Consider the following 56,107-nt stretch of genomic DNA (forward strand, 5'->3'; position numbering starts at 1 on the left):
AAGACAGGGGCTGCCAGGGGCGCGCCGGTCTGCGTCGATCTCAGGACTTATCCGGTCAAAGTCGACGCCGGCAAAGTCCTTGTCCGGATCGGTTGATGATGACGAAGGGAATGGTCATCATCGGCGCCGGCGAATGCGGCGGGCGCGCCGCCCTTGCGCTGCGCGAGCTCGGGTATGATGGCCCGGTGACGCTGGTCGGCGACGAGCCGCATCTTCCCTATGAGCGCCCGCCGCTGTCGAAAGACGCGATGGTTGCCGACGCGCCCCTGATCAAGGCGATCGCCAGCGACGCGATCCTGGCCGAGCGCTCTATCCGGCATATCCATTCGGTTTTGGCTGTGGCGATCGACCGCACGGCGCATGTCGTGCGCCTGTCCGACGGTTCCGCCCTGGCCTACGACAAGCTCCTGCTGGCGACCGGTTCGGTGCCGCGCAAGCTGCCGATGCCGGGCCTTGGCGGGCGCTGCGTCTACCTCCGGACCTTCAACGACGCGCTGGCCATTCGCGCCCATCTCAGCGCCGGAAATCGCATCGCCATAGTCGGCGGCGGCTTCATCGGGCTTGAGCTTGCCGCGGCGGCGCGCAGGCTGGGTGCGGCGGTCACCATCATTGAGGCGCAGCCGCGCATCTTGATGCGCGGCGTGCCAGCCGAGATCGCTGGGGTTATCCATCAGGCGCATGAAGCGGAAGGCGTGAAAATCCTGTGCGGCGAGGGCATCGCCGCCATTGCCGATGATGGCGCCGAAGTGCGCATCGCGCTCGCCGGTGGACACGACATTGTCGCCGATCTTGCCGTGATCGGCATCGGCGCCGTGCCGGTGACCGGACTTGCCGCGGAGGCGGGGCTGACCGTCGACAATGGTGTCGCCGTCGACGCCGAGCTTCGCACCAGCGACCCGGATATCTTTGCCGCCGGCGACTGCTGTTCGTTTCCGCTCGCCCTCTATGGCGGCCGGCGCGTGCGGCTCGAAGCCTGGCGCAACGCACAGGAGCAGGGCGCGCTCGCCGCAAGGAATATGCTTGGCGCCGGCGAGGCCCACGCCGCAGTGCCGTGGTTCTGGTCGGATCAGTACGGCCTGACCTTGCAGATCGCCGGCCTGTCGGACGAAGGCCGCAGCATCGTGCGCCGCGACCTCGGCGACGGCGCCTTCATCCTGTTCCACCTCGCCGAGGACGGCAGGCTGGTTGCGGCAAGCGGCATCGGCGCCGGCAACGCGGTCGCCCGCGACATAAGGCTGGCCGAGATGCTGATTGCGAAGCAGGCAAGGCCGGCGCCGGAAGCGCTGGGCTCGCAGGCGATCAAGCTGAAGTCGCTGCTGGCGGCATGAACGCCGCGCCAAATGTCGAGGTTGGCGCCGCCCCTCATTTGCCTGCCGGCATCTTCTCCCCGTATAGTGACGGGGAGAAGGGGCTGTCACGAGCGTTGGCGCCCTTTCTGCCGCATTCGAGATTGGCGAAACCATCGGCGCAGGCTTCTTTCTCCCCGTCACTAAATGGGGAGAAATGCCCGGCAGGGCAATGAGGGGCGGCGCCAACGCCCAAAAGTGGGTGAAACCTGAATCTCGACGCTCGCCTTAAAACAGCGCCTTCAGCTCCGGCAGCTTGTCGTTGACCAGCCAGCCATAGTAATTTTCCTCGGGCAGTTTTTCCGGCTCGCCCGCAGCGCGGCGCTTGTCGTTCTCGGCCTTCAGCGCATAGGCGCGCTGTTCGGGGTTGCCGACATTGTAGAGCGTCGACGTGATGCCGGGATTGCCTGAGATGTCAAAGCCGGCAATGCTTCTATAGGCGTCGATCGATTTCCGGATTGTTGCTGCGACATAAGGCAGTGTCAGGTCAGGATCCATGATGGTCTTGTAGACCGCGTTGGGATCGCCGACGTCGAGTTCCGGCAGGCCGGAAACCTTGTGCACGAGGTCGCTCATTTGCAGTGCCGTCAGCGGATTGAGCTGGCCAAGGCCAAAAGTCTGGCCGGCATAATAAGGCTGGAAGAAAGTGGCGCCTAAGCGGTCGTTGGGAAAGCTCTCGCCGTCGACGGTCTTGCCGCGGAACGACCGGTTCCACACCTGTTCGCGGCACTCCCACAGATCGTAGCTGTCGGACTTCCCTGCGCATTTCGCAAATTGCGGCCGCTGCACGAAATCGGAGATATCCTCGCCATCATAGGCAAAGGAGAGCTTGCTCGACAGATACGAAATCGCCTTGACGTAGTAGGTCTGCAGCCGGTCGTAGGCATCGACATTGTAGGTGTGCTCGCCGACGATGGCGCCGACGATATGCATTGGGTCGATGCCATAGGCCGCGGCTGCCTGCTTGATCTTGCCGCGCAACTCGGCATCGTTCTGGAGCAGCGCAAAGACTTTGCGGTATTTCGCCTGGAAGGTGGTGTTGGTCGCCTGGGTGCGCCGGCTCGAAGCGCCCGGTATGTCCGGCTGCTCGGTGTTGCGGTTGCCCGGCGGCACCATCGTTGCCGCTTGCGCGGCGAACATGGCTGCCGCCAGCGTCAGCCCCAAAATGACGAGGATCAGTTTTTTCATGCGCCGCCGCCCAAATAGTCGCCGGCAAACTAGGTAATGCTCCACCGGGAGTCGAGAGACGCCTGCACCCGACGGGACAAAAGCTTGCCGGATGCTTCCATTTGGCCACACATCGGGAATGCTGGGCCAAATTGGGGAGGCCGGGAGCAATTCCCCGACCCTCTTCGAGAATGAAGCGTCTCCTACAAGATGAAACGCGACAAGTCCGTGTTTCTGGAGAGGTCGCCGACATGCTTCTCGACATAGGCGGCATCGATGGTCACCGAGGTGCCGTTGCGGTCCGGCGCGTCATAGGAGATATCGTCCAGCACCCGTTCCATCACCGTCTGCAGCCGCCTGGCGCCGATATTCTCGACGCTGGCGTTAAGGTCCACGGCGATGCCGGCCAACGAATCGATCGCATCATCGGTGAAGACCAGGTCGACGCCTTCGGTCTTCATCAGCGCGATATACTGCTTGATCAGGCTGGCTTCGGTCTCGGTGAGGATGCGGACGAAATCGTCCTTCTCCAGCGCCCGCAGCTCGACGCGGATCGGCAGGCGACCCTGCAATTCCGGCAGCAGGTCGGAGGGCTTGGCGACGTGGAACGCACCCGAGGCGATGAACAGGATGTGGTCGGTCTTCACCGGTCCATATTTGGTCGCAACCGTGGTGCCTTCGACCAGCGGCAGCAGGTCGCGCTGCACACCTTCACGCGAAACACCGGCACCGATGCCGCCTTCGCGCGAGGCGATCTTGTCAATCTCGTCAAGGAAGACGATGCCGTCATTCTCGGTCGATTCGAGTGCCCTGCGCACCACTTCGTCCTGATCGAGCAGCTTGTCGGACTCGTCGCTGATCAACAGCCCGTAGGATTCCTTGACGGTCGTCTTGCGCAACTTGGTCTTCTTGCCGCCCATCGCCTTCGACAGCATGTCGTTGATGTTGAGCACGCCGATATTGGCGCCCGGCATGCCGGGAATCTCGAAGCCAGGCATGCCGCCATTGCCGGTATCGGCCACTTCGATCTCGATCTCCTTGTCGTCGAGTTCGCCGTCGCGCAGCTTCTTGCGGAAACTGTCGCGGGTGGCCGGGCTCGCCGTCTTGCCGACGAGCGCTTCGAGCACCCGTTCCTCGGCGTTGATGTGGGCACGCGCCTTAACGTCCTCGCGCATCTTCTCGCGCACCAGCCCGATGGCGATCTCGACCAGATCGCGGATGATCTGCTCGACATCGCGGCCGACATAACCGACCTCGGTGAACTTGGTGGCTTCGACCTTGACGAAAGGCGCACCGGCAAGGCGTGCCAGGCGGCGTGAAATCTCGGTCTTGCCGACACCGGTCGGGCCGATCATCAGGATGTTCTTCGGCATCACCTCTTCGCGCATCTGGCCCTCGAGCTGCTGGCGGCGCCAACGGTTGCGCAAGGCAATCGCCACGGCACGCTTGGCGTCTTTCTGGCCGATGATGAAGCGGTCGAGTTCCGAAACGATTTCGCGGGGAGAGAAGGTGCTCATGTCACTAAATTCCACTTTGCCACTGCCGAATGGACTCGAACGGATGCAGCAGCATGATCACGTTGAGTGTCAGATTGTCCCGGATGAGATAGCCGACACCGAATTCGAAGATGAGGGCGAGGGTCACGATCACCCATATAGGAAGCCTTCGCGCCATGACAAACCCCAGCACCATGGCCAGCGTGTCGGACACCGAATTGATGATGCTGTCGCCATAATAGTCGAGCGAGATTGTGCCGGCGCGGTAGCGGTCGATGATGAAAGGGCTGTTCTCGAGCAACTCCCAGCCGCCCTCTATAACCACCGCAAAGGCCAGCCTGAGCCCGATCGGCGAGCGCGGGAAAAGGAACCACGCCAGCGCATAGAACAGGAAACCGTGAATGATGTGCGAGAAGCTGTACCAGTCGGAAATATGCTGGGAATTCTCGGAGCTCTGCACGATGCCGTGCCACAGCTTGACGTAGCCGCAGGTACAGATCGGCGTCCGCCCCATGCCGTAGAGAGCCCCGGCCTGGAAGATGACCAGGCCGAGAACCAGCAGAAGCCCCATTCGCCAGCTGTCTTCGTAGGCCGAGACGGTTTTGTCGCTGGATACGCTCATGCTGCTATTGCCCCTCTTCTGCGTCACCCTGTTCGGCGTCAGGTATCACCCTCTGGGGCATCAATCGCCATCAGCACGGCATCGCCATATTCCGACTTCCTGCGATCGATAGCCCTGAAACCGGCCTTTTCATAGGCCCGGATAGCCCGTGCATTGGCGGGGTCCGGGTCGATGATGACGCGCGGCGTACCTTCCTCGAAAAGCTGCTCGACGAACTGCCGGACGATCGCCGAGCCGTGGCCGACCCCGACAAGCCCCGGCACGCCGATCGACAGATCGATGCCGAGCGTGCCGAACGGCTGGTCGCTATAGGGATGGCCGTCCTCCAGATGCGGATCGTAGCTCTGCAAATAGCCGATGGGCTTTCCGTCGAGCTCGATAATCAGCGGCTCGACCGAAATGCTGTCGATATGCTCGCGGATCTCCGCAATCTCGGTCTCTGGGTCGTTCCACCATTCGGCGACATGCGGCTCGGCAAGCCAGCCGGCGATCATCGGCAGGTCCCTCTGGATCACCGGCCGAAAACCATAGCGGAGGCTCCGCTCAGGCGGCATCGAGGGTTTCGACGACGAAGTTGTTGTTTGTGTAGACGCAAATGTCTGACGCGATCTGCATCGCCTTGCGGGCGATCTCCTCTGCGCCCTTGTCGCTGTCCATCAAAGCGCGTGCCGCTGCCAGCGCGTAATTGCCGCCGGAGCCGATGGCCATGACGCCAAATTCGGGCTCCAGCACGTCGCCGGTGCCGGTCAGCGCCAGCGACACCGACTTGTCGGCCACCAGCATCATTGCTTCCAGCCGGCGCAAATAACGGTCGGTGCGCCAGTCCTTGGCGAGCTCGACGCAGGCACGTGTCAGCTGGTCGGGATATTGTTCGAGCTTGGCTTCGAGCCGCTCCAGCAGCGTGAAGGCATCGGCGGTGGCCCCGGCGAAGCCGGCAATGACATTGCCGCTTTTGCCGATGCGGCGCACCTTCTTGGCGTTGCCCTTCATGATGGTCTGGCCGAGGCTGACCTGGCCGTCGCCGGCGATCACCACCTTGCCGCCCTTGCGCACGGTCAGGATGGTCGTGGCATGCATGGTCAGTTCATTCGACATTTTCTGCTCCGATCAGCACCGATCCCATCGAGGCGATCGGCGCGTTACGAGTGACTTGATCGGCCATATGTATGCATAGGCCGGATGATTGCAAACCGGCCATCCGCCGGGCCGGACTGTGCTCCGCAGCGGTAACTGGCAATCGCCGGATCATGCTGCTAGAAGGCTTTCGTTTTCAGGCATGTGAACGCCTGAACCGTGCAAATCTGAGACAAGGATGAGGTCATGGCGCCCCGTTCCGCCGAGATAAGCCGCAAGACCAGGGAAACCGACATCGCCGTGTCGGTTCAGGTCGACGGCTCGGGCAAATCCGACATTTCGACGGGCGTCGGCTTCTTCGACCATATGCTGGACCAGTTGTCGCGCCATTCGCTGATCGACATGACCGTGAAGGCCAAGGGCGACCTGCACATAGACGACCACCACACGGTCGAGGATACGGGCATCGCGCTCGGCCAGGCGCTGGCCAAGGCGTTGGGCGAGCGGCGCGGCATCATGCGCTACGCCTCGATCGATCTCGCCATGGACGAGACACTGACGCGGGCGGCAATCGATGTCTCCGGTCGGCCTTTTCTGGTCTGGAATGTTTCGTTCTCGTCGCCGAAGATCGGTACGTTCGACACCGAGCTGGTGCGCGAATTCTTCCACGCGCTGGCGCAGAATGCCGGCATCACGCTTCATGTCACCAATCATTACGGCGCCAACAACCACCACATCGCCGAGACCTGCTTCAAGGCCGTGGCGCGTGTGTTGCGTTCGGCGCTTGAGTGCGACCCGCGCCAGCCGGACGCGGTTCCCTCCACCAAGGGATCCCTGAAAGGATAGTCATGGCCATCTATGTCGTGATGAAGCCGCCAGGCCGCAGCGAAAGCGTGGACACTACCTTTATCCGTGACGGCTTTGCCTGGCTCGGCTTCCTGGTGCCGCCGCTGTGGCTGGCCTGGCACCGGCTGTGGGTCGAGGCGGCATTGGCGTTTGTCGCCATGGGCCTGCTCTCGATGCTAGGCGAAAGGCTGGACCTGGAAACAACCGGCTCGCTTTTATCCCTGCTTGTCATGCTCTTTGTCGGACTGGAAGGGCAGGGCTTGCGGATCGCAGCCCTGCGCCGTCGCGGCTGGCATGAATGGGGCGTGGTCGAGGCCGACAGGCTCGACGACGCAGACCTCCGCTATGCATTGGAAGCCGATGCTCAGTCGGATGAACAACCGACGGTGCAACGCATCGTCCCAGACGCAGCACATGCCCGGTCGGCGCAGATGGGCCTGGCGCTGGGGCTGAACCATATTCCGGGAAAGCCCTGAGATGAGGGTAGCGATCATCGATTACGGGTCGGGCAATCTGCGCTCGGCCACCAAGGCCTTCGAGCGTGCCGCGCATGAAGCCGGTATTGCCGCCGCGATCGAACTCACCGCCGATGCCGAGCGGGTCAGGACCGCCGACCGCATCGTCCTGCCCGGCGTCGGTGCCTATGCTGATTGCGCCGCTGGACTGCGTGCGGTCGCCGGCATGTGGGAAGCGGTCGAGGAGGTGGCGATCGCCAAGGCTCGGCCGTTCCTCGGCATCTGCGTCGGCATGCAGCTGATGTCGGAGCGAGGCCTGGAAAAGACCGTCACAAAGGGCTTTGGCTGGGTCGCCGGCGACGTCAAGGAGATCACGCCGGCCGATCCGACACTGAAGATCCCGCAGATCGGCTGGAACACGATTGACCTGAAGCGCAAGCATCCGCTGTTTTCCGGCATTGCGACGGGTGGCAAGGGACTGCACGCCTATTTCGTCCACTCCTACCATCTCGATGCACGGAAGGAGGATGAGGTGCTGGCGGTTGCCGACTATGGCGGCCCGGTAACGGCCGCTGTCGCTCGCGACAACCTCGCCGGAACGCAATTCCACCCCGAGAAGAGCCAGGCGCTGGGCCTGGCGCTGATCACCAATTTCCTAGGCTGGAGGCCCTGAACCATGAGCAAGAAGGGCTATTGGATGGCAATGGTCGATGTCCGCGATCCCGAGATCTACAAGCGATATATCGAGGCCAATGCCGCGGCTTTCGCGAAATACGGCGCGAAGTTCCCGGTGCGCGCCGGGCGGTACACCAGCCCGGAAGGACCGGCAGGCAATCGCCACGTGCTGGTGGAATTCGAATCCTATGAAAAGGCGCTGGAATGCTACGGCTCGCCTGAATACCAGGAGGCGTTGAAGTACAGGCTCGCCGGCTCGACCGGCCACTTTGTCATCGTCGAAGGCGCCTGAAGGTGTTTCTGTTTCCGGCGATAGACCTCAAGGACGGCAAATGCGTGCGCCTCAGGCATGGCGACATGGCGACCGCCACCATCTACAATGACGATCCCGCCGCTCAGGCGCGCGTCTTCGAAGAGCAGGGCTTCGAATGGTTGCACGTCGTCGACCTCAACGGCGCCTTCAAGGGCCAGAGCGTCAACAGTGCCGCGGTCGGCGCCATCCTGAAGGCGACGAGCAATCCGGTGCAGCTCGGCGGCGGCATCCGCACGCTGGCGCAGATCGAGGACTGGCTCGACCGTGGGCTGGCCCGCGTCATTCTTGGCACCGTGGCGGTCCGCGATCCGGATCTGGTCAGGCAGGCCTGCAAGGCATTCCCGGGCAAGATCGCTGTCGGCATCGACGCCAAGGGCGGTAAGGTCGCGGTCGAAGGCTGGGCTGAGGCCTCGAGCCTCGGCGTCATTGAACTGGCGAGGAAATTCGAAGGTGCCGGCGTCGCCGCCATCATCTACACCGATATCGACCGCGACGGTGTGCTGACTGGCATCAACTGGGACGCCACCATCGATCTCGCCGACGCGGTGTCGATCCCGGTTATCGCCTCGGGCGGGCTCGCCTCGATCGCCGACATCGTGCGCATGACCATGCCCGATGCCCGCAAGCTCGAAGGCGCGATCTCCGGCCGCGCCCTCTACGACGGCCGCATCGACCCGGCCGAGGCATTGGCGATCCTGCGTGGCAAACCGATGGCAGGGTGTGAAACGTGAAGGTCTCGATTATCGTTGCTCCCTACGACAGCGGGCACTATCACGAAGGGTGCGGCCAGGGGCCGGACGCCATCGTCGGCGGTGGGCTGGTCGAAGCCCTGACCGTGGCTGGCCATGACGTCGCCGTCGAAGATATCGGCAAGGTCGGAGACGAGCAGGGGCGCGAAATTGCAACCGGCTTCGCCGTCTGCAACGCCGTCGCGACCAAGGTTAACCTCGCCCGCGATGGAGGACGCTTCCCCATTATCCTTGCTGGAAATTGCCTGACCGCCGCCGGTGCGGTTGCCGGCGAAGCGGCGGATTCGATCATCTGGATCGACCAGCATGGCGATCTCAACACGCCGGAGACGTCGGCCTACGGCTTTCTCGACGGCATGGCGCTGGCGGCGACGCTCGGGCTCTGCTGGCATCCGATGGCGGCAGCAATTCCGGGGTTCTGGCCGATAGACCCGGCGCGCTGCATGCTGGTCGATGCCCGCGACCTCGATCCCGACGAAAAGCGACTGCTGGAAACTTTGCCGATCGTGCGCACCGAATGTGCCGGTGCACTCGATATGATCGGAAAGCTCACGGCGACAGGGACTGTGCGGGCGCATCTGCATCTCGACCTGGATGTCCTCGATCCGGATGTGCTGCAGGTGAACCGCTACGCGCACCCGGGCGGCCCGAGTCCGGAACAGCTGCGGCAGCTTGCCTGCGGACTGGCCAGGTCAATCCCGATTGTCGGTGTGACGCTCTCGGCCTACGACCCGGCCTTTGATTCCCAGTCCGAAGTTCCGCCCGTCGTCGGCCAGCTGCTTGTCGACTTTCTTGCGGCGATCGAGAGGATCTGATGCTGAAAGCCCGCGTCATCCCCTGTCTCGACGTCAAGAACGGCCGTGTCGTCAAGGGCGTCAATTTCGTCGACCTGGTCGATGCCGGCGATCCCGTCGAAGCGGCAAAAGCCTATGACGCGGCCGGCGCCGACGAGCTCTGCTTTCTCGACATCACCGCCTCGTCGGAAAACCGCGAGACCATTTTCGATGTCATCGCCCGCACCGCCGAACAATGTTTCATGCCGCTGACCGTTGGCGGTGGCGTCCGTCAGGTCGCCGACATCAGGAAGCTGCTACTGGCCGGCGCCGACAAGGTGTCGATCAACACGGCGGCGGTGAAGACCCCAAATTTTGTCGCCGAGGCTGCCGACAAATTCGGCAACCAGTGCATCGTCGTCGCCATCGATGCCAAGAAAGTGTCCGCTGCGAACGAGGCTGATCGCTGGGAGATATTCACCCATGGCGGCCGCGAGAAGACCGGCATCGACGCCGTCGAGTTCGCTCGGCGAGTGGTCGACCTCGGCGCCGGCGAGATCCTGCTGACATCGATGGACCGCGACGGCACCAAGGCCGGCTATGATATAGCCCTTACCCGCGCGGTCGCCGATGCCGTACGCGTGCCGGTCATCGCTTCCGGTGGCGTCGGCACGCTCGACCACCTTGTCGAAGGCATTCGCGACGGCCATGCCGGCGCGGTGCTGGCGGCGTCGATCTTCCATTTCGGCACCTACAGCATCGCCGAAGCCAAGCTGCACATGGCTCAGGCCGGACTGCCGATGCGGCTGGACTCGCCGGGTAATCGGTCCTAGAGCCTTTCCGGCTAAGAAGAGGCTGTAAACGCCGTCATGACCGAGTTCTCGCTCTCCGATCTGGAGAAGATTATTGGCGAACGCGCACGTTCCGGCGATCCGGATTCGTGGACGGCCAAGCTCTTTCAGCGTGGCATGAGCAAGGCAGCGCAGAAACTCGGCGAAGAGGCAGTCGAAACGGTGATCGCAGCCGTCAGCGCCGACCGGGACGCGCTTGTTTCGGAAAGCGCCGATCTCATCTATCATTGGCTTGTCGTTCTTGGCGTAGCGGGCATTCCGCTGAGCGATGTGCTCAACGAGCTTGAACGCCGCACCGGTCGTTCGGGCATCGCCGAAAAGGCGTCTCGGCTGGACCGGGGCTGATCGCTGCGGAGGAACTCGATGGACCAGCTCGCTCCTACCGAGAAGTATTCACCCTATCGTTTCTTCTCGGCCGAGCAATGGTCGCGGTTCCGCGCCGATACGCCGATGACGCTCACCGAGGACGAGGTCCGTCGTCTGCGGTCGCTGAACGATCCGGTCGATCTCCACGAGGTCGAGCGCATCTATCTTTCGATGTCGCGGCTGTTGTCAGCTCATGTCGAAGCCAGTCAACTCCTGTTCAGGCAGCGCCAGGCCTTCTTCAACGCGCTGGACGCGGCCAAGACACCGTTCATCATCGGCATTGCCGGTTCCGTCGCGGTCGGCAAATCGACCACGGCGCGCGTGCTGAAGGAGCTGCTGGCGCGCTGGCCGTCGAGTCCCAAGGTCGACCTGGTCACCACCGACGGTTTCCTGCTGCCGAACGAAGTCCTGCGCCGCAACAATCTGATGGAGCGCAAGGGCTTTCCGGACAGCTACGACGTCGGCGCGCTGCTGCGCTTCCTGTCCGGCATCAAATCGGCGCAGCGCAACGTCCGCGCGCCGGTCTATTCGCACCTGACCTATGACGTCATTCCGGGCGCGTTCCAGACCATCGACCGGCCCGACATCCTGATCTTCGAAGGCATTAATGTCCTGCAGCCGGGCAAGCTGCCGAAGGACGGCAAGATCGTGCCTTTCCTGTCGGATTTCTTCGACTTTGCCATCTACATCGATGCCGAGGAGGCGCTGATCCATCACTGGTATATCGCCCGCTTCATGCGGTTGCGCGAAACCGCCTTCCGCGACCCGGCCTCCTTCTTTCACCGCTATTCGCAACTTTCCGAGGATGCGGCCCGCGCCATCGCCGAGGGCCTGTGGACCAACATCAACCTGAAGAATCTGCGCGAGAATATATTGCCGACCCGCGCCCGAGCCGATCTCATCCTGCGCAAGGGCGCCAACCATCTGGTCGAGGAAGTGGCGCTCAGGAAACTGTGAAATCCCGGGACATTCCTTAAAGTCATCTTAACCCAGTCTTTCTATTGTCGGGCCTGATCTGCGGGCTCGGCAAACAAATGAATGCGCCATTCCTAAACATCGATCGGCCGGCAGCTGACCGCATCGCACGTCCGGGCAGCGGCGGCGCAACGATTGCCTTGATCGTGCCTGTCCACAATGAGGAAGGCGCAATTGCTCCATTCCTGAAGGCGGTATGCGAAAGCACCGCGCTGCTGAAGGACAAAGGCGTTGCCCTCGAGTTCATCTTCGTCAACGACGGCAGCAGCGATACGACGCTCGAAAAGCTGATCGAAGCCCAACAAACCGATCCACGCATCCACGTAATCGACCTTTCACGCAATTTCGGCAAGGAAGCCGCGATGACCGCGGGGCTCGACAGCTGCGATGCCGATGCAGCGATCCCGATGGATGTCGATATGCAGGATCCGCCGCATGTCATTCCGCTGCTTGTGGAAAAGTGGCGCGAGGGTTTTGAGGTTGTTCTGGCCAAGCGAGCCAATCGGTCGAGCGACAGCTTTCTCAAGCAGCGCTCCGCCTCGATGTTCTACCGCGTTCACAACTGGATCGCGCAGCAGAAGATCCCGCACGATGTCGGCGACTTCCGTTTGATCGACCGCCAGGTCATCCAGGCGCTGCGGTCTTTGCCCGAACGCCGTCGTTTCATGAAGGGCCTGTTCGCCTGGGTCGGGTTCCGTACCGCAAGCGTCGAATATGTCCGCGATCAGCGCATCGCCGGCCAGTCGAAATTCTCCGGCTGGAAGCTGTGGAACTTCGCGCTCGAAGGCATCACCAGCTTCTCCACCGCTCCGCTTGAAATCTGGACCTATGTCGGCGCGACGATTTCCGCGCTGTCGTTCCTCTACGGCCTGCTGATCGTTGCCAAGACAATGATCTTTGGCGTTGATGTGCCCGGCTACGCCTCCCTGCTGGTCAGTGTTCTTTTCCTTGGCGGCATCCAGTTACTCGGCATCGGCATCATCGGACAATACCTCGGCAGGGTCTACGCCGAGATCAAGCAGCGTCCGATCTATATCGTGCGCCGCAAATATGAGGGAATGAGCTGATGGAGATCGACGCTTACCGACAGATGGCCGCCACCGAAGACGAGCATTGGTGGTTCTGCGGGCGTCGCGCCATCGCCGAGGCGGTCATTCGCAGCATCGGCCTGCCTGAAAACGCGCGCATCGTAGAGATCGGCGCCGGCACCGGCGGCAACATCCGGATGCTGGAGCAGTTCGGCGCAGTGACGGCAGTCGAGATGAGCGATCTCGCGCGCAGGATTGCCTGGGAAAAGACCGGCCGCGACTTCCTCGCCGGCCATCTGCCGGACAACATTCCTGTCGCGCCGCAAAGCTGCGATCTCGTCTGCCTGTTCGACGTGCTGGAGCATGTCGCCGAAGACGAGGCGTCGCTTGCCGCGATCCGCCAAGTGCTGAAACCGGGCGGCAGTGTCGTCCTCACTGTGCCCGCACACCAATGGCTGTGGAGCACGCATGATGTGGGGCTGCATCATATGCGGCGCTATTCACGCAATCTGCTGCGTGAACGAATCGAAAGGGCCGGTTTCGCGATCGACCGGCTGAGCTACACAAATGCCGCGCTCTTCCCGGTAGCGGCGCTGGCACGACTGGTGGACAGGTTGCGCAAGTCGGCCTTGCCAGCCGGCCATGCCACGCCGCCAAAACCACTGAATGCAGCGATGAAGGCAGTGTTTTCGGCGGAAGGCCGCATCATACCAAATGCAAACCTGCCCTTCGGGGTTTCGCTGCTGGCGGTATTCCGCAAGAACAGCGCCGTCGAAACCGCTCGCCCCGACGAGAAATTGGCAGCTTGACCGCGTCATGGGCACCGGCTCGTATCGTCGACTATCGCGCTTTGCGCTGATTGGCATCGCGTCGACGCTGATCTACGCCGTTTGCGCTTTTCTGCTGTCGCGTGGACAGGCAACGGCAGCCTTGCCGGCGGCGCTCACATCGTTTGCGGCCTACGCCGTCGCCGCGTTGTTCTCCTACACCGGGCATAAATATTTCACCTTCACCTCGGGCGGCAGTCACGCTATGGAATTGCCCCGCTTCCTCCTGCTCACCGCTTCCGGCCTCGCCGTCGCGATCGCCCTGCCGGGGCTTTTGACCCAGATGCTCGGCATCCCTGCCGCAATCCCGATCCTGCTCACCTGCATTGCCGTGCCGGTCATCAACTATGTCGTCCTCGGGCGCTGGGTGTTTCGTGGTCTCTAGCGCGCGATCCCTCAGTGAACTGCTGCCCGGCGCGAACCGCTTCTCGCCCTTTGTGGGCGTAGCGGGTGCTCCGTTGCTGCTGGCCAGTCTGATCGTCACATACGCCGTCTGGCTATCGACTGTTGCAATTCCGACCAATGTTGACGTGTCATGGCTTCTGGTCGTCTGCGACCGCCTGCTTGGCGGAGAGCGGCTCAACACCGACATCGTGGAGACCAACCCCCCTTTCTCGATCTGGCTCTACATGCCGTTCATGCTCCTGGAAAAGCTCACTGGCATGCGTGCGGAATTCTGGCTGACGCTTGGCATCGTTTGCCTGAGCCTGGCCAGTCTTTTCGTTTCCGTCCGCATTCTCGCGCGCGATGAACCGGTATACCGGCAGCCCCATGCGCTGTGGGCGGCAGCCGCGGCCCTGCTTTTGATCCTGTGTTTCATGCCGGATCAATTCGGCCAACGCGAGCACTTCGCATTGATTGCCATTCTGCCTTGGGTGGCGTTGCAATGCACACGTCAGCGGAACCTGGATTTCAGCGCGGGCTCGCGCCTGGAGCACATGGTCGCGGGCCTCTGCGCGGCGGTCGTGGTCATGGTCAAGCCGCCCTATTTTGTGCTGGCCTTCATGTTGCCGTCGCTCTGTCTTGCGCTTGAAAGGCGGTCGCTGAGACCGCTCTTCGTCGCAGAGAACCTGATGGGCGCTGCGATCGTGGCCGCCTATATAGCGTCCATCGCGCTCTTCGACCGCGCTTACGTCAGCGACGTCCTGCCCTTGGTCAGGGAGGTCTATCTTCCGTTGAGGGCCTCTGCCGCCGATATGCTGGCAAACTGGCCGAAAGTGGTGCTGCTTCTGGCCGCCGCCACCGTGCTTGCGGCCGGCGGCCTGAGAAAGACGAACTGGGACGTCAGGGTTCCGCTCCTGACCGCCCTGGGGTTCATTCCGGCCTTCATTGTCATGGGCAAGGGTTGGCCCAATCACGCGCTGCCGATGGTCGTTGTTGCGACACTTGCATTTGGCATCCAGCTTGTGCGGTTCGGCACATTCGGCAGTGCAGGCTTCGTTCGCAAGGCCGCCCTGATCTTCGGCTGCGTGCTGGTGCTGCAAATAGCGGTCAGGGCACAGTACGCGGCGCTGACGACGGATAACGGCCCGATCGCCCGGTCTGTCGCCGCGATCCGCGCAACGGTCGAAACCCCGGCCATCATGTCGATTGCCGACCAGATGCAGGTTGCCCATCCCCTCGCCAGGCTGGTCGGCGGCAGGTTCATATCACGCCATCCGAGCGCCTGGGCGGTCTCCAACGCGGACACGCTCGCCCGCGTCACCGGCGATCTCGAACGGAGACCGGAACTTGAAAGCATCCGCGATCGGGTGATCGGCGAAAACGCCGCCGAGATATCAGCGAAGAAGCCCGATATCGTGCTGTCAGGCTCGCCGGCGTGGACTGCCCTGATGCTGCAGGACAAGCGGATCCAGGTCGCCTTGGCCGGCTATCGTCTGCTGCACGCCGAGCCGGAAATCACTGTCTATCTGCGTTACACGGCGCCTGCGCCGCTCCAAACCGATTGAGCAGGAGCCCCCGGAAACCCATGACACGGCTGGATCCAATCGCTCCACTGGACGACATATGGCTCGATCTCGAGAGCCTCGGTGCAACAGCATGAGCGTCTCGAACGACGTTGGCGGCTTGAGCCGCTGGCGCGACCGGGATATTGCGGCGTCGCTGCTTCCTAGCCGCAATGTCCTGGCCATTGCCGCAGTCACCGTCTTCTCGATCTTCTGGCAGCGACGTTGGGGGACTGTTCCCGACACTAGCTGGCTGATCACGGTCTGCGAGCGTATGCTGTCCGGTGAGCGGCTTTACTCGCAAATCTACGAGACCAATCCCCCATTCAGCGTCTGGCTCTATCTGCCGCCAGTGGCTGCGGCCAGATTGCTGGGCACCGCCCCGGAAATCCTGGTTGAGGCCTGGACATACCTTGCCGTGCTTATCGGACTTTCGCTCTCGGGCGTGATCGTCAAGCGTGCGGGTTTCACCGAAACTGCATCATTGTTTGCACTGGGGCCAGCGTTTTGCGCAATGTTGGTGGTCTTCCCCGGAAATGCCTTCAGCGAGCGGGAGCATATCGGCATGGCACTTTTCATGCCGCTGCTTGCGCTTCATGCCTGGCGCGCGCGCAGAGATGCAGCTGCCCAACCAGACCCCGGGCTCGCCGTACTCGCCGGCCTGTCGGGCAGCATTCTGCTGCTGGTCAAGCCCTACTATGCGATCATGGTGTTGGCGCCGGCGCTGGTCGTTGCAGTGCGCCGGCGCAGTCTGAAATCGATCTTCGCCCTGGAACACTGGGTCATTGGCGGCATCTGCGTTGTCTATCTCGGCACCGTCACGCTGATCCATCCGGAATTCGTGCGCGACATCTATCCCCTCTTGGCGGACGTTTATGCAAAGATCGGCATCTTTTGGCCGATTGTGATCGGCTACGGTTTCTCGTGGTGTTTCCTTGTCTTCCTGATCTGGTGGCTGTGGCCTGCCAAGCGATTTCCAGAGCTGGCGGCGGTAGCGTTGGCGGCATCGATCGCCGGCATGTTTCCCCTGTTCTACCAGGCCAAAGGCTGGTCTTATCATGCCTATCCCGCGATCTTTTGCGCTGTGGCAGCCATTTTCTGCCTGTTGGCACTGCCCAGGATCGTGCAGCAGCCGTCGAAGCTGTTGACGTTCGTGACGGCTCCTTCGCGAGCTTGGGCATTGGCGGCGGTGGCAATCGCTTTCTTGCCGTACTGGAGCACCCAGAAACCAGGGCCGGCGCTGGTTGCCGCAATTCGCGCCGCCACCGATCGGCCGACCGTAGCGTTGGTCAGTTCGGATATTTCCTCGGGACATCCGTTGAACCGTATGATCGATGGGCAGTTCGTTTCGACCCACGTCAGCGATTGGCTTGGAGCGTTCGCACTTTCCCTGTCCCGGCAGGCATCTCTCTCGGGTGACACCGCCGAAGCCATGCGTTACCGAGCCATCATGGCGCGCTACGTCGAAAGCAAACGCGAAGAGTTCGTGCGTCTGCGCCCGGATATCGTCGTCTTCAAGAAAAACAACACGATGTGGACAAGCCAACTGATGGGGCGTTTTGGCTTTGACGCCATCCTGGCGCACTACCGCATTCTTATCGAGGACGAGACCGAGCGCATCTATCTGCGCGACGATTATGTCCGCCCGGGCCACCGGCCACCCGAACAGCCTATTTCGGCATCGTCACCCGTCGCAGCGTCAGATTGATGCGGCCGCCACTCCTGAGCAATGCCGAGGTCGACGGGTAGATACGATCGACGCCGTGAAAGCAGAGCCGCCCTTCGCCGCCAAGCACGACGACGTCGCCGCTCCTCAGCCTGAACGATTTGGTGGCGCCGTCGCGCGTCGTCTGGCCGACCCGGAACAGGCAATCGTCGCCGAGCGACACCGAGACGACAGGCGCGGAGAAATCGCTCTCGTCGCGGTCCTGGTGAAGACCCATCTTGGCATCCTGCGAATAGAAATTGACCAGGCAGGCTTCCGGCGGGTGCGCATAGGCAGATACATCCCGCCACAGTTCGAGCAGCATCTCCGGGATCGGCGGCCAAGGCCTTCCGGTCACCGGGTGGGTCGGCTGGTAGCGATAGCCGTGCTCCTTGTCGGTGACCCAGCCCAGCGGACCGCAATTGGTCATGCGCACGCTCATCTCCTTGCCGGTACGCGGCATCGCCGGCACGAACAGCGGCGCGTTCTGCACGACCTGCCTGATATCTTCCACCAGCACTTCCTGCATGGCGCGCGACAGGTAGCCGGGCATATGGCGGACGCCTTTGGGCAGTACGAGCATCGCGTCGCTTATCCGTTGGTCTGGAGAAATCAGAATGCCACCGTCAAATGAAAACGGCGACCCGAAAGCCGCCTCCGACGGTGGCTGCGCGCTTTAACCGGCGATCTGAGATCCGAAGCCGCTTCGGCTGTCACTCATCCCCGACCCGGCCGCGCAGTTTCTTGATCGAGCCGCGCCCGGCCTTGCTCTTGAGCCGTCTTTCGACCGCGCCTTTGGACGGCCTGGTCTTCTTGCGCGGCGGTGGTGGTGGTTCGGCGGCCTTGGCGACCAGTGCCGTCAGCCGCGCCCGGGCGTCCGCCCGGTTCTGCTCCTGGGTGCGGAAGCGTCCGGCTTCAATGACGATGACGCCATCCTTGGTGGCGCGCTGGCCGGCAAGCTTGATGGTCCGTTCGCGCACCCGCTCCGACAGGCCAGCCGCATTGGCGGCATCGAAGCGCAATTGCACTGCCGTCGCCACCTTGTTGACGTTCTGGCCGCCCGGGCCGGACGAACGGATGAAGTCCTCGTGCAGGTCGCCCGGATTAATCACCGCATCGTCGGTAATGATGATCTTGTCGTCGGCGTTCATGCCGCACTCATGGCGCGGCAGGCGAAAAAAGAAAAGGCCCGATCGAAGCCGGGCCTTGAAGCATCACCAGGGGCGACGGCTATTCAGCCGCTACCTGCATGCGTGGTGCGGCGCCGAGCACCGTGGCGTCGACATGGGCTTCGAATTTTTCGAAATTGTCGACGAACATGCCGACCAGCCTTGCCGCCTGCCGGTCGTAGGCGGGCTTGTCGATCCAAGTCGATCTAGGGTCGAGAATGGCGCGGTCGACGCCGGCAACCGTCACGGGAACGTCGAAACCGAAATTGGCGTCGGTGCGGAAGTCGGCCGCTTTCAGCGAGCCGTCGAGCGCCGCCGCAAGCAGCGCCCGCGTTGCTTTGATCGGCATTCGCTTGCCGGTGCCGTAGGCGCCGCCGGTCCAGCCGGTGTTGACCAGCCAGCAATCGACGCCGTGGCGGGCGATGAGCTCGCGCAGCAGATTGCCATATTCCGACGGATGCCGCGGCATGAACGGTGCGCCGAAGCATGTCGAAAATGTCGCTTCGGGTTCCGTAACACCCTTCTCGGTCCCCGCCACCTTGGCGGTATAGCCGGAGAGGAAATGGTACATGGCCTGCGCCGGGGTCAGCCGCGCGATCGGCGGCATCACACCGAATGCGTCGGCGGTCAGCATGATGATGTTCTTCGGATGGCTGGCGCGCCCCGTCTTGCTGGCGTTGGGGATGAAGTGGAGCGGGTAGGCGCAGCGTGTGTTTTCGGTCAGCCCGCCGTCGTCGAAATCCGGCACGCGGCCTGCGTCGAGCGCCACATTCTCCAGCACCGTGCCGAAGCGCTGGGTGGTGGCGAAGATCTCCGGCTCGGCTTCGGCCGAAAGCTTGATCGTCTTGGCATAGCAGCCGCCCTCGAAATTGAAGATGCCGTGCGGTCCCCAGCCATGCTCGTCGTCGCCGACCAGCGTGCGCGACGGGTCGGCCGACAACGTCGTCTTGCCGGTCCCGGAAAGGCCGAAGAAAACGGCCGCGTCGCCGACGGGCCCTTCATTGGCCGAGCAGTGCATCGGCATCACACCCTTTGCCGGCAGCAGGTAGTTGAGCACGGTGAACACCGACTTCTTCATCTCGCCGGCATACGAGGTACCGCCGATCAACACGATCATGTGCGAAAGATCGACGGCAATCACCGTTTCGCCGCGCGTGCCGTGGCGGGCGGGATCGGCGCGGAACGACGGCAGGTCGATGATCGTCAAATCGGGCATGAAATGCTCGAGTTCGGCGGCGGCCGGTCGGATGAGCAGATTGCGGATGAACAAGGAGTGCCAGGCAAGCTCCGTGATCACCCTGGTCGGCAGCTTCAGTTCCTCGTCGGCGCCGCCGACCAGGTCCTGCACATAAAGGTCCTTTCCAGCCGCGTGGGCGAGAAAATCGGCAAGCAGCGTATCGAACTGGATCGGCGAAATCGCTTTGTTGTTGTCCCACCATATATGCGGCGCGGTGCTTTCGTCGCGCACCACGAATTTGTCCCTGGGCGAGCGGCCGGTGTGCTGCCCGGTCTCGGCGGCAAGCGCGCCATGCGCGGTGAGTCGGGCCTCGCCACGGCGGATTGCCTCCTCGTAGAGCGCGGCCGCGCCGAAATTATAGCGTACCACCCCCGTGGTTCTCAGGCCGATGCGATCGATTGCACATGCAGGATTGCGTTTGCCGGCTTCCGACATGGGTGTCCCTTCTTCGATTTACCGCGTCTTTACCGGCGAATTCCGGAACCCCCATTGCAGGAGCTAAAAACGTCAAAACCAGAAAAGGCGAATGATATCAAATCATTAATCGATTTAAATATTTTGAAAGTTGTTTAAATCGTTTATATGTGCAAAAACACTGATGGTTGCCCAAAGGATTGGCGACGTTCATTCGTCCAATCCATATCGAGGTACAATTGTGGCCGTCGACATGCCGCGCGTGACAGCGGATACAGCCTGTGCCACATTTTGTACCTAATTTGTCCTGCAAAAGCCCCTTCTCGACGAAAGAAGGGACAGCTCATGAGGGAGCCGCTTGAAATGGCAACAATCGCGCTTGTCGACGACGATCGCAACATTCTGACTTCGGTTTCGATCGCCCTCGAATCCGAGGGTTATCGGGTCGAAACCTACACGGATGGGGCATCGGCGCTGGAGGGACTGGCGGCGCGCCCGCCGAACCTCGCCATCCTTGACATCAAGATGCCGCGCATGGACGGCATGGAGTTGCTGCGCCGGATGCGTCAGAAATCCGACCTGCCAGTAATCTTCCTGACCTCCAAGGACGATGAGATCGATGAACTGTTCGGCCTCAAGATGGGCGCCGACGACTTCATCCGCAAACCCTTCTCGCAGCGTCTTCTGGTGGAGCGCGTCCGCGCCGTGCTGCGCCGCGCCAGCACCCGCGAGGCGGCGGCCAAGGCGCCCAACCAGCAGGCCCGGTCGCTTGAGCGCGGCCAGCTTGTCATGGACCAGGAGCGCCACACCTGCACCTGGAAGGGCGAGCCGGTGACGCTTACCGTCACCGAGTTCCTCATCCTGCATTCGCTGGCACAGCGTCCGGGGGTCGTAAAAAGCCGTGATGCGCTGATGGATTCGGCTTATGATGAACAGGTCTATGTCGATGACCGCACCATCGACAGTCACATCAAGCGGCTGCGCAAAAAGTTCAAGGCCGTTGATGATGACTTCGAAATGATCGAAACCCTTTACGGAGTCGGATATCGGTTCCGCGAAGCTTGAGTCGAGCGGGAGCTGCTATTCGATGGCAGTGCAAGTAGAGCGAGTGAGACGGTCGGGCGCCGCCAGGCGCCCGCCGCGGATTCTGCCCGCCTTCGTGTCGAAAATTACGGTGCCGATGCGCCGGTTTCTCGGCCATCACATCTTTTCCAGCCTGACGCGGCGTATTCTCTTTCTCAACCTTGCCGGCCTTGCCGTCCTGGTCACCGGCATTCTCTATCTCAATACCTTTCGTGACGGGCTGATCGACGCCCGTGTCGAGAGCCTGATGACTCAAGGCGAGATCATCGCCGGCGCGATCGCCGCCTCGGCGACGGTCGAGACCGATTCGATCAGCATCGATCCGGAGAAGCTGCTCGAGTTGCAGGCCGGCGAAAGCCTCGGCCCGGGCTCCGATCAGCTCGACAACCTCGATTTTCCGATCAATCCGGAGCGCGTGGCGCCGGTGCTCAGGCGGTTGATCTCGCCGACGCGCACACGCGCCCGCATTTACGACCGCGACGCCAACCTGCTGCTCGATTCCCGCCATCTCTATTCGCGCGGCCAGATCCTTCGCTACGACCTGCCGCCGGTCGAAGAGGAGCAGCCGGACCTTCTGGAGCGCATCCAGAAATTCGTCTTTGATTTCTTTCGCAACAAGCAGCTGCCTGTCTATCGCGAGCAGCCAGGTGGCAACGGCGCCGCGTTTCCGGAAGTGGTCAAGGCGCTTACCGGCAGTCCGTCGACGATCGTGCGGATCTCGGAGCAGGGCGAGCAGATCGTTTCAGTGGCGGTACCGATCCAGCGCTTCCGTGCCGTTCTCGGCGTGCTGATGCTGTCGACCGAAGGCGGCGACATCGACAAGATCGTCGCGGCCGAGCGCAAGGCGATCCTGCGCGTGTTCGGCATTGCCGCCCTGGTTACCGCCATCCTGTCGATGCTGCTGGCCTCCACCATCGCCAACCCGCTGCGCCGGCTTTCCGCGGCGGCGGTCAGGGTTCGCCGCGGCGTCAAGAACCGCGAGGAAATCCCCGACTTCTCCGACCGCCAGGACGAGATCGGCAATCTGTCGATCGCCGTGCGCGACATGACCAACGCGCTCTACGCCCGCATCGAGGCGATCGAAAGTTTTGCCGCGGATGTCTCGCACGAGTTGAAGAACCCGCTTACCTCGCTGCGCAGCGCGGTGGAGACATTGCCGCTGGCCAGGAACGACAATTCGCGCAGCCGGCTGATGGATATCATCCAGCACGATGTGAGGCGGCTTGACCGTCTCATCACCGATATTTCCGATGCCTCCCGTCTCGATGCCGAGCTGGCGCGGGAAGATGCAGGAACCGTCGACCTCAAGAAGTTCATCACCGATCTGGTCGCCGTCTCGCGCGAGGCCACGCGCAACAAGAAGGCGGTCGAGATCGAATTCAAGGTCGCCAAACTGCCACAGGGCGTGAAAGGCTACTTCGTCGTCGGTCATGATCTGAGGATCGGCCAGGTGATCACCAACCTGATCGAGAATGCCCGCTCGTTCGTTCCCGAGGAACGTGGCCACATCACCATATCGCTGGCGCGCGCCGGCAAGTTCAACATCGTCACCATCGACGACAATGGACCCGGTATCCGGGCCGATAACATCGATCGCATTTTCGAGCGGTTCTATACCGATCGGCCGGCCGGCGAGGCGTTCGGTCAGAACTCGGGCCTTGGCCTGTCGATATCCAGGCAGATCGTTGAAGCCCATGGCGGCACGCTGAGCGCCGAGAACATCCCGGGCACCAAGCCTGGCGAGATCAAGGGCGCGCGCTTCGTGGTGACGCTGCCGGCGGAAGGCTGACGGATGAATTCCAATCACGCCTGGTCCTATTGTGCAGCCTGAAAATATTCACGGCACCGCGATCCTGATAGGTGATCGCGGCATTCTCATCACCGGACCGTCCGGCTTGGGCAAGACGACGCTGGGGCTCGCCTTGATCGATCATTGCAGCCAGCGTGGGCTGTTTTCCCGGCTGATCGGCGATGACCAGCTCTATGCTGCAGATTGCGACGGGCGGCTGGTCTGCCGCGCACCAGCCAGCATAGCCGGCCTCGTCGAGGTCCCGGGATTCGGCCCCAAACCGATACGGTTCGAGCCAAGCTGCGTGATCGACCTCATTATCCGGCTGGTGCCAGCCGGCAAAATGGCCCGCTTCCAGGAAGACTGCTGCGAACTCGTTGTCGGCGTAGCAGTGCCGCGCATCGATCTTGCCGGGCGCAATGTAGCGGCGGCCTTGCCGGCAGTGATGTCGCGCCTGTCGATTGCGCCTTTCCTGTGATCCGATTTCGATTTTTTGCTGCAATGCGTCAAATTGGCTTGGGCCGGCGCAATTTTGGGCTTGTCAACGGGCCTTGCGTCGACAAGATAGCGCTCCCGCCACCTGGAACGGTCGGCGAGCATAAAATGCGCCTGTGAAGCGGCGATGACGGGAGCCACCAAAGAATGATCGGACTCGTGCTTGTAACGCACGGTCAACTGGCCGCCGAGTTCCGCAATGCCGTGGAACATGTCGTTGGGCCACAAGACAATTTCGAGACCGTGGCGATCGGTGCCGACGACGATATGGAACAGCGCCGCCGCGACATTATCGAGGCAGTCGGCCGCGTCGATACGGGATCAGGCGTCATCGTTTTGACCGACATGTTCGGCGGCACGCCCTCTAACCTCGCCATTTCCGTGATGGAATCCGGGCGTATCGAGGTCATTGCCGGCATGAACCTGCCGATGCTGATCAAGCTGTCCAGCGTTCGCAAGGGCGACAACATGACGGCCGCGCTGGATGAGGCGCAGGCTGCCGGCCGCAAATACATCAATGTCGCCAGTCAACTCCTGAGCAGCAAATGAGCGCGCTGTTGCCGGAAAAGGACAAGATCGTTCGCGACTTTCCAATCGTCAACCAGCGCGGCCTGCATGCGCGCGCCTCGGCCAAGTTCGTTCAAATCGCCAGCGGCTTCAACGCCACGGTCCAGGTCGAGAAGGACGGCGTCAAGGTCGGCGGCACCTCGATCATGGGCCTGATGATGCTGGCGGCGAGCCCCGGTTATTCGATACGCGTCACCGCCACCGGCCCGGAGGCCGAAGAGGTCATCGATGCGCTGGAGCAACTGGTTGCTTCCCGTTTCGGCGAGGAGTGCTGACGGCTTCGCCGACGGCACCTGCTACGGCATGTTCGGGCGCAACCTTGCGGCGGTGAAGGAAATCGCATTTTTGCGCGACCGTCGCGTATTTTGTTCTTGCTTTGTGCCGGCAGCTATGCTACTAATTTCGCTATGGTGCCAATTGGCCCCGAAGACCCGCCCGCCGAGGCGGGTTTTTGTTTCCGGCTTTGAAAGTGTTGCCGATTTGAGGTCTGAGGGACGGCCACCTTGGACAGCACCCCTTCTGCGCGCTCTCATGGCCGCCGCCGCTGAAGACATGCACGGATAAAGATTTCTTTATATCCCATTGTCGTCCCACTCCCGATCTGCTAGTCAGGCCGGCAACTCGCGCCCTCCGAAATGCCTTCGGGGCGGGCGCGTCCCGCAATCAATTCGCATCGGAGCACTGCCATGACGGGTAGCAAGGACTATGTGGTCGCTGACATCGCGCTTGCCGGCTGGGGCCGCAAGGAGATCGAGATCGCCGAAACCGAAATGCCCGGCCTGATGGCCTGCCGCGAGGAATTCGGCGACAAGAAGCCGCTCAAGGGCGCGCGCATCACCGGTTCGCTGCACATGACCATCCAGACGGCGGTGCTGATCGAAACGCTGAAAGCGCTCGGCGCCGACATCCGCTGGGCTTCCTGCAATATCTTCTCGACCCAGGACCACGCTGCCGCGGCCATTGCCGAGGCCGGAATTCCGGTGTTTGCCGTCAAGGGCGAGACGCTGGAGGATTATTGGGTCTACACCGACAAGATCTTCCAGTGGGCCGATGGCGGCACCTCCAACATGATCCTCGATGACGGTGGCGATGCCACCATGTACATCCTGATCGGCGCCCGCGCCGAGGCCGGCGAGGATGTGCTGTCCAATCCGGGCAGCGAAGAGGAAGAGATCCTGTTTGCCCAGATCAAGAAGCGCATGCAGGCATCGCCCGGCTTCTTCACCAAGCAGAAGGAAGCGATCCGCGGCGTCACCGAAGAGACGACGACCGGCGTCAACCGGCTCTATCAGTTGCAGAAAAAAGGCCTGCTGCCGTTCCCGGCGATCAACGTCAATGATTCCGTCACCAAGTCGAAATTCGACAACAAATATGGCTGCAAGGAATCGCTTGTCGACGGCATTCGCCGCGGCACCGACACGATGATGGCTGGCAAGGTCGCGGTTGTCTGCGGCTATGGCGACGTCGGCAAGGGCTCGTCGGCTTCGCTCAAGGGCGCCGGCGCCCGCGTCAAGGTCACCGAGGTCGATCCGATCTGCGCGCTGCAGGCGGCGATGGACGGTTTCGAGGTGGTCACGCTCGAAGACGCGGCGCCGACGGCCGACATCGTCATCACCACCACCGGCAACAAGGACGTCGTTACCCTCGACCACATGCGCCTGATGAAGGACATGGTGATCGTCGGCAACATCGGTCACTTCGACAACGAGATCCAGGTGGCCTCGCTGCGCAACCTGAAATGGACCAACATCAAGCCTCAGGTGGATATGATCACCTTCCCGGACGGCAAGCGGATGATCCTTTTGTCGGAAGGCCGCCTGCTCAACCTCGGCAACGCTACCGGCCACCCGAGCTTCGTCATGTCGGCGTCCTTCACCAACCAGGTGTTGGCCCAGATCGAGCTGTACACCAAGCCCGGCCAGTACGAGAACCAGGTCTACGTCCTGCCGAAGCATCTCGACGAAAAGGTCGCGCGCCTGCATCTCGACAAGCTCGGTGCCCGCTTGACCGAACTGTCCGGCGAACAGGCCGCCTATATCGGCGTCACTCCGCACGGACCGTTCAAGCCGGAACACTACCGCTATTAGCCACGGCGAAACTTGCCACTAGATATTGAAGCCGGGCGATTGACTTTTCGCCCGGCTTTATTTTTGCGCTGATTGATTCTTCACGCCGATTCGCGCAAGCGCTATGGTGCTGATTCGCGGTCCGGGGACGAGGCCCGGGCGCACGCATCAGGGCGGTCTTGCATTCAGGCGGCGAAGAGGACCAAGACATGCCGGGGGATAACCCGCCTTGCGCGGGACAGGCCGTTTCCGGCGGCCATAACGATTCGATCACGGGCTCCGCTGCCAGAGGCGGCAGCCTTCTATGGCGCGCCGGCAGCCGTGTCGGGGTGCTGCTTGCTTCTTCCGCGCTGGTTGGTCCGCTGCTTGGCTTTACTGCACATGCCCAAACCCGCGTGGCGCAAAAGGCCGGGCTGTCGGTCAGCACGGTCGAGGTCATGCAACTCGCCATGTTCGTCGGCGTCATGGGGGCGGCATTGCTGTCGGCCATCTTTCTGATCCGCGAACGGGCGCGCACCGCGGCGGAAAATGCCGAGCTCAGGACCCGTATCGCCGACGTCAATGCCGCGCTGCAGCGCTCGGAGGCGCTGCTCCATTCCCGCGATCAGCGCGTGGTGGTATGGGCGGCCGAGAACAAGAAGCCCGAGCTTGTCGGGACATTGCCGATCGAGAGCGGCGCGCCGGAGGACCGGGCGGCCTTCCTGGCTTTCGGCCGCTGGCTGATGCCGCGTTCGGCGGCCGCACTCGAACATGCCGTCGCGGCACTGCGGGACAAGGCAAAGCCGTTCGATCTGGTCATCGAATCGCAGGCCGGCCAGCCGCTCGAGGTTCACGGCCGCAAGAGTGCGGCGCATGTGCTGGTTCGCTTCGTCTCGCTTTCGGAGACACAGCGAAGCCAGGCCAGGCTGAAGATCGAGAACCAGCGCTTAGCTGCCGACCATGAGACGCTGATCGGTCTTCTGGATGCGCTCAAGATGCCGTCATGGCTGCGTACTGTCGACGGGCGGCTGAAATGGGTCAACCGCGCCTATGCCGAAGCGGTCGAGGCCGAGAATGCCGAAGCGGCGGTCCGCGATGGCAAGGAATTCCTCGGCGGCCAGGCGCGCGACACGATCGCTGCGCAGCACAAGTCGCGCGCGGTCTTTGAACAGACGCTCTCCACGGTCATCGAAGGCGACCGCCGTATGTTTGCCGTGACCGATTTTGCCGGGGCGGATGGTTCGGCTGGTCTTGCCTGCGACATCAGCGCTATCGAGGCCATTCGCGCCGAATACGAGCGGACCATGCAGAGCCACGCCGACACGCTCGATCAGCTCAACACCGCCGTGGCTATTTTCGACACCGACGAGAAATTGCGGTTTTTCAATCAGGCGTTCCAGAAGCTATGGGGCCTCGACAGCGGCTTCCTGCACAGCGCGCCGGACAACGCCTTGCTGCTCGACCGCCTGCGCAGCGAAGGCAAGATCGCCGAGCAGCCCGAATGGCGGCGCTGGAAAGAGAGCCTGCTCGGCGCTTACCGCGCGGTTGAATCGCAGGAGCATTGGTGGCATCTGCCGGACGGCAAGACCATTCGCGTCGTCGCCAATCCGCAGCCCAAGGGGGGCGTCACCTGGGTGTTCGAGAACCTGACCGAGAAGATGGACCTTGAAAGCCGCTACCAGACCGCCGTCCGGGTCCAGGGCGAGACGCTCGACAACCTCGCCGAAGGCGTCGCTGTGTTCGGCCCCGACGGCAGGCTGAGATTGTCGAACCCGGCGTTCGCGGCATTGTGGGGGCTGGATGCCGATGCCTCAAAACCCAACGTCCATGTCTCGACGATCCGCGACCTTTGCGACCGCCGTGCCGTCGACAGTCCGTGGGGCGGGTTCGTTGCCGCCATCACCGGCTTCGACGACGAGCGCCGCGACCGCCACGGCCACACCGAATTGAATAACGGCACCGTTTTGCGCTACGCCGTCATCCCTTTGCCCAACGGCCAGGTGATGATGACCTTCGTCGACGTTACCGACAGCGTTAATGTCGAGCGGGCGCTGAAGGACAAGAATGAGGCGCTGCAAAAGTCCGACCAGATCAAGAACGAATTCGTGCAGCACGTCTCCTATGAGCTGCGCTCGCCACTCACCAACATCATCGGCTTTACCGAGCTTCTTTCACTGCCGTCGACTGGTCCGCTGAACCAGAAGCAACGCGAATATATCGGGCATGTCGGCTCGTCCTCCTCGGTCCTGCTCACCATCGTCAACGACATCCTCGACCTGGCGACGGTGGATGCCGGCATCATGGAACTCGACATTTCCGAAGTTCACATCGATCGAACCATTACGGCTGCCGCCGAACTGGTCGCCGACCGGCTGGAGGAACATGCGATCAAGCTCAGGATCGACGCGGCGGCCGCGCCGAAAACCTTCCACGGCGACGAGATCCGCGTCCGCCAGATCCTCTACAATCTGCTCAGCAATGCCGCCAATTACGCGCCGGAGGCGAGCACCATAACGCTCGCCTGCCGCCAACTTGCCGACGGCGTGGAATTTTCCGTTCACGATGACGGCCCCGGCATGCCGCCGGACCTGCTTGACTCAGTGTTCCGGCGCTTCGAGCCGCGCACCAATGGCGGCCGCCGCCGTGGCGCCGGGCTCGGCCTGTCGATCGTCAAGAGCTTTGTCGAACTGCATGGCGGCAGCGTCCGCATCGAGACCGGCAGGGATAAGGGCACCACGGTTGTTTGCGCCTTTCCCGACACGCCGTCCGGCATCCGCGCGGCGGCCGAGTAGCGCGTTCGATGGCGGTATTGGTGCTGGAGCGTTTTCTCGCCGACGAGGCTGCGACGGCAAGGTTCGGCGAGGATCTCGCCATGTCGTTGCGCATTGGCGACGTGCTCGCCCTCAAGGGCGATCTCGGCGCCGGCAAATCGACCTTGGCACGGGCGCTGATCAGGGCACTGGCCGACGATGCCGGGCTCGACGTGCCGAGCCCGACCTTCACGCTGGTCCAGAGCTACGACACGCGTGTGCCGGTTCATCATTTCGATCTCTACCGCTTGGGCACGGCATCCGAGCTGGACGAGCTGGGCTTCGACGAGGCGCTGACGCAAGGCGCCGCGCTGGTCGAATGGCCGGAGCGGGCAGAGGCATATCTGCCGAAAACCTCGGTGCTGGTCGAACTTCTCCAGCAGGGCGACGGCCGACTGGCGAGACTATCGGGAGAGGGCGCCGCCTTCGAGCGCGCGGCGCGATCGCTGGCAATGCGCGATTTTCTCGGGCAGGCCGGTTGGGGCGAAGCGCAGCGACGATATTTCATCGGTGATGCCTCGGCTCGCTCCTACGAGATCGTCACGCTCGCCGGATTTCCGCCGCGCGTGCTGATGAACTCGCCAAGGCTGGTGCTCGGACCGCCAGTCCGCGACGGCAAACCCTATGCCGAGATCGCTCACACCGCGCAATCCGTTTCGGCGTTCGTCGCCATCGACCGGGCCTTGCGGGCCGGCGGCGTCAGCGTCCCGGAAATCCATGCCCAGGATCTCGAGCAGGGTTTTCTTCTGCTGGAGCATCTCGGTTCCCAAGGCTTCCTCGACAAGCGCGGCCAGCCGGTGGCCGCGCGTTATGCGGCGGCGGCCGAACTGCTTGCCATGATGCACGGCAAAACATGGCCGGCCCGCATGCAGGCCGGCCCCGGCGTCTTCCACGACGTGCCGCCTTTCGACCGCGACGCCATAATGATCGAGGCCGAATTGCTGGTCGATTGGTATGTCCCGGCGATATCAGGCGCTCCGCCTAGAGAGGCGCTGCGCGCCGGTTACCGCAGCGAATGGAGTGCGGTGCTCGATCGGCTGGAGGGGCGCGAATACACGCTGATGCTGCGCGACTTTCATTCGCCCAACCTGATCTGGCGCGCTGACCGTTTCGGTCACGACCGCCTCGGCGTCGTCGATGTCCAGGATGCGCTGATCGGTCCGTCAGCCTACGACGTCGCCTCGCTCGCCATGGACGCGCGCGTCACCATCTCACCTGAAATCGAAAAGCACACGCTCGCCGCCTACATCGCCGCGCGACGTGCTGCCGGTGCCTTCGATGAGAACGAATTCCGCGAAACCTATGCAATCATGGCCGCACAGCGCAATTCCAAGATCCTCGGCATCTTCGTGCGGCTCGAAAAACGCGACGGCAAGCCTTATTATCTGAAGCATCTGCCGCGCATCCGCGACTATCTTCGCCGGGCACTGGCGCATCCGGCGCTGGCCGGGCTGCAGGATTTCTACATCGCCCACGGCTTGCTGGAGGAACGCTCGATTTGACGGCTAAGGATTTGGGCCTGAAGGCGGCGGATGAGCAGCCGATGCCGACGACCGCCATGGTGCTCGCCGCCGGGCTCGGCAAGCGCATGCGGCCGATCACCGACACCATGCCGAAGCCGCTGGTCAAGGTCGCCGGCAAGACATTGCTCGACTGGGGGCTGGACTGCCTAGCCGGAGCCGGCGTCGCCAAGGCCGTCGTCAACGTCCATTACCTCCCGCAACAGATCGTGGACCATGTAGCCCGCCGCAGTGCGCCGAGAATCGTCATCTCGGATGAGAGTAGGGGCTTGCTTGACTCCGCCGGTGGTATCGTCAAGGCATTGCCCAGGTTAGGGGCGCCCTTCTATGTGCTCAACGCCGACACCTTCTGGATCGACAGCGGCGTTTCCAATCTCAGGCGACTTGCCCTTGCATGGGAGGGCGCGACAATGGACATTCTGCTGATGCTTGCGGATCTCCAGTCGGCAACCGGACATAGCGGCGGCACCGATTTCCTGATGGCGCCGGACGGCGCCTTGCGGCGTGCGAACAACGATCCGGCCGGCCTGATCTATGCCGGCGCCGCAATCGTCCATCCGCGCATCTTCAAGGATGCGCCGGCCGGTCCACACTCTCTCAACGCCTATTTCGATGCGGCAATCGCCGCCGGGCGCCTGTTCGGCCTGAAAATGCAGGGTCACTGGATTACTGTCGGCACACCTGACGCGATCCCGCGGGCGGAAGCAGCGGTCGCCGCCGCGCTTGCCGGCACGCCCAATGCTGTCGGTGAGGCACCCGGCGCTCTTCCCGAGTCGAAATGAGCGGCTCCCGCCGCGTTTTCTCGATCCCGCCCGGAGCGCCGTTCCTGCCGACGCTGGCCGAGGCGCTGCTTGCGGGGCGCTTGGTTCCCGGCTTCGCCTATGACGGCGATCCGCTGGCGCTGGCCGATCTCACCATCTATGTGCCGACGCGCCGTGCGGCGCGGGCGCTTCGCGGCGTCTTCGTCGATGCTCTCTCGCGCTCGGGAAGCCGCTCGGCGATCCTGCCGGTCATCCGCCCGCTTGGTGAGTTCGATGAGGATGAAGCCGCCTTCGAGGCAGGAGGTTCGGCCGCCATCGACCTTGCGCCGCCGATCGCCGCGGTCGAGCGTCTTCTGCTGCTTGCGCCGCTGGTGCGGGCGTGGAAACGCCGCCTGCCGGCACATGTCGCGGCATTGTTCGACGAGGAGATCGTCATACCGGCCTCCGCCGCCGACGCCATCTGGCTGGCGCGCGACCTTGCACGCCTGATGGATGAGATCGACACCGAAGGCACTGATTGGGCAAGGCTCGCCGACCTTGTAACCGGCAATCTTGCAGGCTGGTGGCAGGTGACACTCGACTTCCTGACCATCGTGACGGAGAACTGGCCGAACCTGCTCAAGGAACGCCATCGTTCCAATCCGGCCGCGCATCGCAATGCCCTGATAAGGCTGGAGGCGGCGCGGCTGAAGCGCAATCCGCCGGCCGGACCGGTGATCGCCGCCGGTTCCACCGGCTCCATTCCCGCCACGGCCGAGCTGCTTGCCGTGATCGCCGGCCTGCCCAATGGCGCCGTTGTGCTGCCCGGGCTCGACCTGGCGTTGGATGAGCCGTCCTTTGCCGCGATCACCGCACCGGGCGCGCGCCCAGCCGTGCTTGGCCACCCGCAATACGGCCTGGCAAAGTTGATCGGCAAGATCGGCGTGCCGCGCGCCGATGTCGAGGAGATTGCTGTTGCGCCGCGACCGCTTGCGCTGCGCGCCGCACTTGTCGGCGAAGCGCTACGCCCGGCGGAGACCACCGAGCTCTGGGCCGAGACGCGCGCCCGCTTTAGGGCCGGCGATATTGCCGAGGCCTTCGCCGAGGTGACGCTTCTCGAAGCCGCCAGCGAACGCGACGAAGCCGTGGCGATCGCCGTCGCGCTCAAACAGGCTGTCGAACGGCCCGGCCAGCGCGCCGCACTCGTCACCGGCGACCGCGCTCTGGCGCGGCGCGTCTCAGTCGAGCTGCTGCGCTTCGGCGTTGCCGCCGACGATTCCGGCGGCACGCCGCTGATCAACACACCAGCCGCCAGCCTGCTCAGGTTGGCGCTTCAGGCAGCCTTCCGCCCGGGCGACCCCGTCGCCCTGCTGTCGCTGCTCAAGCATCCCCTGCTTGGCCTCGGCCTGGAGCGGGCAAGCGTGCGCCATGCGGCCGAAATCGTCGAACTTGTGGCGCTGCGCGGTGGCACAGGGCGTCCGGACGTGGCGTCGCTGCCGCAGCTCTTCGACACCCGGCTCCTCGAATTCGACGGCAGCGGCAATCGCCGCCCACCCTTCTGGTGGCCGCGGCTTTCGGTCAGGCGCATCGAACAGGCGCGCGACCTGCTGATCCGGCTAACGGCCGCGCTGGCGCCGCTGGTTGCTTTTCGCGGCGACGAGAATGCCGATCTTGCCACCCTTGTGCGCGCCAGCGTCGTTGCGCTCGAAAGTCTCGGCCGCGCCGCTGACGGCAGCCCGAGCGAACTCTATGCGGGCGATGCCGGCGAAAAGCTCGCCGAGCTCTTGCGCGAGCTGGTCGCGGCCTCGGTGTCGTTCTCCTTCGCCGCTGACGAATGGCCTGACGTGATGGAGGCGCTGATCGCGCCCGAGACGGTCAAGCCGGCGCAGGGCACCGACAGGAACATCGCCATCTGGGGTGTGCTGGAAGCGCGGCTTCAGGATGTCGACACGCTGGTCGTCGGCGGGCTCAACGAAGGCGTGTGGCCGCGCAAGCCGGAGAGCGACCGCTTCATGTCGCGGCTGATGAAGACCGGCATCGATCTTGAACCGCCCGAGCGGCGCATCGGCCTTGCCGCCCATGATTTCCAGATGGCCATGGGCGCCAAAAAAGTGGTGCTGGCTCGCTCCGGCCGCTCCGGCGATGCACCGTCGGTACCTTCGCGCTGGCTGCAGCGCATCCTTACATTCGTCGGCGAGGACCACGCTGCTGCACTTCGCCGGCGCGGCGATGAACTGCTTGCCTGGGCGCGTGTGCTCGATGCCGGCGAAAAGCAGGACTTTGCGCCGCGGCCGCAGCCGAAACCGCCGCTCGCCGCGCGGCCGCACCACTTCTCGGTCACCGAGATCGAAACGCTGCGCCGCGATCCCTATGCGGTCTATGCCAGAAGGATACTCGGCCTGATGCCGCTCGATCCGGTCATTCGCGATCCGGGCGCTGCCGAGCGTGGCACGCTGTTTCACGCAATTCTGCACCTCTTCTCGGCGAGGGTGGCCGACCCGCGCGCGCCGGAGGCGCTGGACGGGCTCATCGCCGCAGGCCGCTCCTGCTTTGCCGAGGCGGCGCTGCCGGCCGATGTCGAGGCGGTGTGGTGGCCACGCTTCGAAAAGCTTGCCGCCGGCATCATCGAATGGGAGCGCGGCCGGGCCGCAGCCGTGGCACGGCGGCACGCCGAGAAACGCGCCGAAAAGACCGGTGTGGGCCGATCCGGTGTGACCCTGTCCGGCTATGCCGATCGCATCGATCTGCTGGCCGGCGGCATGGCCGACATCCTCGATTACAAGACCGGCTCCTCGCCATCCAAAGCACAGGCACACACGCTGCTCGCGCCGCAACTGGCACTGGAGGGCGCGCTACTCAGGCGCGGCGCTTTCAAGGAGCTTGGCGCATGCGAGCCGTCGCAACTGGCCTTCGTGCGGCTGAGGCCGAATGGCGAAGTGTTCGAGGAATCCATCCTCGAATACAACCGCAAGCCGCGAACCGCCGCCGATCTCGCCGAAGAAGCGTGGGCGCGGCTGGAAAAACTGCTGATCCACTACGCCGACCCGGCGACCGGCTATCTGTCGCGGGCGCTGCCGTTCCGCGAGGGCGAGACCGACGGCGACTACGACCATCTCGCCCGCGTGCTCGAATGGTCCGCCGGCGGCGACGCCGATGACGAGGGAGGGGAGGCATGAAAAAGGCCTACCCCATTCCAAGCGACACTGCCGCGAGCCAGGCAAGCGCGTCCGACCCGCGCAATTCCGCCTGGGTGTCGGCCAATGCCGGATCGGGCAAGACCCATGTACTCGCCCAGCGCGTTATCCGGCTGTTGCTGCGCGGCACCGATCCGTCCAAGATCCTGTGCCTGACCTATACGCGTGCCGCCGCCGCCAACATGTCGAACCGGGTGTTTTCGACGCTGTCGCGATGGACGGCCCTGGGCGATGCCGAGCTCTCGACACGGATAGAGGCGCTGGACGGCCACCAGCCCGACCGCGAAACCATGCGCCGGGCGCGGCGGTTGTTTGCCGGGGCGCTGGAAACACCGGGCGGGCTGAAGATCCAGACCATCCACGCCTTCTGCGAATCGGTGCTGCATCAGTTCCCGCTGGAAGCCAATATCCCTGCGCATTTCGAAATGCTCGATCCGCAAATGGAGGCTTCGCTGTTTGCCGCCGCCCGCCGCGACATGATTTCGGGCGGCGTTGCAGGCGATGCGGCATTGTCCGAGGCCTTCGCCACCGTGCTGGAGCGCGGCGGCGAGCATGGGCTCGACGCACTGTTGGCCGAGATCGTGCGCAAGCGCGATGGTTTGCGTGCGTTCATCGCCGCGGCCGGCGGCGATGGTTTTCAGGCGCTGTTCGAGGAGTTCCATTTCCGCGCCGGCCAGACGGCCGAAGGTATAGCCGCCTCGGTCTGGCCGCTGCCCGGCTTCCTGCCGGATTATCTCGTCACCTTTTCACGGGCAGCCGAGGCCGCCGATGCGCGCATCGTGCTGAACAATCTGCTGCCATACGCCCGCCTTGCCTTTGCCGAGGAGGATCCGGTACGTCGCCTGAATTTGCTCTCCAAGGCTTTCCTGAGGGCCGACGGCGAGCCTTACGATCCGGCAAAGACGTTTAAGAGGGCATTGCTGGACCGGTTGCCCGATCTTGCTGAACGATATCTGGCGGCGGTCGACGCCATTCTCGAAATCTCCGACCGGCTGGCCTTGTTCAGGATGCTGGAAGGCACGCGTGCGGCGCTGACCATCGCCGACTGGCTGATCGCCCGCTACGAGCAATTGAAGCGCGCCCGGGGCTTCCTCGACTTCAACGACCTGATCACCCGCACGGTCCATCTACTGGCGCGGCCCGACGCCGGTCCATGGGTGCAGTACAAGCTCGACCAGGGCATCGACCACATCCTCCTCGACGAGGCGCAGGACACCAGTCCCAACCAGTGGGAGGTGGTCAAGCGGCTGGCGGAGGAGTTCTTTGCCGGGCTCGGCGCACGCGACGCCGTCCACCGCACCATCTTTGCTGTCGGCGACGAAAAGCAGTCGATCTATTCCTTCCAGGGCGCCGCCCCGGACTCCTTTGCCGACAGCCGGCTTTTGTTTGCCGGCAAAGTCAGATCCGCCGCCGCCGCCTTCGCCGATCTCAAGCTAACCTGGTCGTTTCGCTCGACCGACGACGTGCTTGCGGCGGTGGATCGTGTCTTTGCTGACCCGAACGTGCGGCGCGGCATCAGCCACGATCCCGATCCGCTCGACCACAAGGCGATCCGCAACGATGCGCCGGGCTATGTCGACGTCTGGCCCTCGCTCGGCGCCGACATCGTCGACGAACCGGACGACTGGACGCAAGCGGTGGATCACGCCCACGCACCGGCGGTGCGCGTTGCCGAAAGCGTTGCAGCGACCATTGCCGGCTGGATCGGCGGCGGCGAGGTCATCGAAGGGCGTGGCAAGAAACTCCGGCCCGGCGACGTGCTGGTGCTGGTGCGCAAGCGCGACCGCTTCGTCCATGCGCTGACACGGGCGTTGAAGCGCCGCGACATCCCGGTGGCCGGCGCCGACCGGCTCAGCCTGCCTGGCCATATCGCGGTGAAGGACCTGATCGCACTCGGTCACTTTCTAATCCAGCCCGAGGACGATCTGTCGCTGGCCGCCGTGCTGCGCAGCCCGATCTTCGATGTCTCGGAAGAGCAGCTTTTCGCGCTTGCTGCGGAGAGGCCATCGAGCGTCTCGCTGATCGCCTCGCTGCGCCGGCATGCCGGCGAAAGCGAGGCGTTGGCCGCCGTCGTCAGCCGGCTCGGCACATGGTCGAACGAGGCCGCATTCAAGCCGGTGTTCGAATTCTATGCTGCAGCTCTCGCCCGCGACGGCCTGCGCAAGAAGATGATCGCGCGGCTCGGGCCGGAGGCCGGCGACGTCCTCGACGAATTCCTGAATTTCTGCCTGGCAGAGGAGCGGACCGGCCTGCCGGGACTGGAATCCTTCCTGTCGACGTTGGAAAACGCCGGCCCCGAGATCAAGCGCGAAATGGACCAGACCCGCGACGAGGTTCGCGTCATGACCGTGCATGCCGCCAAAGGCCTGGAGGCGCCGGTGGTATTCCTTGTCGATGGCGGCTCCGCGCCGTTCAGTGACCAGCATCTGCCGAGATTGATGCCGTTCGAAGGCTCGGGCGACTGCTGGGAGGGCAAGGGCTATCTCTGGCGTTCGGCCAGCGATGTCGCAAATGGGTTTTCACGCGCCGCATCGGCCCGCGCCCGCGAGCTCGCCGACGACGAATACCGCCGGCTGCTCTATGTCGGCATGACCCGCGCCGAGGATCGGCTGATCGTCTGCGGCTATCACGGCAAGCGGGCGCCGAATATCGGTACCTGGCATTCGATCGTCAGCCGCGCACTGGTCGGTGCCGCAGAGAGCGAAGAACGCCGGCATCCCGCCACTGGCGAGACCGTGCATCGTTTCCAGGTGACGAAACTGCCGCCCATGCCACTGGCGGCAGTGAATGAGGCACGACAGGCGGAACGCTTTGCGCCATTGCCGGAAACCCTGTTCCGGCCTCTGCCGCCCTTCGAGGAATTGCCGCGGCCGCTCTCGCCGTCCGGCGCCTCGGTGCTGATCGACGAGGCGCGGCAAGCGGTGGCCGACACGCGTTCGCCGGTGCTGGATGCCGACGCCGAGCCCGGTTTTGCCGTCATGCGCGGGCTGGCGCTGCACAAATTGCTGCAGATGCTGCCCGGCATCGCCGAGGGAAAACGCCGGGATGCCGCCGAACGCTATCTGGCAAGAGCCGGCGCGGCATGGCCCGACGACGAGCACGACAAGGCCTTGGCTGGCGTTTTCAGAATTCTTGCCGACAGCCGCTTCGCGCCGCTGTTTGCGCCAAACTCGCGCGCCGAAGTCGCCATCATGGGCAGCCTGGAGGTAAGGGGCAAACTGCGCTCGATTTCCGGCAAGATCGACCGGTTGGCAGTAACGCCGGACAAGGTTTCGATCGTCGACTACAAGACCAATCGGCCAGCGCCAGCTACGCTCGCCGAAGTGCCGCAAGCCTATGTTCTGCAGCTCGCACTTTATCGCGCGCTGCTTCAGCCGCTCTATCCGGGACGCGAGGTCTCGGCGGCGCTGCTGTTCACCGAGGTGCCGCGGCTGATCGAGCTGCCGGCAGCGGCCATGGACGACGCGCTTGCTAGACTCACGGGAGCGTGACACAACACTTGCTTGAAGACGGACACGATCACCACCACATTTGGTGGGACGAATAAATCGAAAGGATCTCAGCATGGCCACCGTCAAGGTCGACAAGAGCAATTTCCAGGCCGACGTGCTCAACGCCAAGGAGCCGGTCGTGGTCGATTTCTGGGCGGAATGGTGCGGCCCGTGCAAGATGATCGCTCCGGCGCTCGAGGACATCGCCATCGAACTCGGCAGCAAGATAAAGATCGCCAAGCTCAACATCGACGAGAATCCTGAGCTGGCCGCGCAGTTCGGCGTGCGCTCGATCCCGACGCTGATGATTTTCAAGGGCGGTGAAGTCGCGGACATGAAGGTCGGTGCTGCGCCGAAAACGGCATTGTCGCACTGGATCAACGGCAGCCTCGCCTGATCCGATCAAAATTTTGCAGAAAAGCCCGGCCTCGCGCCGGGCCTTCTTTTGCTGGCGTCATTGGTGGGCCGCTCTGGCACTCGCGGCTTGCCGCCCGGTATTCTTCTCTTCTGAATTCAAAGGAGAAGCGATATGACCGGATCCGCCAAGGCCACCGTCTTCATCGACAATGAGCGCGTCATCGTCACCGAATACCGCTTCGCCCCGGGCGACAACACCGGCTGGCACCGCCATGGCCACGACTATGTGATCGTGCCGTTGACCGACGGCAAGGTGAAGCTCCTGACCAAGGATGGCGAATCCTTTGCCGAGATGAAGAAGGGCGCACCGTATTTCCGCAACGAGGGCGTCGAACATGACGTCATCAGCGCAAACGATGGCGAATTCGCCTTCATCGAGGTCGAGCTGAAGTAGTCCACCAACCATCGGCTGCGCCGCTACAATTGTCCCGGCGAGGCGCGATCACCAATCCGCGATACGATCGCCGCCGACGAATTGTGCGCTTTTCTCAGTGTATTCGAACAGTTCTATCCTCACGCCGTTGGGGTCGCGGATCCAAGCCTGGTAGGTGTCATCGCACGCGCGTTTCTTGGAAGTGACATCAACCCCCTTTGACCTCAGATGGGCGATCGCGGCGTCGATATTGTCTACTTCGAGGCAGAAGTGGTTGATCTGGTTCAAGTCGCCATAGCTGGCGCCGTCTTTCTGGAACACCTCGACATGGCTACGGCTGCCGCAATTGAGGTAGAAGCCAAAAATCTTCCCGTCGCGCAGGAAATTGAACTGGGTGTCCATGCCGAGGACGTCCCGATAGAAGCTTCGCGTCATCTCCAGGTCATTCGCGAAAATGCAAACGTGTGCGAGCTGCTTTACCTTGATCATGATTGGCTCCTCGCGGTGGTCTGACAAGTGTGGCGTCACCGTGGCCCGGCTGAAGCACGCCTCAAACCGGCGGCGTGCCGTTTTCGGCCAACACCGCGCCGGCCAGGTAAAGCGACCCGCCGATCAGGATGCGCGGCGGCGGTCCGTCCCATGTGTCGCGCAGCAGCATCAGCGCATTGGCGACGGAACTGACCGGTTCGGCCGACAGGCCGGCCTCAATGGCGCGGGTCGCCAGCTCGTCGTTCGGCACGCCCGCGTCGCTCAGGCTCACCGGCACGGTGTAGACATGCCGGACCAGCCCTTTGAAGGCGCGGAAATAGCCGCTCTGGTCCTTGGTGTTGATCATGCCCGAGATCAGGAACAGCGGACGCGGGTTCTTTTCCTCCTGCTCGGCCAGCGCCTCGGCGACGACCACGCCAGCGCCGGGATTGTGGCCGCCGTCGAGCCAGATGTCGGCGCCCTTCGGCGCCAGTTCGCTCAGCCGTCCTTGCGGCAGCTTTTGCATGCGGCCCGGCCAGGCAACATTCGCCATCGCCTTCTCGGCAGCGCGGTGGCTGATCTCGAAGCCCGCTGCCTTGACCGCCGCGATCGCCGCCGCCGCATTGGCGAATTGATGGCGCCCCGGCAGGCGCGGCGGCGGCAGGTCCATCAATCCGTCTTCGTCCTGATAGACCATGCGGCCGTTTTCCTCATAGGCAAGGAAATCCTGGCCATAGACGAAGGCGGGGCAGTCGAGCCGCTCGGCGGTTTCGATGAGCACCTGCTGGGCCGTCTCACTTTCCTGCGCGCCGATGACGACCGGGCATCCGCGCTTGATGATGCCGGCCTTTTCGGCGGCGATCAGCTCGACGCGGTCGCCGAGATAGGCTTCGTGGTCGAGCGACACCGGCATGATCACCGACACGGCCGGCTCGGCGATGACATTGGTGGCGTCGAAGCGGCCGCCAAGGCCAACCTCGAGGATGACGGCATCGGCCGGATGTTCGGAAAACAGCAGGAAGGTGACGGCGGTGAGGATTTCGAAGACGGTGATCTTCTGGCCTTGATTGGCTTTGGCGACGCGGGCGATGGCTTCGGCGAAGACCTTGTCGTCCACCAGCCTGCCGCCGCCATCTGCGGCCAGCCGGTAGCGCTCGTGCCAGTTCACCAGATGTGGCGAGGTGTGGACGTGGACGCGGTAGCCGGCGGCTTCGAGCAGCGCCCGTGAAAAAGCAGCACAGGAGCCCTTGCCGTTGGTGCCGGCGATGTGGATGACCGGCGGCAGCTGGTCCTGCGGATTGCCGAGCCGCTCGAGCAGGCGCGAAATGCGGTCGAGCGAAAGGTCGAAGCCCTTCGGGTGAAGCGCCATCAGGCTTTCGATTTCGCGGTCGGCGGCAAGCGTGGTCATGAAGGAATCCTACGCGCGCGCACAACGGCACACAACAGCCGCTCGCGCCGCGTGATGTCGCGTCAGGCTTGCGGCCGGGCTTCGGCCGGTATCGCCACCGGCGGCAGGATTTCCGGCTCCCGCGGGTTTTGCTCTTCCGGCAGCTTGAGCAGCATTCTCAGCAGCCGCGCAACCGTCTGGCGCATCTCCAGCCGCGACACCACCATGTCGACCATGCCGTGTTCCATCAGATATTCGGCGCGCTGGAAGCCGTCGGGCAGCTTTTCGCGGATGGTCTGCTCGATGACGCGCGGTCCGGCAAAGCCGATCAGGGCGCCGGGCTCGGCAATATGCACGTCGCCCAGCATGGCATAGGAGGCGGTGACGCCGCCCGTCGTCGGGTTGGTCAGGACGACGATGTAGGGCAGGCCGGCCTCCTTCAGCCTGTCGACGCCGACCGTGGTCCGTGGCAACTGCATCAGCGACAGGATGCCTTCCTGCATACGGGCGCCGCCGGAGGCCGCAAACAGGATCAGCGGCCGCTTGCGCTGCAAGGCGACCTCGAAACCATGCACGATGGCGTCACCTGCCGCCATGCCGAGCGAGCCGCCCATGAAGGCAAAATCCTGCACCGTCACCACCACCGGCACGCCCTCGACCGTGCCCAGCGCATTGATGATGGCGTCTTCCATGCCGGTCTTGGCCTTGGCATCCCTAAGCCGGTCTACGTAGCGCTTCTCGTCGCGGAACTTGAGCGGATCCTGAACGACCTTGGGGTTTTCCAGCGTTTCGTATTTGCCGTCGTCGAGGAAGAATTTCAGCCGTTCCTTAGCCGATATCTTCATATGGTGGCCGGAGGACGGGATGACGAACTGGTTCTGCTCCAGATCCTTATGGAACACCATTTCGCCGGTCTCGGGATCCTTGATCCACAGGTTTTCCGGCATGTCGGTGCGGCGGCCGAGCATCGAATTGATCTTCGGGCGGACGTAATTGGTGATCCAGTTCATCGCTTCGGCTCCTGTCCTTACGAAGAGTTAGACCATGATCCCGAAAAGTGGAAACCGGTTTTCGCTGGAGATCATGGCCAACCAGAAGATCAAGATTATTCGGCCGCAGCAAGGCGAGCCGCGCGAACCCCTTGCGAAAGCCCGCTGACCAGCGTGGCGACGGCCTCGGCCGGATCGGCGGTCTTTTCGCCCTTCGGCCCGAGCACGTTGGCGACGGCATTGACAATCGCGGTGCCGACAACGACGCCGTCGGCCGACGCGCCGATGGTGCGCGCCTGCTCTGCGGTCTTGACGCCGAAGCCGACGCAGACCGGCAGGTCGGTATGGCTCTTGATGCGCTTAACCGCTGCCGCCACCTTGCCGGTGTCGGCCAGCGCCGAACCGGTGATACCGGTCATCGACACATAATAGACGAAGCCGGAGGTGTTCTGCAGCACCTTGGGCAGGCGCTTGTCGTCGGTGGTCGGCGTCGCCAGCCGGATGAAATTGATGCCGGCCTTGAGTGCCGGGATACAAAGTTCCTCGTCCATCTCAGGCGGCAGGTCGACGACGATCAGCCCGTCTATACCGCTGGCCAGCGCATCGCTCAGGAAGCGCTCGACGCCGTAGATGTAGATCGGATTGTAATAGCCCATCAAGACGATCGGCGTTTCACTGTCGCCGGCGCGGAATTCCGAGGCCATCTTCAGCGTCTTGACCAAGGTCTGGCCGCCCTTCAGCGCCCGCAGGCCGGCCGCCTGGATCGCCGGGCCGTCGGCCATCGGATCGGAAAACGGCATGCCTAACTCGATGATGTCGCTGCCGGCGCCGGGCAGCGCCTTCATGATCGACAGGGACGTGTCGTAGTCCGGATCGCCGCCCATGAAATAGGTGACGAGTGCCGGTCGCCCCTCGGCCTTCAGCTTTGCCATGCGGCGGTCGATACGGGTGGCCATGATCAGATCTCCATGCCCAACATATTGGCCACCGTATGCACGTCCTTGTCGCCGCGGCCCGACAGGTTGACGATGACGATCTGGTCCTTGTCCATATCAGGCACGATCTTCACCGCCTGTGCGATGGCATGGGCCGATTCCAGCGCCGGAATGATGCCCTCGACGCGTGTCGTCAGCTGGAACGCCTCCAGCGCCTCGTCGTCGAGGATCGGCACATAGTCGACGCGGCCGGAATCGCGCAGCCATGAGTGCTCCGGCCCAACGCCGGGATAGTCGAGGCCGGCCGAGATCGAGTGGCCGTCCATGATCTGGCCGTCGGCGTTCTGCAGGAGGTAGGTACGGTTGCCATGCAGCACGCCGGGCGCGCCGGCACTCATCGAGGCGCAATGCTCGATGCCGTCGAGCCCGCGGCCGCCGGCTTCGACGCCGATGATGCGGACCTGCCTGTCATCGAGGAAGGGATGGAACAGGCCGATAGCGTTGGAACCGCCGCCGACACAAGCGATGATGGTGTCCGGCAGCCGGCCTTCCTGCTCGAGGATCTGGGCGCGCGCCTCGGTGCCGATCACCGACTGGAAGTCGCGCACCAGCTCCGGATAGGGATGCGGGCCGGCGGCGGTGCCGATCAGGTAATAGGTATCCTCGACATTGGTCACCCAGTCGCGCAGGGCCTCGTTCATGGCATCCTTCAGCGTGCCGTGGCCGGCCGTCACCGGCCGCACCTCGGCGCCCAGAAGCTTCATGCGAAAGACGTTGGGGCTTTGCCGGGCGACATCGGTCGCGCCCATATAGACGATACAAGGAAGCCCGAAGCGCGCCGCCACCGTAGCGGAAGCGACGCCATGCTGGCCGGCGCCGGTCTCTGCGATGATCCGCGTCTTGCCCATGCGCTTGGCGAGCAGGATCTGGCCGAGGCAGTTGTTGATCTTGTGCGAGCCGGTGTGGTTCAGGTCCTCGCGCTTGAAATAGACCTTTGCGCCGCCGCCGAGGCCCTTCGCCGAGGACACCTCACGAAGATGCCTGGTCAGGCCTTCGGCGAAATAGAGCTTCGACGGCCGCCCGGCGTAATGCGTCGAGAGATCGGTCAGTTCGGCCTTGAAATCCGGGTCGTTCTTGACCTCGTTCCAGTGCCGCTCCAGCTCGAGGATCAGCGGCATCAGCGTTTCGGCAACGAAACGACCGCCAAAAATGCCGAACATGCCCTGCTCGTCGGGGCCGGTGCGGAAGGAATTCGGTATCGCCGGCTTGTCCATCGCCGATCTCCTGGTCTGTGGTTTGAAGCGTGGTCAGGCGGCGCGGTTGTCGCGTGCTGCCCCGACGGCGCGGAAAAATTGTTCGATCAGCGCCGGTTCCTTGACGCCCGGCGCGCTCTCCACGCCCGAGGAAACATCTATTCCGGGCGGGTTCGCCAGCCGAAAGGCGTCGCCGATATTGCCGGCATTGAGCCCTCCGGAAAGCATGTAATCGACGCCGGCGTCAAGGCCAGCCAGAATGCGCCAGTCGAAGGCAAGACCGTTGCCGCCCGGCAATTCCGAACCCTTAGGCGGCTTGGCATCGAACAGGAAGCGGTCGGCAATGCCGATGAAGGGCTTGACTTGCCCGAGATCGGCGGCCTCGCTGACCGGCAGCGCCTTCATCACCGGCAAGCCGTAGCGGGCCTTCACCTCGGCCACCCGCTCGGGAGGCTCGGCGCCGTGAAGCTGCAGCATGTCGGGCTGCATCTTTTCGACGATCTCATCCAGGAACGCATCGCTGGCGTCGACCGTCACGGCAACCGCCTTGGCCTTGCCGCGCGCCGCTTCGCGCAGGCGGCCGGCTTCCGCCGGCTCGACATAGCGCGGGCTTTTGGCAAAGAAAATGAAGCCGACATGGCTGGCGCCGCCGGCCAATGCCGCAGCCAGTGCCTTGTCGGTCTTCAACCCGCATATCTTGATGTCCAGCGCCATGGCGCGGGATTGGCACGAAACGGCCAAAGAGTCGAGAAAAAGCATCCTGTTTGCCGCCAGCGCGGAACGCGCTACCTTGCTGATGTAAGAGCGGAACGCGCTACCTTGCTAATATAAGCGCAACGCTACTTGCTCAGGCACAGAGGCGGGAGAACAAAGATCATGCCGGAAAAGACCGTCGCGGAACTCAGGCAAAAGCTGGCGCAGGCCCATGAGGTCATCGCTCATTTGATGGACAAGGCAGCCTTCAACGGCGCCGAGGCGCACCGGGCGCTGGCTTATTTCAGCAACGAGACCTTCGAGAAGGATTTCCTGCCCTGGCCGCGCCATGTCGATGAGGGGTTGCGGCCGGAGGAGTTGAACGCGGCCAATGACGATTGATCGGCAGTGCAGAATCTATTGAGGCCGGCGCGAAGGATCGCTACAGTTTCCATTTCGTGCCCCTACAAGCATCCTACTCGAACGCGATCGCCTGCAGCGCGCCGCCATTGCGCTTGAGCCAGTCCTTGCAGCGCTCGGTATCCGGGCAAAGCTGCTCGCATAGTTTCCAGAATTTCGGGCCGTGGTTCATCTCCTTGAGATGCGCCACCTCATGCGCGACGAGGTAGTTTATCACCGGCCGCGGCGCCATCATGATGCGCCAGGAAAACGACAGATTGCCGTCCGACGTGCAGGATCCCCAGCGGCTCGACGTGTCCTTGAAGCGGATCGCCTTGGCTCGCTTGCCAATCGCCGCGCTGTGCTTCGTCACCAGCGCCTCGATCTCGCGCTTGGCTTCGCGCTTCAGGAAATCGGCGATGCGGCGCGGCAGATGCACACGCTCGCCATGCACGATCATCAGCGGTCCGCGCTCGTCGCGCGACAGCGTGACGGTTCCGCGTTTCGACGGTTCATGGACGATGCGATGCGGCACACCGCGCACCGGTACCTTGATGCCGGGCCGCACCTGCGGCCGGTTGGGTACCTTGGCCAGCCTTTGCTCCAGCCAGTCCTGATGGCGGTCGAGGAATTTTTCCACCTCGCCGCGGCGCAGCCCCGGCGGCACGGTGATGCGCAAACCGCGGCCGCCGGAATCGATGCGCAGCGTCAGGCGCCGCGCCCGGTCGTTCTCGACGATCTTGAGCGGCAGCGTGCGGCCGGCAACGCAATGCTCGCGCTCCACGACGGGCGTGGGCTTGGGTTTCGTCGGGGTGCGGAAGAAGCCGAAGGACATTCCGGGACGATACGTGATTCGAGGGAAACGACTAGAACAAAAAAGAAACGGCGCCGCTGACGCGACGCCGTTGGATTATCTATCTGGGCACGGGACCTTACTCGTCGAGCAGGCCTGGCGTGGAGTTGCCGCCGCGTTTGTTGTTCGTCGTCGAGCCAGTTGACCCACCCGTCGTGGGCGACGTCGACTTGTTGCGGTTGGCCATGAAGCGATCGAACTCTTCCTGGTCCTTGGCGCGGCGCAATTCACGGGCATATTCATCGAACTCGCTCAGCATCTCGTCGAGCTTGCGGCGTTCCTCGGCAAGCCGCTCGAGTTCCTTTTCGCGCCAGTCGTCGAAAGCGACGTTGCCGGTGCGTGCAGAGCCATGGCCCCAGCGCGCGGCCCTGTCGGAACCGCGGCGGCAACCGGCGAAGATGCCGTCGGTGGCGCGGTTGACGTCGCGCTTGAAGCCCTCGAGCCGATCGCCCCAGATGATGTAGGCGAGCATGGCTAAGCCGAGCGGCCAGAACACCATGAACCCGATCACCATCAACGCGATGGTCGCCGGCGTCCAGGCCGGACGGATCAATGCAGATGTGTTCATTTCTTCCAATCCTTCAGTTGGAGACAGCCAAATCCGGCTGCGTGGAATCGAAATGGGATGAAGAAAACGGCGATTCAAGACAGCAGCCGCCAAAACCGGACAAGCGGCTGAAATGATTATCGCTTTTTGAGCATTTCAACGAAAAGCACGACCAATCCGGCGATCAGGCCCCAGAACGCCGCACCGACGCCGAACAGCGTCAGCCCCGATGCGGTGACGGCGAAGGTGACGGTGGCGGCCATCCGCTCGTCCTCGTCTTTCAAGGCGATCGACAGTGCATTGGCGAGCGGCGCCATCAGCGCCAGGCCGGCGACCAGCGCGATCAGGCTCTGCGGCAATACGGCGAAGATCGCCACCAGCGAGGCGCCGAACAGGGCAAAGACGAGATAGGCCAACGCATAGAACGGCCCGGTCTTCCAGCGCTCGGCCGGATCGGGATGCACGTCGGGCCCGGTGCAGATCGCCGCCGAGATTGCCGCCAGATTGGTGGTCGAGGCGCCGAGCGGCGCCGTCAGCAGCGAAAACAGGCCGGTGACGCCGATCAGCGGCCCTGGTTCGGGATGATAGCCGGCTGCCCTCAGCACGGCGAGGCCGGACAGGTTCTGCGAGGCCATGGTGACGAGATAGAGCGGCAAGGCGAGGCCGATGATCGCAGTGGCGGTGAACTGCGGCATCACCAGCGTCAAGCTCGAGAGTTCCGGTGCCGGCAGACCGCCGACCCGGCCGGTAAGGAAGGCGGCGAGACCGCCGCCGATCAGCACCAGCAGCACCGAGAGGGCCGGGTTGAACAGGCGGATGACGAAGAACGCCGCAACCAGCGGCAGGATCAGCCAGGGGTCGACGGGAACGGTTTTCACCGCATTGATGGCGAAGGTGACGACGATGCCGGCCAGCATTCCGGACGCGACGGACGCCGGTATTCTGGCGATCAGCTTGGTCAAGGGCCCGAACAGGCCGGTGGTGATCAGCAGGACCGCGGTGACGACGAAGGCACCAACCGCCTCACCCATCGAAAAGCCGGTCGACGCGGCGATCAGCGCCAAGCCTGGCGTCGACCAGGCGGTGATGACCGGCATTTTCGTACGCCAGGACAGCCACAGGCTCTCGATCGCCATCGCCAGGCAAAGCGCCGTCACCCAGCTTGCGGTCTCGACCTGCGTTGCGCCGACCGCCTTGGCGGCGGCAATGACGATGGCCAGCGTACCGCCGAAGCCGACGATCGCCGCCACGAAGGCGGACACCGGAATGGAAATGCGCATGTCTCTATCCCGCCTGCCGCACCATAGCGTCCACCGCCCGCACCAGCATGTCGAGATCCTGCGGCCGCGACAGGCGGTGGTCGCCGTCGGGGATGAGCGACAGCGTGACGTCGTCGGCCGGCAGCAGGCTGACCAGCTTCAGCGCATGGCTCGACGGCACGTCGGGATCGGCCAGGCCTTGCAGGATGTGGACCGGACAGTGCGTGTCGATCGGCCCGGTCATCACCCGGTTGTTGCGGCCGTCCTCGATCAGTGCGCGCGTGTAGATGTACGGTTCGGCGAAATAGTCCGACGGCTCTTCGAAAAAGCCCTTTTTCCTGAGGTTGCGCTTCTGCGCCCCGGTCAGCACCGGCTCCACCAGTTCGAATGTGAAATCGGGCGCCGGGGCCAGCAGCACAAGACCTGCGATGCTGTTTTCGCCCGCCTTGCGCAATTCCTGCACCATGCGCAGCGCGATCCAGGCGCCCATCGAGGAGCCGACCAGGATCTGCCTGCCCTGGGTGAAGCGGCGGAAAACCGCCAGGCTCTCGCCCAGCCATTTCGAGATGGTGCCGTCGGCAAAGGCGCCACCCGATTCGCCGTGGCCGGAATAATCGTGGCGCAGAAAGGCGCGACCTTCTTTGCGCGCCCATTCCGACAACGTTTCGGCCTTGGTGCCCAGCATGTCCGATTTGTAGCCGCCGAGCCAGACGATGCCGGGCTCGGCACCTGTCGCATGCCTGACGGCGATGCTCGTCCCGTCGACGTCCAGAAAGATCGGGGTGGTGGTCATGGTGTATTCCCTCACGCCGGTCTTTTGGCACAGCAAGGCATTCAACGAAAAGTGCTCCGCCACTTTCTTCGCTTGGTGCAGAGGAGCATTCCATCGAGCAGGTGATTTCCTGAGAATGCTGTGCTATTGACTCCGACCGCGCGCTCACCACATTGCGCGTTCGCAATTCTGAACTGAAGAACCCCTTAACGAAACGGCTCAAGGAGACCACGACCATTCGCAGACCTTTCAAAGCAGCGGCGCCCACCAAGGAAGGCCCGCGCTCCAACCGTGACATCCGGGTTCCCCGGGTCCAGCTAATCGACGCCGAAGGCCAGAACCGCGGCGATGTCTCCATCAACGACGCATTGCTGCTCGCCGAAGAGGCTGGGCTCGATCTGGTCGAGATATCGCCCAATGCAGTGCCGCCCGTCGTAAAGATCCTCGATCTCGGCAAGCTGAAATACGCCAACCAGAAGAAGGCGGCCGAGGCGCGCAAGAACCAGAAGGTCATCGAGATCAAGGAGATCAAGATGCGCCCGAACATCGACAGCCACGACTACGAGACCAAGATGAAGGCCGTCCGGCGCTTTTTCGAGGAAGGCGACAAGGTCAAGCTGACATTGCGCTTCCGCGGTCGCGAGATGGCGCATATGGAACTCGGCATGCAGCTTCTGAACAAGGTTCGCGAGGAAGTGGCGCCCATCGCCAAGGTCGAAGCCGAACCGAAGCTCGAAGGCCGCCAGATGATGATGGTGCTGGCGCCCCGCTAAAGCGCGTTGCGCTTTAGTTCTGTTTGTGCATGTCGTTGTCGCAAAACCGCAGCGCACTTTTGGGCGACGTGCATTAAATCCGCCTGAATCATGTTGCAAGGCGTCCCGGCGATCGGCGGGGCGCCTGTTCTTGGCCAGACGCTGCGATCGCCGGCGAGAGCAAAGACGCTCTGGTTCCCTCGACGATCGGATTCCCGACATGGTCAATGACGTCAAGCATTCGGAAGCCAAATATGGGCTGGGCAGCTACCAGCACACGCGCAGGATGGTGCTTGCCGTCGTCGTCGTCGTCCTTTTCGCGATGCTTTTGTTCGGGCAGTCGGTTTTTCCGCCCGATACGCCTGTGCATGAAACGATCGAAATGGTCGGCGTCCTGCTGATCTTTCTCGGCGTTGTCGGACGCTTGTGGTCGACGCTCTATATTGGTGGACGCAAATCCTCCGAAGTGGTGACCGGCGGACCCTATTCGATCACCCGCAACCCGCTCTATGTCTTCTCTACTTTAGCTGCCGCCGGTGTCGGCGCACAGATCGGCTCCATCACCGCCACGATCGGCTTTGGAGCGCTCTGCGCGGGTGCATTTTACATCGTTATCCTGCGCGAGGAGAAATTCCTCAGGCAGGTTCTTGGCGCGCCATACCAGGCCTACCTGTTGAAAGTGCCGCGCTTCTTCCCGAAACTGTCGCTGTATCAGGAAGGCGACACCGGCGGCTTCAAGCCGCGCCTGCTGCGAACCACGCTGCTCGACGGTCTGGTCTTCCTGGTTGCCTTGCCGGCTTTCGAACTGATCGACGGCGCCCAGCAGTCCGGCATATTGCCGGTGCTGTTCCGTTTCCCCTGAGTACGGTGTTGCTGAGTACAGTGTTGCTGGGCACGGGGTGTTGCGCGCGCCCCCGCTTTGACGTATAGGACCGCCGTTCCCAAAAAACCGCCCGGCAGGGCATGCCGTGGCGGTTTCATTTGCTTTTCGGGCTTTGGTCGGCCTGAAGCGAACAAACAAGCGCATTGGTGCGCATATAAACGGAGTAGCAAAATGCCCAAGATGAAGACCAAATCGGCCGCCAAGAAGCGGTTCAAGATCACAGGTACGGGTAAAGTTCTGTCGGCTGCAGCCGGCAAGCGTCACGGCATGATCAAGCGGTCCAACAAGTTCATTCGAAATGCCCGCGGCACGATGGTTCTGGCTGAACCGGATGGCAAGAAGGTCATCAAGAATTTTCTGCCGAACGGCCTCTGAGCATTCGGTCTGGACAGCGTTAAGGAGATCATGACATGGCACGCGTAAAGAGAGGCGTCACCTCGCACGCCAAGCACAAGAAGGTCCTGAAAGCCGCCAAGGGTTTTTACGGCCGTCGCAAGAACACCATCCGCATCGCCAAGCAGGCGGTGGAAAAGTCGCTGCAGTACGCCTATCGCGACCGCAAGAACCGCAAGCGCTCGTTCCGCGCGCTGTGGATCCAGCGCATCAATGCGGCGACGCATGAGCATGGCCTGACCTATGGCCGTTTCATCGACGGTCTCAACAAGGCCGGAATCGAGATCGATCGCAAGATCCTGTCGGACATGGCCATCCACGAGCCGCAGGCCTTCGCCGCACTCGTGGCCAAGGCCAAGGTCGCGCTCGAATACCTGAAGAATACCACGCCGAATGCTTTTGAAAGCGCTGTCGCTTAAGACCAGCGCTTCCCAAGCTATTCGATACTTGATTTGGGAAACCCGCGCTGGCAGGGCTGGCGCGGGTTTTTCTTTGCTTCCAATCGGATCTGGAACATGAGTGACATGGAAACTCTCGAAAATTCCCTGATGGCCGAGATCGCCTCGGCCGCCGACGAGCAGGCGATCGAGGCGGTGCGTGTCTCTGCCCTTGGCAAGAAGGGCTCGGTTTCCGAGATGCTGAAGACACTCGGCTCGATGAGCGCCGAGGAGCGACAGGTCAAAGGCCCGGCAATCAACGGCCTCAAGAACCGCGTCACCGAGGCACTTTCGGCGCGCCGCGCCGAGCTGAAAGATGTGGCGATCACAGCACGGCTTGCCGCAGAGAAGGTCGACGTCAGCTTGCCGGTCAGGCAATCGCCGGCCGAGCGCGGCCGCATCCATCCGATCAGCCAGGTTATCGACGAGATCGCGGCGATTTTCGGCGATCTCGGCTTTGCCATCGCCGAAGGTCCGGACATCGAGACCGACTATTACAATTTCACCTCGCTGAACTTCCCGGAAGGCCACCCGGCGCGCGAGATGCACGACACGTTCTTCTTCCAGCCGGACGAGCAGGGGGAGCGCAAGCTTTTGCGCACCCACACCTCGCCGGTGCAGATCCGCACCATGGAGATGCAGAAGCCGCCGATCCGCATCGTCATCCCTGGCAAGACCTACCGGCAGGATTCCGATGCCACCCACTCGCCGATGTTCCATCAGGTCGAGGGGCTGGTGATCGACAAATCGGCCAACGTCGCCAATATGAAATGGGTGCTGGAGGAGTTCTGCAAGGCCTTCTTCGAGGTGCCGAGCGTCAAGATGCGCTTCCGGCCGTCTTTCTTCCCGTTTACCGAGCCCAGCCTCGAGGTAGACATCCAGTGCGACCGTTCGCGGCCCGGCGAGGTGCGCTTCGGCGAAGGCTCCGACTGGATGGAGATTCTCGGCTGCGGCATGGTGCACCCCAATGTGCTCCGTTACGGTGGCCTCGATCCTGACGAATACCAGGGCTTCGCCTGGGGCATGGGCATCGACCGTATCGCCATGCTGAAATACGGCATGCCGGATCTGCGCGCCTTCTTCGACGCCGATGTGCGCTGGCTGTCGCATTACGGTTTTAGGCCGCTTGACATGCCGACGCTGTTCGGGGGCTTGAGCGCGTGACGACTGGGCCGCAGCAAATCCGCGGGCAGCTTGCCTTCCTGCACATGTCCGACGCGCGGCCGCATAGCTTCAAGTGCAACGTGCCCAGACCAGACGGAACACATTCATGAAACTCACCCTCTCCTGGCTCAAGGATCATCTCGAGACAGACGCCTCGCTGGCGGAAATCGTCGAGCGTCTCACCTCGATCGGCCTCGAGGTCGAGCATGTCGACGACCGGGCGAGCCTGGCTCCCTTCGTCATCGCCAAGGTGGTGACGGCGGTCCAGCATCCCGACGCCGACCGGCTTCGCGTGCTGACCGTCGACACCGGCGACGGCAAGCCGCCGGTGCAGGTCGTGTGTGGAGCGCCGAACGCCCGCGCGGGCCTGATCGGCGCCTTTGCAGCACCGGGCACCTATATTCCCGGCATCGACGTGACGCTGACCGTCGGCAAGATCCGCGGCGTTGAAAGCCATGGCATGATGTGCTCCGAGCGCGAGCTCGAATTGTCCGAGGAGCATGACGGCATCATCGACCTTCCGGCCGATGCGCCGGTCGGTACCAGCTTCGCCGCCTATGCCCATCTCGACGACCCGCTGATCGAGATCAATCTGACGCCGAACCGGCCGGATGCGACCAGTGTCCATGGCATCGCCCGCGATCTGGCGGCGAGCGGGCTCGGCACGCTGAAGAGCGCGCCGATAGAGCCGATCCCCGGCACGGGCGAGACGCCGGTCAAGGTGACGATCGAAGCGCCGGAGCTCTGTCCCGGCTTTGCGCTGCGCCTGGTGCGCGGCGTCAAGAACGGACCGTCGCCGAAATGGCTGCAGCAAAGGCTTCTCGCCATCGGCTTGAGGCCGATCAGCGCGCTCGTCGATATCACCAATTACGTCACCTTCGACCGCGGTCGGCCGCTGCATGTCTTCGACGCTGCGAAGGTCACCGGCAATCTCGCCGTGCGCCGGGCGCGTGATGGCGAAAAGGTGCTGGCGCTCGACGGCCGCGAATACACGCTGACGCCGGAGATGTGCGTCATCGCCGACCAGGACGGCATCGAATCGATTGCCGGCATCATGGGCGGCGAGCATTCCGGCTGCAACGAGAACACCACCGACGTGCTGATCGAGTCGGCGCTTTGGGATCCGATCGCGACTGCCCGCACCGGCCGCACGCTCGGCATCATCACCGACGCGCGCTATCGGTTTGAGCGCGGCGTCGACCCGGAAATGATGGTTCCCGGCCTGGAGCTGGCAACGAAGCTGGTGCTCGATTTCTGCGGCGGTACGCCGGCGCAAACCGAAGTCGTCGGCTATGCCGGCCATCAGCCGAAGATCGTCTCGTTCCCATTGTCGGAAGTGAAGCGGCTGACCGGCATCGAAGTGCCGCGCTCGACAAGCCTCGACATTCTTGCCCGCCTCGGCTTCAGGCCGGAGGGCACGGGCGATGTCGTCAATGTGGCGGTCCCGTCCTGGCGGCCGGATGTCGACGGCAAGGCCGACCTGGTCGAGGAGGTCATGCGCATCCACGGCGTCGACAACATCGCGCCGCAGCCGCTCGGTTCGCACGATGCGGTCAACGCCAGGATCCTGACTGTGCTGCAGATCCGCACCCGCGCCGCCAAGCGGGCACTTGCCGTGCGCGGCATGATGGAGGCCGTCACCTGGTCGTTCATTCCGGCAAAACACGCCGAATTGTTCGGCGGCGGCCAGCAGGCGCTGAAGCTTGCCAACCCGATCGCCGCCGATATGTCGGACATGCGGCCGTCGCTGCTGCCGGGGCTGATCGCGGCAGCGCAACGCAATGCCGACAAGGGCATCGGCGATGTCGCGCTGTTCGAAGTTTCGGGCACCTATGAAGGCGACGGCGCCGACCAGCAGCGGCGTGTTGCCGCCGGTGTGCGGCGCGGCACCGCCAGGCTCGAAGGCTCCGGCCGCCATTGGGCCGGCAATGCCGGCGCCGTCGGCGTCTTCGATGCCAAGGCCGATGCGATCGCAGCACTCGAAGCCTGCGGCGCGCCGGTCGAGCGGCTGCAGATCGAGGCCGGCGGCCCGGCCTGGTATCATCCCGGCCGCTCCGGCACGATCAAGCTTGGGCCGAAGGTAATCCTTGGCACGTTTGGCGAGTTCCACCCGAAGACGCTGGAGGGGCTTGACGTCTCCGGCCCGCTTTGCGGCTTCGAAGTGTTCATCGATACCGTGCCCGAGCCGAAGGCCAAGCCGACGCGAACAAAGCCGAGACTGGATCTGTCCGCCTTCCAGGCGGTCAAGCGCGATTTCGCCTTCGTCGTCGACAAGGCGGTCGAAGCCGGCACACTCGTTCGCGCCGCCCTTGCCGCCGATCGAAAGCTGATTTCCGGCGTCTCGGTGTTCGATGTTTTCGAGGGTGCAGCGCTCGGCGCGGCGAAGAAATCGATCGCCATCGAAGTGTCGATCCAGCCGGTCGAAAAGACGCTGACCGACGAGGATTTCGAGGCGCTGGCCAAGCGCATCGTCGATAATGTCGGCAAGCAGACCGGCGGCGTGCTGCGGACGTAAGGGGATGCTCTGATGGACCACAAGCTCTCCATCAACTGGCTGGCAACGCATATCGGGACTGTCAATGGGTTCCTGGACGACCAGGAATGCGCCGATCTGATCGCCGACAGCGAACGGCGTGGTTTTGAGGCAGCCAAGGTAAACAGCGCCGGCGGCGCGAGCGTGATGACGGAACTCCGCAACAACGACCGCGTCGTTTTTGATGACGAGGATCTTGCCGACCTGCTTTTTGCGCGGGCGCGGCCTCTGCTCTATCGTGGTCTCGGCGACTGGCGCTTGACCGGGCTGAATGAGCGTTTCCGTTTCTATCGCTATGGGCCGGGCCAGAAGTTCGATTGGCATCATGACGGCTATTTCGAGCGCCACGCCTTGGAGCGCAGTCAGTTCACGTTCATGATTTATCTATCAGATGGATTTGAAGGGGGAGGAACCTCGTTTCGTGGCGAGATGCCGGGCTATGCCGGTAGCAGTCTTCTGGTGAAGCCGAAGAAAGGAATGGCTCTGGCATTCTACCATCCGATCGAGCATCGCGGCGACGAGGTGCTGTCGGGGCGCAAGTACGTCATCCGAACGGACGTGATGTACAAGCGCCAATGAAACGCTGTCCGTTCTGCCGCTGAGCTAAATGCACCTGACCCCGCTGGAAGTGTTTTTCGTCAAGGAGTTCTGCCGTTCCGCCGGCGTTTCTCCTGACATGATGCGTGCGCTGAAAGTCAAAGAACGCAGCCGCGATCCTGTAGGATTCATGACCAGAGTCACTCCCTCATCGGTTCCCCCGGAATTGCGCTTTGAGAGTCGAGTGTTCAGTTCGCTTCGGGTAGCGTGCGTTGGACCTGACCAGCTTCTTTGCGGCATGGTGCTGTTCTTCGATGAGATTGAAGGAAAGCTAGAGGCGATCGAGGGCTTTGTGTACGGCGAAGAATGGCCGTCAATCGAGGAGCCAGTCTTCTGGTCCGAGACCGACCGAACAATGAGCCTTGGGCGGGAGGGAAACTAGCCTGCAGAAATGGGCGTCACGACGCCCTTTCCGATAATTGCACAATGGATGGCGCGCTGAGGACCTAGAGGGGTTGCCGGCAGGTGGCGAATCGCCGTCCAAAGGGCGATGGACCATTTGCGCTATTCAGGGCTGCCCTTCGAGGAACAGCGTGCAGCCTTCTCGATATCGTCTCGGCCGATCCGCTGGTCAGTGAGACGCTGTCGCGGGTACGGGTGCTAGGCCTGCCGGACTGGCTGGTCGTCTCCGGCGCGCTTTACAACAGCGTCTGGAATCATCTGACCGGAAAGCCCTCGGGGTACGGCATCCGGGATGTCGACCTGTTTTATTTCGATGAGAGCGATCTGTCCTATGAAGCCGAGGACACGGTCATCCGCCGGGCGGCGAAGCAGTTCGAAGGGCTGAAGCTGCCGGTCGAGGTTCGCAATCAGGCACGGGTGCATCTGTGGTTTGAGGCGCGCTTTGGCGGTTCCTATCCCAGACTGTCGTCGTCCGCCGAGGCGCTGTCCTATTTCGCTTCGAAAACCCATGCGGTCGGCGTTAGATTCGGCACCGATGGGCAACTCGCGCTCGTGGCGCCGTTCGGGCTCGACGACATCTTCTCGTTTCGCGTTACCCCGAACCGTGCACTGGATAATCGGCAGACGCACGAGATGAAGGGCGCGCGTGCCAGGGAGAACTGGCCGGAGATCAGTGTCATGCCTTGGTAGGAAATGTCGGCGCGAGGCACCCCCCTCTGCCCTGCCGGGCATCTCCCCCTCAAGGGGGTGTTTGGACCGGAGACATCGCGAACAGGTGTGCGAGGACATCGCGAACAGTGCTCCATGCTATCTCTCGACGAGGTTGAGGTCGA

56 protein-coding genes and 1 pseudogene (1 of these 57 running past the window's edge) are annotated in these 56,107 nt (G+C 63.1%); 39 read left to right on the forward strand and 18 right to left on the reverse strand.

What is annotated here, in order from left to right:
* Both NKH59_RS14975 and NKH59_RS14980 read left to right on the forward strand, forming a co-directional pair.
* A protein-coding gene (locus NKH59_RS14975; protein WP_352454826.1) for a MocE family 2Fe-2S type ferredoxin crosses the window boundary here: on the forward strand, positions 1-96 show its 3' portion. Its footprint begins 219 nt before the window's first position; 96 of the gene's 315 nt are visible here — the last part of the coding sequence; its start codon lies beyond the left edge, outside the window; its stop codon occupies positions 94-96.
* 2 nt (positions 97-98) lie between these two features.
* Entirely contained in the window at positions 99-1,328 is a 1,230-nt protein-coding gene (locus NKH59_RS14980; RefSeq protein WP_353022282.1) for an NAD(P)/FAD-dependent oxidoreductase, read from the forward strand.
* 246 nt (positions 1,329-1,574) lie between these two features.
* Here NKH59_RS14980 and NKH59_RS14985 read toward each other — a convergent pair whose 3' ends face one another.
* The 5 genes from NKH59_RS14985 to hslV all read right to left on the reverse strand — a co-directional run bounded on the left by NKH59_RS14985 (position 1,575) and on the right by hslV (position 5,726).
* On the reverse strand, positions 1,575-2,534 hold the full coding sequence (locus NKH59_RS14985; protein ID WP_023677526.1) for a DUF1402 family protein: 960 nt from the start codon (positions 2,532-2,534) through the stop codon (positions 1,575-1,577).
* A gap of 182 nt (positions 2,535-2,716) precedes the next feature.
* Positions 2,717-4,030, reverse strand: a complete 1,314-nt coding sequence (gene hslU, locus NKH59_RS14990) for an ATP-dependent protease ATPase subunit HslU (RefSeq protein ID WP_254815924.1) — start codon at positions 4,028-4,030, stop codon at positions 2,717-2,719.
* A 4-nt stretch (positions 4,031-4,034) separates the two neighbouring features.
* On the reverse strand, positions 4,035-4,631 hold the full coding sequence (locus NKH59_RS14995) for a DUF2585 domain-containing protein (RefSeq protein ID WP_352780865.1): 597 nt from the start codon (positions 4,629-4,631) through the stop codon (positions 4,035-4,037).
* A 38-nt stretch (positions 4,632-4,669) separates the two neighbouring features.
* Positions 4,670-5,185 carry a GNAT family N-acetyltransferase gene (locus NKH59_RS15000; protein ID WP_353022256.1) on the reverse strand — a complete coding sequence of 172 codons (516 nt, stop codon included), beginning with the start codon at positions 5,183-5,185 and terminating at the stop codon, positions 4,670-4,672.
* A complete protein-coding gene (gene hslV / locus NKH59_RS15005; protein WP_352472584.1) occupies positions 5,175-5,726 on the reverse strand; it encodes an ATP-dependent protease subunit HslV in 552 nt (183 codons plus the stop codon). Before hslV ends, NKH59_RS15000 begins: the two co-directional genes overlap by 11 nt.
* A 225-nt stretch (positions 5,727-5,951) precedes the next feature.
* On the opposite strand from hslV, the gene hisB reads away from it, so the two are divergent.
* The 14 genes from hisB (at position 5,952) to NKH59_RS15075 (ending at position 17,217) form a co-directional block, all read left to right on the forward strand.
* Positions 5,952-6,551 carry an imidazoleglycerol-phosphate dehydratase HisB gene (gene hisB / locus NKH59_RS15010; RefSeq protein WP_353022258.1) on the forward strand — a complete coding sequence of 200 codons (600 nt, stop codon included), beginning with the start codon at positions 5,952-5,954 and terminating at the stop codon, positions 6,549-6,551.
* Between the two features lie 2 nt (positions 6,552-6,553).
* Positions 6,554-7,027 (forward strand): DUF2628 domain-containing protein, encoded by a 474-nt coding sequence (locus tag NKH59_RS15015; protein WP_352451667.1) that lies wholly within the window; start codon positions 6,554-6,556, stop codon positions 7,025-7,027.
* 1 nt (position 7,028) lies between these two features.
* Positions 7,029-7,679, forward strand: coding sequence for an imidazole glycerol phosphate synthase subunit HisH (hisH, locus tag NKH59_RS15020; RefSeq protein ID WP_023677533.1), 651 nt, complete (start codon positions 7,029-7,031; stop codon positions 7,677-7,679).
* Positions 7,680-7,682: 3 nt separating this feature from the next.
* On the forward strand, positions 7,683-7,973 hold the full coding sequence (locus NKH59_RS15025) for a DUF1330 domain-containing protein (RefSeq protein ID WP_352472581.1): 291 nt from the start codon (positions 7,683-7,685) through the stop codon (positions 7,971-7,973).
* Between the two features lie 2 nt (positions 7,974-7,975).
* Positions 7,976-8,725, forward strand: a complete 750-nt coding sequence (gene hisA / locus NKH59_RS15030; RefSeq protein ID WP_352472580.1) for a 1-(5-phosphoribosyl)-5-[(5-phosphoribosylamino)methylideneamino]imidazole-4-carboxamide isomerase — start codon at positions 7,976-7,978, stop codon at positions 8,723-8,725.
* Positions 8,722-9,558: an arginase family protein gene (locus NKH59_RS15035; protein ID WP_352472579.1), complete on the forward strand. Its 837-nt coding sequence runs from the start codon at positions 8,722-8,724 to the stop codon at positions 9,556-9,558. The genes hisA and NKH59_RS15035 overlap by 4 nt, the downstream gene beginning before the upstream one ends.
* Positions 9,555-10,349 (forward strand): imidazole glycerol phosphate synthase subunit HisF, encoded by a 795-nt coding sequence (gene hisF / locus NKH59_RS15040; RefSeq protein ID WP_353022284.1) that lies wholly within the window; start codon positions 9,555-9,557, stop codon positions 10,347-10,349. Before NKH59_RS15035 ends, hisF begins: the two co-directional genes overlap by 4 nt.
* A gap of 36 nt (positions 10,350-10,385) precedes the next feature.
* Positions 10,386-10,712, forward strand: a complete 327-nt coding sequence (locus tag NKH59_RS15045; RefSeq protein ID WP_352451663.1) for a phosphoribosyl-ATP diphosphatase — start codon at positions 10,386-10,388, stop codon at positions 10,710-10,712.
* Positions 10,713-10,730: 18 nt separating this feature from the next.
* On the forward strand, positions 10,731-11,690 hold the full coding sequence (gene coaA, locus NKH59_RS15050; protein ID WP_254815935.1) for a type I pantothenate kinase: 960 nt from the start codon (positions 10,731-10,733) through the stop codon (positions 11,688-11,690).
* Positions 11,691-11,767: 77 nt separating this feature from the next.
* The gene (locus NKH59_RS15055) at positions 11,768-12,775 is read left to right on the forward strand and encodes a glycosyltransferase family 2 protein (RefSeq protein ID WP_352682236.1); all 1,008 of its coding nucleotides are present in this window, start codon (positions 11,768-11,770) and stop codon (positions 12,773-12,775) included.
* Positions 12,775-13,545 (forward strand): class I SAM-dependent methyltransferase, encoded by a 771-nt coding sequence (locus NKH59_RS15060; protein WP_353022260.1) that lies wholly within the window; start codon positions 12,775-12,777, stop codon positions 13,543-13,545. Before NKH59_RS15055 ends, NKH59_RS15060 begins: the two co-directional genes overlap by 1 nt.
* A gap of 7 nt (positions 13,546-13,552) precedes the next feature.
* On the forward strand, positions 13,553-13,948 hold the full coding sequence (locus NKH59_RS15065) for a GtrA family protein (RefSeq protein WP_352682232.1): 396 nt from the start codon (positions 13,553-13,555) through the stop codon (positions 13,946-13,948).
* Positions 13,949-14,021: 73 nt separating this feature from the next.
* The gene (locus tag NKH59_RS15070; protein WP_353022262.1) at positions 14,022-15,512 is read left to right on the forward strand and encodes a hypothetical protein; all 1,491 of its coding nucleotides are present in this window, start codon (positions 14,022-14,024) and stop codon (positions 15,510-15,512) included.
* Between the two features lie 91 nt (positions 15,513-15,603).
* On the forward strand, positions 15,604-17,217 hold the full coding sequence (locus NKH59_RS15075; RefSeq protein ID WP_352744342.1) for a hypothetical protein: 1,614 nt from the start codon (positions 15,604-15,606) through the stop codon (positions 17,215-17,217).
* Here the strand turns inward: NKH59_RS15075 and NKH59_RS15080 are convergent.
* The 3 genes from NKH59_RS15080 to NKH59_RS15090 all read right to left on the reverse strand — a co-directional run bounded on the left by NKH59_RS15080 (position 17,180) and on the right by NKH59_RS15090 (position 20,055).
* The gene (locus NKH59_RS15080) at positions 17,180-17,797 is read right to left on the reverse strand and encodes an alpha-ketoglutarate-dependent dioxygenase AlkB family protein (protein WP_352454809.1); all 618 of its coding nucleotides are present in this window, start codon (positions 17,795-17,797) and stop codon (positions 17,180-17,182) included. The two genes, NKH59_RS15075 and NKH59_RS15080, sit on opposite strands and share 38 nt — an antisense overlap.
* A 130-nt stretch (positions 17,798-17,927) precedes the next feature.
* The gene (gene arfB / locus NKH59_RS15085; RefSeq protein ID WP_023677545.1) at positions 17,928-18,365 is read right to left on the reverse strand and encodes an alternative ribosome rescue aminoacyl-tRNA hydrolase ArfB; all 438 of its coding nucleotides are present in this window, start codon (positions 18,363-18,365) and stop codon (positions 17,928-17,930) included.
* A 79-nt stretch (positions 18,366-18,444) separates the two neighbouring features.
* Positions 18,445-20,055: a phosphoenolpyruvate carboxykinase gene (locus NKH59_RS15090; protein WP_353022264.1), complete on the reverse strand. Its 1,611-nt coding sequence runs from the start codon at positions 20,053-20,055 to the stop codon at positions 18,445-18,447.
* A 342-nt stretch (positions 20,056-20,397) separates the two neighbouring features.
* Here NKH59_RS15090 and NKH59_RS15095 point away from each other — a divergent pair, with 342 nt between their 5' ends.
* The 13 genes from NKH59_RS15095 to NKH59_RS15155 all read left to right on the forward strand — a co-directional run bounded on the left by NKH59_RS15095 (position 20,398) and on the right by NKH59_RS15155 (position 38,579).
* Positions 20,398-21,099, forward strand: coding sequence for a response regulator transcription factor (locus tag NKH59_RS15095; protein WP_023677547.1), 702 nt, complete (start codon positions 20,398-20,400; stop codon positions 21,097-21,099).
* A gap of 22 nt (positions 21,100-21,121) precedes the next feature.
* Entirely contained in the window at positions 21,122-22,906 is a 1,785-nt protein-coding gene (locus tag NKH59_RS15100; protein ID WP_023677548.1) for a sensor histidine kinase, read from the forward strand.
* Positions 22,907-22,937: 31 nt separating this feature from the next.
* Positions 22,938-23,384: an HPr kinase/phosphorylase gene (locus NKH59_RS15105; RefSeq protein ID WP_353022266.1), complete on the forward strand. Its 447-nt coding sequence runs from the start codon at positions 22,938-22,940 to the stop codon at positions 23,382-23,384.
* Positions 23,385-23,548: 164 nt separating this feature from the next.
* Positions 23,549-23,950, forward strand: a complete 402-nt coding sequence (locus NKH59_RS15110; protein WP_023677550.1) for a PTS sugar transporter subunit IIA — start codon at positions 23,549-23,551, stop codon at positions 23,948-23,950.
* The gene (locus tag NKH59_RS15115; protein WP_023677551.1) at positions 23,947-24,243 is read left to right on the forward strand and encodes an HPr family phosphocarrier protein; all 297 of its coding nucleotides are present in this window, start codon (positions 23,947-23,949) and stop codon (positions 24,241-24,243) included. Before NKH59_RS15110 ends, NKH59_RS15115 begins: the two co-directional genes overlap by 4 nt.
* Before the next feature lie 411 nt (positions 24,244-24,654).
* Positions 24,655-26,055: an adenosylhomocysteinase gene (gene ahcY / locus NKH59_RS15120; RefSeq protein ID WP_352832573.1), complete on the forward strand. Its 1,401-nt coding sequence runs from the start codon at positions 24,655-24,657 to the stop codon at positions 26,053-26,055.
* Between the two features lie 188 nt (positions 26,056-26,243).
* Complete coding sequence (locus NKH59_RS15125; protein WP_353022267.1) at positions 26,244-28,805, forward strand: sensor histidine kinase; 2,562 nt, start codon at positions 26,244-26,246, stop codon at positions 28,803-28,805.
* 8 nt (positions 28,806-28,813) lie between these two features.
* The gene (gene tsaE, locus NKH59_RS15130) at positions 28,814-30,325 is read left to right on the forward strand and encodes a tRNA (adenosine(37)-N6)-threonylcarbamoyltransferase complex ATPase subunit type 1 TsaE (RefSeq protein WP_353022269.1); all 1,512 of its coding nucleotides are present in this window, start codon (positions 28,814-28,816) and stop codon (positions 30,323-30,325) included.
* A gap of 56 nt (positions 30,326-30,381) precedes the next feature.
* A complete protein-coding gene (locus tag NKH59_RS15135) occupies positions 30,382-31,125 on the forward strand; it encodes a nucleotidyltransferase family protein (protein ID WP_353022285.1) in 744 nt (247 codons plus the stop codon).
* Positions 31,122-34,259 carry a double-strand break repair protein AddB gene (gene addB / locus NKH59_RS15140; protein WP_353022271.1) on the forward strand — a complete coding sequence of 1,046 codons (3,138 nt, stop codon included), beginning with the start codon at positions 31,122-31,124 and terminating at the stop codon, positions 34,257-34,259. Before NKH59_RS15135 ends, addB begins: the two co-directional genes overlap by 4 nt.
* Positions 34,256-37,768 (forward strand): double-strand break repair helicase AddA, encoded by a 3,513-nt coding sequence (gene addA / locus NKH59_RS15145; RefSeq protein ID WP_353022272.1) that lies wholly within the window; start codon positions 34,256-34,258, stop codon positions 37,766-37,768. The genes addB and addA overlap by 4 nt, the downstream gene beginning before the upstream one ends.
* 73 nt (positions 37,769-37,841) lie before the next feature.
* Positions 37,842-38,165 (forward strand): thioredoxin, encoded by a 324-nt coding sequence (gene trxA / locus NKH59_RS15150; protein ID WP_023677558.1) that lies wholly within the window; start codon positions 37,842-37,844, stop codon positions 38,163-38,165.
* Positions 38,166-38,297: 132 nt separating this feature from the next.
* The gene (locus NKH59_RS15155) at positions 38,298-38,579 is read left to right on the forward strand and encodes a cupin domain-containing protein (RefSeq protein ID WP_023718287.1); all 282 of its coding nucleotides are present in this window, start codon (positions 38,298-38,300) and stop codon (positions 38,577-38,579) included.
* 48 nt (positions 38,580-38,627) lie between these two features.
* Here the strand turns inward: NKH59_RS15155 and NKH59_RS15160 are convergent, their stop codons facing one another.
* The 6 genes from NKH59_RS15160 to NKH59_RS15185 form a co-directional block, all read right to left on the reverse strand.
* Complete coding sequence (locus tag NKH59_RS15160; protein ID WP_353022274.1) at positions 38,628-39,047, reverse strand: VOC family protein; 420 nt, start codon at positions 39,045-39,047, stop codon at positions 38,628-38,630.
* A gap of 61 nt (positions 39,048-39,108) precedes the next feature.
* Positions 39,109-40,434 carry a bifunctional folylpolyglutamate synthase/dihydrofolate synthase gene (locus tag NKH59_RS15165; protein ID WP_352472565.1) on the reverse strand — a complete coding sequence of 442 codons (1,326 nt, stop codon included), beginning with the start codon at positions 40,432-40,434 and terminating at the stop codon, positions 39,109-39,111.
* 62 nt (positions 40,435-40,496) lie between these two features.
* Positions 40,497-41,423 (reverse strand): acetyl-CoA carboxylase, carboxyltransferase subunit beta, encoded by a 927-nt coding sequence (gene accD, locus NKH59_RS15170; RefSeq protein WP_352451644.1) that lies wholly within the window; start codon positions 41,421-41,423, stop codon positions 40,497-40,499.
* Positions 41,424-41,518: 95 nt separating this feature from the next.
* Positions 41,519-42,358, reverse strand: coding sequence for a tryptophan synthase subunit alpha (gene trpA / locus NKH59_RS15175; RefSeq protein ID WP_023677563.1), 840 nt, complete (start codon positions 42,356-42,358; stop codon positions 41,519-41,521).
* A 2-nt stretch (positions 42,359-42,360) separates the two neighbouring features.
* Complete coding sequence (trpB, locus tag NKH59_RS15180) at positions 42,361-43,611, reverse strand: tryptophan synthase subunit beta (protein WP_352743912.1); 1,251 nt, start codon at positions 43,609-43,611, stop codon at positions 42,361-42,363.
* Between the two features lie 33 nt (positions 43,612-43,644).
* Positions 43,645-44,304, reverse strand: coding sequence for a phosphoribosylanthranilate isomerase (locus NKH59_RS15185; RefSeq protein ID WP_353022287.1), 660 nt, complete (start codon positions 44,302-44,304; stop codon positions 43,645-43,647).
* A 162-nt stretch (positions 44,305-44,466) separates the two neighbouring features.
* Here NKH59_RS15185 and NKH59_RS15190 point away from each other — a divergent pair, with 162 nt between their 5' ends.
* Complete coding sequence (locus NKH59_RS15190; RefSeq protein ID WP_254815955.1) at positions 44,467-44,685, forward strand: hypothetical protein; 219 nt, start codon at positions 44,467-44,469, stop codon at positions 44,683-44,685.
* A gap of 73 nt (positions 44,686-44,758) precedes the next feature.
* Here NKH59_RS15190 and NKH59_RS15195 read toward each other — a convergent pair whose 3' ends face one another.
* The 4 genes from NKH59_RS15195 to NKH59_RS15210 all read right to left on the reverse strand — a co-directional run bounded on the left by NKH59_RS15195 (position 44,759) and on the right by NKH59_RS15210 (position 48,134).
* Positions 44,759-45,517: a M48 family metallopeptidase gene (locus NKH59_RS15195; RefSeq protein WP_352472563.1), complete on the reverse strand. Its 759-nt coding sequence runs from the start codon at positions 45,515-45,517 to the stop codon at positions 44,759-44,761.
* A gap of 97 nt (positions 45,518-45,614) precedes the next feature.
* Positions 45,615-46,103: a DUF2852 domain-containing protein gene (locus NKH59_RS15200; RefSeq protein WP_352451639.1), complete on the reverse strand. Its 489-nt coding sequence runs from the start codon at positions 46,101-46,103 to the stop codon at positions 45,615-45,617.
* Positions 46,104-46,219: 116 nt separating this feature from the next.
* On the reverse strand, positions 46,220-47,362 hold the full coding sequence (locus tag NKH59_RS15205; protein WP_353022276.1) for a benzoate/H(+) symporter BenE family transporter: 1,143 nt from the start codon (positions 47,360-47,362) through the stop codon (positions 46,220-46,222).
* A 4-nt stretch (positions 47,363-47,366) separates the two neighbouring features.
* A complete protein-coding gene (locus NKH59_RS15210) occupies positions 47,367-48,134 on the reverse strand; it encodes an alpha/beta hydrolase (protein WP_353022278.1) in 768 nt (255 codons plus the stop codon).
* Positions 48,135-48,349: 215 nt separating this feature from the next.
* Between NKH59_RS15210 and infC the strand changes: the two genes are divergently transcribed.
* From infC to NKH59_RS15255, 9 genes and pseudogenes are all read left to right on the forward strand, one after another.
* Positions 48,350-48,886: a translation initiation factor IF-3 gene (infC, locus tag NKH59_RS15215; RefSeq protein ID WP_023677573.1), complete on the forward strand. Its 537-nt coding sequence runs from the start codon at positions 48,350-48,352 to the stop codon at positions 48,884-48,886.
* A gap of 199 nt (positions 48,887-49,085) precedes the next feature.
* Positions 49,086-49,727: a methyltransferase family protein gene (locus NKH59_RS15220; protein ID WP_352451636.1), complete on the forward strand. Its 642-nt coding sequence runs from the start codon at positions 49,086-49,088 to the stop codon at positions 49,725-49,727.
* A 192-nt stretch (positions 49,728-49,919) separates the two neighbouring features.
* Complete coding sequence (gene rpmI / locus NKH59_RS15225) at positions 49,920-50,123, forward strand: 50S ribosomal protein L35 (protein WP_006201248.1); 204 nt, start codon at positions 49,920-49,922, stop codon at positions 50,121-50,123.
* Between the two features lie 35 nt (positions 50,124-50,158).
* Entirely contained in the window at positions 50,159-50,560 is a 402-nt protein-coding gene (gene rplT / locus NKH59_RS15230) for a 50S ribosomal protein L20 (protein ID WP_006201247.1), read from the forward strand.
* 96 nt (positions 50,561-50,656) lie between these two features.
* Complete coding sequence (gene pheS, locus NKH59_RS15235) at positions 50,657-51,742, forward strand: phenylalanine--tRNA ligase subunit alpha (RefSeq protein ID WP_352451635.1); 1,086 nt, start codon at positions 50,657-50,659, stop codon at positions 51,740-51,742.
* 106 nt (positions 51,743-51,848) lie between these two features.
* Positions 51,849-54,257 carry a phenylalanine--tRNA ligase subunit beta gene (pheT, locus tag NKH59_RS15240; protein ID WP_352819518.1) on the forward strand — a complete coding sequence of 803 codons (2,409 nt, stop codon included), beginning with the start codon at positions 51,849-51,851 and terminating at the stop codon, positions 54,255-54,257.
* Positions 54,258-54,269: 12 nt separating this feature from the next.
* Positions 54,270-54,854, forward strand: a complete 585-nt coding sequence (locus NKH59_RS15245) for a prolyl hydroxylase family protein (RefSeq protein ID WP_352819516.1) — start codon at positions 54,270-54,272, stop codon at positions 54,852-54,854.
* Between the two features lie 28 nt (positions 54,855-54,882).
* Positions 54,883-55,254: a hypothetical protein gene (locus NKH59_RS15250; RefSeq protein ID WP_352919836.1), complete on the forward strand. Its 372-nt coding sequence runs from the start codon at positions 54,883-54,885 to the stop codon at positions 55,252-55,254.
* 108 nt (positions 55,255-55,362) lie between these two features.
* Positions 55,363-55,964 (forward strand): annotated as a pseudogene (locus NKH59_RS15255) (nucleotidyltransferase family protein).
* The last annotated feature ends 143 nt before the right edge of the window (positions 55,965-56,107 follow it).

This window comes from Mesorhizobium sp. M0998 (assembly GCF_040318885.1).
GTDB lineage: Bacteria > Pseudomonadota > Alphaproteobacteria > Rhizobiales > Rhizobiaceae > Mesorhizobium.

Bases quoted from the DNA above. Each gene is read 5' to 3' on its own strand.
- NKH59_RS15055 (WP_352682236.1), top strand. From the start codon at position 11,768: ATGAATGCGCCATTCCTAAACATCGATCGGCCGGCAGCTGACCGCATC.
- hslU (WP_254815924.1), bottom strand. From the start codon at position 4,030: ATGAGCACCTTCTCTCCCCGCGAAATCGTTTCGGAACTCGACCGCTTC.
- NKH59_RS15210 (WP_353022278.1), bottom strand. From the start codon at position 48,134: ATGACCACCACCCCGATCTTTCTGGACGTCGACGGGACGAGCATCGCC.
- NKH59_RS15115 (WP_023677551.1), top strand. From the start codon at position 23,947: ATGAGCGCGCTGTTGCCGGAAAAGGACAAGATCGTTCGCGACTTTCCA.
- NKH59_RS15165 (WP_352472565.1), bottom strand. From the start codon at position 40,434: ATGACCACGCTTGCCGCCGACCGCGAAATCGAAAGCCTGATGGCGCTT.
- arfB (WP_023677545.1), bottom strand. From the start codon at position 18,365: ATGAACGCCGACGACAAGATCATCATTACCGACGATGCGGTGATTAAT.
- NKH59_RS15125 (WP_353022267.1), top strand. From the start codon at position 26,244: ATGCCGGGGGATAACCCGCCTTGCGCGGGACAGGCCGTTTCCGGCGGC.
- NKH59_RS15185 (WP_353022287.1), bottom strand. From the start codon at position 44,304: ATGGCGCTGGACATCAAGATATGCGGGTTGAAGACCGACAAGGCACTG.
- ahcY (WP_352832573.1), top strand. From the start codon at position 24,655: ATGACGGGTAGCAAGGACTATGTGGTCGCTGACATCGCGCTTGCCGGC.
- NKH59_RS15160 (WP_353022274.1), bottom strand. From the start codon at position 39,047: ATGATCAAGGTAAAGCAGCTCGCACACGTTTGCATTTTCGCGAATGAC.
- NKH59_RS15205 (WP_353022276.1), bottom strand. From the start codon at position 47,362: ATGCGCATTTCCATTCCGGTGTCCGCCTTCGTGGCGGCGATCGTCGGC.
- NKH59_RS15110 (WP_023677550.1), top strand. From the start codon at position 23,549: ATGATCGGACTCGTGCTTGTAACGCACGGTCAACTGGCCGCCGAGTTC.
- NKH59_RS14995 (WP_352780865.1), bottom strand. From the start codon at position 4,631: ATGAGCGTATCCAGCGACAAAACCGTCTCGGCCTACGAAGACAGCTGG.
- trpA (WP_023677563.1), bottom strand. From the start codon at position 42,358: ATGGCCACCCGTATCGACCGCCGCATGGCAAAGCTGAAGGCCGAGGGG.
- pheT (WP_352819518.1), top strand. From the start codon at position 51,849: ATGAAACTCACCCTCTCCTGGCTCAAGGATCATCTCGAGACAGACGCC.
- NKH59_RS15000 (WP_353022256.1), bottom strand. From the start codon at position 5,185: ATGCCGCCTGAGCGGAGCCTCCGCTATGGTTTTCGGCCGGTGATCCAG.
- addA (WP_353022272.1), top strand. From the start codon at position 34,256: ATGAAAAAGGCCTACCCCATTCCAAGCGACACTGCCGCGAGCCAGGCA.
- NKH59_RS15220 (WP_352451636.1), top strand. From the start codon at position 49,086: ATGGTCAATGACGTCAAGCATTCGGAAGCCAAATATGGGCTGGGCAGC.
- coaA (WP_254815935.1), top strand. From the start codon at position 10,731: ATGGACCAGCTCGCTCCTACCGAGAAGTATTCACCCTATCGTTTCTTC.
- tsaE (WP_353022269.1), top strand. From the start codon at position 28,814: ATGGCGGTATTGGTGCTGGAGCGTTTTCTCGCCGACGAGGCTGCGACG.
- rpmI (WP_006201248.1), top strand. From the start codon at position 49,920: ATGCCCAAGATGAAGACCAAATCGGCCGCCAAGAAGCGGTTCAAGATC.
- accD (WP_352451644.1), bottom strand. From the start codon at position 41,423: ATGAACTGGATCACCAATTACGTCCGCCCGAAGATCAATTCGATGCTC.
- NKH59_RS15060 (WP_353022260.1), top strand. From the start codon at position 12,775: ATGGAGATCGACGCTTACCGACAGATGGCCGCCACCGAAGACGAGCAT.
- NKH59_RS14980 (WP_353022282.1), top strand. From the start codon at position 99: ATGACGAAGGGAATGGTCATCATCGGCGCCGGCGAATGCGGCGGGCGC.
- hisH (WP_023677533.1), top strand. From the start codon at position 7,029: ATGAGGGTAGCGATCATCGATTACGGGTCGGGCAATCTGCGCTCGGCC.
- hslV (WP_352472584.1), bottom strand. From the start codon at position 5,726: ATGTCGAATGAACTGACCATGCATGCCACGACCATCCTGACCGTGCGC.
- NKH59_RS15045 (WP_352451663.1), top strand. From the start codon at position 10,386: ATGACCGAGTTCTCGCTCTCCGATCTGGAGAAGATTATTGGCGAACGC.
- NKH59_RS14985 (WP_023677526.1), bottom strand. From the start codon at position 2,534: ATGAAAAAACTGATCCTCGTCATTTTGGGGCTGACGCTGGCGGCAGCC.
- rplT (WP_006201247.1), top strand. From the start codon at position 50,159: ATGGCACGCGTAAAGAGAGGCGTCACCTCGCACGCCAAGCACAAGAAG.
- NKH59_RS15015 (WP_352451667.1), top strand. From the start codon at position 6,554: ATGGCCATCTATGTCGTGATGAAGCCGCCAGGCCGCAGCGAAAGCGTG.
- NKH59_RS15090 (WP_353022264.1), bottom strand. From the start codon at position 20,055: ATGTCGGAAGCCGGCAAACGCAATCCTGCATGTGCAATCGATCGCATC.
- NKH59_RS15080 (WP_352454809.1), bottom strand. From the start codon at position 17,797: ATGCTCGTACTGCCCAAAGGCGTCCGCCATATGCCCGGCTACCTGTCG.
- NKH59_RS15190 (WP_254815955.1), top strand. From the start codon at position 44,467: ATGCCGGAAAAGACCGTCGCGGAACTCAGGCAAAAGCTGGCGCAGGCC.
- trpB (WP_352743912.1), bottom strand. From the start codon at position 43,611: ATGGACAAGCCGGCGATACCGAATTCCTTCCGCACCGGCCCCGACGAG.
- NKH59_RS15250 (WP_352919836.1), top strand. From the start codon at position 54,883: ATGCACCTGACCCCGCTGGAAGTGTTTTTCGTCAAGGAGTTCTGCCGT.
- NKH59_RS15075 (WP_352744342.1), top strand. From the start codon at position 15,604: ATGAGCGTCTCGAACGACGTTGGCGGCTTGAGCCGCTGGCGCGACCGG.
- NKH59_RS15065 (WP_352682232.1), top strand. From the start codon at position 13,553: ATGGGCACCGGCTCGTATCGTCGACTATCGCGCTTTGCGCTGATTGGC.
- NKH59_RS15135 (WP_353022285.1), top strand. From the start codon at position 30,382: ATGGTGCTCGCCGCCGGGCTCGGCAAGCGCATGCGGCCGATCACCGAC.
- NKH59_RS15025 (WP_352472581.1), top strand. From the start codon at position 7,683: ATGAGCAAGAAGGGCTATTGGATGGCAATGGTCGATGTCCGCGATCCC.
- addB (WP_353022271.1), top strand. From the start codon at position 31,122: ATGAGCGGCTCCCGCCGCGTTTTCTCGATCCCGCCCGGAGCGCCGTTC.
- NKH59_RS15095 (WP_023677547.1), top strand. From the start codon at position 20,398: ATGGCAACAATCGCGCTTGTCGACGACGATCGCAACATTCTGACTTCG.
- hisB (WP_353022258.1), top strand. From the start codon at position 5,952: ATGGCGCCCCGTTCCGCCGAGATAAGCCGCAAGACCAGGGAAACCGAC.
- pheS (WP_352451635.1), top strand. From the start codon at position 50,657: ATGAGTGACATGGAAACTCTCGAAAATTCCCTGATGGCCGAGATCGCC.
- NKH59_RS15100 (WP_023677548.1), top strand. From the start codon at position 21,122: ATGGCAGTGCAAGTAGAGCGAGTGAGACGGTCGGGCGCCGCCAGGCGC.
- NKH59_RS15155 (WP_023718287.1), top strand. From the start codon at position 38,298: ATGACCGGATCCGCCAAGGCCACCGTCTTCATCGACAATGAGCGCGTC.
- NKH59_RS15200 (WP_352451639.1), bottom strand. From the start codon at position 46,103: ATGAACACATCTGCATTGATCCGTCCGGCCTGGACGCCGGCGACCATC.
- NKH59_RS15195 (WP_352472563.1), bottom strand. From the start codon at position 45,517: ATGTCCTTCGGCTTCTTCCGCACCCCGACGAAACCCAAGCCCACGCCC.
- trxA (WP_023677558.1), top strand. From the start codon at position 37,842: ATGGCCACCGTCAAGGTCGACAAGAGCAATTTCCAGGCCGACGTGCTC.
- NKH59_RS15245 (WP_352819516.1), top strand. From the start codon at position 54,270: ATGGACCACAAGCTCTCCATCAACTGGCTGGCAACGCATATCGGGACT.